Below are 57,671 nucleotides of genomic sequence, written 5' to 3'. Positions count from 1 at the left end.
CGTTGGTTCCGGTTGTAGGAAGCTTGCTTGCGAATACGGAGCCGTTGCCGTATGAGGAAGCCAGAGACGAGGCGTTCGAAGCGTTCGAACGTTGGACCCGGAGCATGGCGTCGGTCTTGACGGATGATGATGCGGTGAACCGTACGCTGGAGCAATCGATGACCGATCTGTACGCATTGTCGACCGATATCGGCGACGGCGTCATTCCGGTAGCAGGCATTCCATGGTTCTGTGTGCCGTTCGGCCGCGATTCGATCATTACTGCATATCAGACGTTAATGTTCTATCCCGAATTCGCGAAGAATACGCTGCGAACGCTCGCCCGGCTGCAAGGTGTGTCCGATAATCCTTGGAGCGATGAGAATCCGGGCAAGATCCTGCACGAGATGCGAAGCGGCGAGATGGCGAATCTCGACGAAATTCCGTTCAAGCGTTATTACGGAAGCATCGATAGTACACCGCTGTTCCTGATCCTGCTCTCGGAGACCTTCCATTGGAGCGGCGACAAGGAATTTTTGAATGAAATGCTGCCAAGCGCAGAGAAAGCGCTGGCGTATCTAGAGAAGCACGGCGATCTAGACGGCGACGGCTTCATCGAGTTTCATAAAGAATCGGAGGGCGGCTTGAACGTTCAGAGCTGGAAGGATTCCAATCATTCCATGGTGCACAAGGATGGAACGCACTCCCATTCGCCGATGGCCGTCGTTGAAGTACAGGGCTATCTCTACGATGCGAAGACGAGAATGGCGTCGATCTACCGGCAATTGGGCGAGACGGGAAAAGCGGAGCGGCTGGAAGAGGAGGCCGCCAAGCTGAAGAAGCATTTCAATGATGCGTTCTGGATGGCCGATGCTGCCTTCTATGCATTGGCGCTGGATAAGGACAAACGCCAGGTGCAGACTGTCACCTCCGATCCCGGACATGCGCTCTGGTCGGGTATAATCGACGAATCGCGCAGCCAGGCGGTTGTGGATACGCTATTGTCCGACGGTCTGTTCTCAGGGTGGGGCATCCGTACGATGAGCAAGGATGAGAAGGCGTATAGCCCGACCGCTTACCATAACGGCACAGTCTGGCCGCATGACAACTCGTTGATTGCGCTGGGGATGGCGAGATACGGGTATGCGGAACAAACGGCGAAGCTGGCTCGCGCCTTGTTCGACAGCGCGGAGCAATTCGGCCAGCATCGCTTGCCCGAGCTGTTCTGCGGATACGATCGCAACGAGGAGCAGATGGTGCCGTTCCCTGTCGCCTGCTCGCCGCAAGCCTGGGCGGCCGGAACGCCTTACGGTACCATGCTCGCCTTGCTGAACCCGCAAGCGAACGGATGGGAGAAGACGATGGTTGTGAATCCGACGCTGCCAAGCGGCCTTAATCGCCTTCGTATCTCGAACTGGCGACTTGGCGAAGGGGAGATCGATTTTGCCCTCGAACGCTCGGAAGGCGGAGAAGGCTTCGACTTGACAATCGAGAGAAATACGTCCGGCTACCGGATTGAGCAGAGGAGCGAGGAACGATGACAAGCCCTTCGTCCCGAGTCGGCATAAGAGGCAAGAGGGAGGAGATTGGAACGGCGTTGCTGCTGCTCGCTCCGTTCCTCCTTATCATCTTGGCGTTCATGATCGGGCCCGTCATCTACTCCTTGCTTATCAGCTTTAAGGAATTCAGTTACTTGAATCCTGCGGGGGCGTTCGGTGTCGGATTCGACAACTATACGGCACTCTTCCGCGACAAGACATTCCTGACGGCGATGAAGAATACGTTCAAGCTGCTTCTGATCGTTGTGCCGCTGCAGACCGTATTCGCGCTCGTGCTTGCGAATGTGCTGAATCGCAATATTCGGGCCAAGACGTTCTTCCGGACGGTCTACTACTTGCCCTACATCGCGTCTCCCGTCGCGATCGGAGCCGTTATGGTCTATCTGTTCAACCGCGACGGCTTGATCACGGGTTGGCTGGAGATGCTCGGCTTCCGGAATGTGGCATGGTATGCGGATGGCACGTATGCGTTCTATCTGGTAGCCGGCATTATCGTATGGACACAGATCGGCTTCTATACCGTAATCTATTTATCCGGCCTGCAGAGCATTAACGGCGAAATATACGAAGCGGCGAAGGTGGACGGAGCAGGCTCTTTCCGGATATTCGCGCACATTACGGTGCCGCTCTTGCGTTCCACGACCTTCCTCGTGCTGGTGATGGGCGGGCTTGCCACCCTCCAGGCCTTCGACCAGCCTTACGTCGTATCGACGACCGGCGGAGCGCTTCCCGGCAGTCCCGGAGATTCGACCTTAACGATGGTCATGTTTCTTTATACGGCCGCTTTCAAATATTATGACATGGGCTATGCCTCGGCAGCCGCCTTCATCATCTTTCTGATGATCTTCGCATTGACGCTGGTACAGTATGCCTATTTCGAAAGACGAACAGACTAAGAGGAGGCAATCGCGAGTGAAAACGAGTAGAATAGTTTTATATGCCGTGCTCGGCTTGGCCGCGACGGCCATGGTGCTGCCATTCCTCTGGACGCTATATGCTTCATTCGTCTCGAGTGACTTGAACGTGAACCAGTGGAATTGGGATCTCAGCGCTTATAGCTTTGACAATTACGCATACATTTTCACCGAAAGCCGCATTCTGACCTGGTACAAGAACAGCTTGCTCGTGACGCTGAGCATTACGGCGGCCAACCTCATGTTCAATACGATGGCCGGCTACGCGCTCGCGCGTCTGGCTCTTCCGGGGAAGAAAATTTTGTTCCTGACGACGCTTGGCCTGATGATGATTCCCGTCCAGATTCTGTTCATTCCCATCTTCGTGATGATGGCGAAGCTGGGCTGGGTCAACACGTACGCGGCACTGATCGTGCCGTTCATCGTCAATCCGTTCGGCGTATTTCTGATGCGGCAGTTCTACGTAGACTTTCCGAAGGAACTGGAGGAAGCGGCCAAGATGGACGGGCTTCGGCCGCTCGCCATCTTCTTTCGCATCGCACTGCCGCTGTCCAAGCCCGGATTGATCGCACAGGCGATTTTCATCTTCGTGTGGAATTGGAACAGCTTCCCGTTCCCAAGCATACTTGCGACGACGGAGGATATGTTTACACTGCCCGTCGGCATTTATCAGATTACGAATACGGCGTTTACGAGCTCCGTTACGAAGTCCATGGCGGGCGTCGTCGCTATGACAATTCCGACTCTGGCATTTTTCATCGCCTTCCAGAAGCATTTCACGGCGAACGTAGCACAGAGCGGCATCAAGGGATAGGGGGGAGATTGCGTGATCAGAGCTCGCCTGCGGAATGTCCGCTTCCGGAACAAATTGCTGTTATCGTTCTTTCTGCTTGCTCTGATCCCGCTGTCTATCCTGGGCTATTACGCTTACCATGTAGCCTCGGACAATGTGAAGGACAATGCGGCGATTCAAGGCGAATATGCCGTCAAGCGAATCAGCGAGCGGCTGAATGGTCTGCTATCCGACGCTGTCACGATTAGCCGTTATCCTATCGGCAACGGTGAACTGGAGAGCCTGCTAAGGAAGGATTACGATCGCGTCGACTATCCGCTGTACGAGAAAATACAGGATCAGCGGACCTACAGCCGATTCGTCAACCATCTGATGAATTTGCACCTTAACATGGATTACTTCTTCCTCTACCCGTTCAATCAGCCGTACGTCATCTCCTTCTCTAACCGAAGCGATGCCATTATCGTCAACTCTTCAGCTCCGGAGAACGAGGAATGGTATGAACGAACGCTGGGACAGCGAGGGAATTGGGTCTATACGGGACTGATGAAGGCGAATGAAATCAAAGGTTCCCCGGAGGTCATCACGATATCGAGGGCAATCCTGGACTCCAAGAGCCAGACGCCGCTCGCCGTTGCCAAGATCATGATCGACCGGCGAACGATGAAAGGCATCCTTAACGATGAAGAACGGACTTCCGCCTTCTCGTTCGTTATTCTGGACGAACATGCGAACGAGCTATCGCGAAGCTTCTCGTTCACGGATATTATGCTGCAGGAGACGGGCGTACAGCTTCTTGCCGAGCAGCCCCAGCATAGCGGCCGCGGCGCATATATGACAAGCATACATCGCTCTCCGGACACAGGTTGGACGGTTGCTGCTGTGGCCGAGCAGAGCGATCTGCTCGGCCGACTGTCGTCCATCAAGTATGGCTTGTTCATCCTGATGGGCATCACACTGTTGTTGTCGGGTTATCTCTCGTTCATCATAGCGAGAAATCTCGTAAGGCCGATCGTGGAATTGAAAAACAATATGCTCCGTATTGATCAGGGCGATTGGCATCCTATCGCATACGGCGGCAGGAACGACGAGATCGGGCAGTTAACCCGCCATTACAACCGGATGCTGGAACGACTGGAGCAATTCGTGCAGCAGCTGCTGACGAAAGAGAGAGAAAAGAAGGATCTGGAGCATAGGGCGCTTCAGTCTCAAATCAATCCCCACTTCATCTACAACACCTTGAACAGCGTGAAGTGGTGCGCCTATCTGGAGCAGACCGATAATGTGACGGAAATGATCGACGCGCTCGTCCACTTGCTGCGCTACGTCTCCAAGGGCAGGAACGATTCGCTTGCCTTGAAGGATGAGCTGGAGATATTGAAGCAATATATTCATATTATGTCTATCCGCTACGACAATCAGTTCGAGACGTCGTGGCAGGTTGACGACGAAGCGCTGGCATGCGTGGTGCCAGCGATGCTGCTCCAACCGTTAATCGAGAACGCGATCCTACAAAGACTTGTTCGCGGAGAAGGGGATTGCGCCGCCGACTAACTGGGAGGAGCTGCGGGCTGTCGCGAAAGCGCTCACGACAGACGAACGCTTCGGCTTCGGCATAACGCCTCAGGTTAATTATTACCTGCCGTTCGTCGCATCGGCGGGAGGGAACTTCGTCTCCGAGAACGGCATCGGTCAATTGGATACGGAAGGGCATGCGAAGGCTCTGCAGTTGCTGGTCGATTTATTCGTCAACGACAAGTCGGCATCATCGCCTCAGATGGTAGGTGCCGGTTGGGACGGGGAAATGTTCGCGAAGAAGCAAGTCGCGATGGTGTACGGCGGCTCCTGGATTACAGGTGTACTGGGGTCGGAAGAAGGACTTGACGTCGGCATCGTGCCGATGCCTGCGCTCAATAGCGAAGCAAGCATGCTGTTCACGGCGGGATGGGTCATCTCAAGCAAGTCCGAGCATCCGGAAGCAGCCATGGACTTCATTCAATTCCTGAGCTCGGACGACGAGCTTGTCACCGGCAATCAGGTCGGTCTGATTGGCTTGCCTCCGACTATGAGCGGCATGCAGAAGTTGATGGAAGCGAAGCAGGACGATCCCTTCCTCTCTACGTACGCCAGCATCGTGAAGAACGGCATTCCGTTCGGATGGCTTGATCCGAAGCTCGTCGACCAATACAATAAAATGCTGGAAGTGCTTCTTTATAAGCCGGATACGACTACTCCGGAGAAGTCGCTGCAAGATTTGCAGAAAGAGTTACAATAACATATTTGCTCATAGCTTCCGAAAGCATTCGAACCCCCGCCAAGCGCGGGGTTTTTCTTTGTGCGTCATGCATAAGTAGAAGGGTAAGGCAGAACCTTGGGAGGTGATCGAGCAAAAAGATGTATCTTGACAGAAATGAGGATCATCAAGTAATTTTGATAAGAATGTTATAATTTAGCAACGGGATCGGGAAGGATGAAATCGGCATGGCAGTGAATTGGTGGCTGGCTCTCATTATTATGGTTGTAGTAAACGGCATCGTGTTCTGGACATTGTTCATGAATACAGAATCTTTAAGCAAAACAGCCCGCAAGTGGTTTTATATCGTTGCAAATGTGACCGGACTCCTTTTAGTTGTTGCCCAATTTATTTGGATGGATTTCTAAGAGGAATCGTTGCTTGTACGCTTGAGGATATACGAGGACGACAGGTTAGCCATGACGAAAATAACCCGACCGAGTGAGGTGGGGTTATTTATTGCATTTTGTCGTAGTTGACAATCCTAACGGACATGTTACAATTATACCGACAGGCAGTCGGTCGGTAGGAGGTGTCGCATTGCGTATTGTGAAAGAAGCGGAGGAACGCCGCAATGAAATATTGGATGCGGCGGACGAGCTTTTTGGCAGGAAAGGCTACGACGGTACAAGCACGAACGATATTCTCGAGAAGGTCGGAATTGCGAGAGGAACACTATATCATCACTTCAAGTCGAAGGGAGACATTATGGACGCGCTTATCGAGCGGTATAGCGACCGTCTCCTGCATGCGGCGAAGGAAGCTGCGGCAGATAAGAGCGTTCCCGTCGTCGAGCGCATAATTCGCGTCGTTATGGCGCTGAACTTAAGCGGCGACAGCAGTGCGGAAATTATGGAGCACATTCACAAGCCGCAGAATGCGCTTATGCATCAGAAGATCGAGAAGGTCGTCGTGAACGGCGTCCCGCCTATCCTGGCGGAGATTATTCGCGAAGGCATTGCGCAAGGGCTGTTCGACACGCCATTCCCGTACGAATGTATGGAGATGGCGGTGATCTACGCCAATACGATTTTCGACGATGATATGGTTGCCATGACGGATGAGGAGCGCGCTACGCGAATGCAGGCGTTTGTTCACAATCTGGAACGGATGCTTGGCGCCGACAGCGGAAGCCTGATGGATACGATGAAGATGTTCAAGGCATGAAATCAGAGGTGAAGGTGACATATGGATATGTACTTAAGAATCATCCGCAATGATATAGCAAGGAGCAAGCTGGTCTCATTGACAACGATGGCCTTCATTGCAGCTGCAGCAATGCTTGTGTCGCTGGCGGCGATTCTCGTCGTTAATCTGTCGGGCGCGATTGATACGCTTATGACTCGGGCGGCTACTCCGCATGTCATGCAGATGCATGCAGGGGAGCTGGATCATGCGCGGCTGTCTGCTTTCGCGGAGCGGAATGAGCATGTCGAAGAATTTCAAGTGCTGGAATTTCTGAATATGGACGGCTCGCACATCCAGTTCGGCGACCGCTCTCTTGCGAGCAGCGTGCAGGACAACGGCTTCAGTACGCAGAGCGGCAAGTTCGATTACCTGCTGGACCTTGAGGGACAGGTTATCCAAGCAGCGGAAGGCGAGTTGTATGTTCCGATCAGCTATAGGGAGGACGGCATCGCAGCAGTCGGCGACAAAGCCGTTATATCCGGGAAAGAACTAACTGTTGCCGGCTTTCTAAGAGATTCCCAGATGAACTCCTCGCTTGCTTCATCCAAACGATTTCTGATTCATAGAGAGGATTTCGAGGAGTTAAGAAGTGCTGGCACGATAGAGTACCTGATTGAATTTCGCTTAAAGGACTATTCGAAGCTAAGTGAATTCCAACAGGCTTATGCAGCCGCGGAGCTTGAGGCGAACGGACCGACGCTTACATACTCGCTGTTCAAAACGATTAACGCCCTCTCCGACGGAATGATGATCGGGGTTATCTTGCTCATAAGCGTACTGGTCGTTGCTATCGCATTGCTAAGCATACGCTTTACATTGCTTGCAAAAATCGAAGACGATTACCGTGAAATCGGCGTGATGAAGGCAATAGGGCTGCGTATCGCCGATATGAAGAAGATTTATTATGTGAAGTATGCGGCGATTGCGACAGTTGGAAGCATACTGGGGTTGGCTCTATCCATTGCCTTCAAAGACATCCTTCTTGAAAATATTCGCTTGAACATGGGGGAGAGCGACAATGCTTCTGTGGCCTTGTTATTCGGCATCATCGGCATCGTGCTCGTATTCCTTGCCATTATGGCTTATGTTAGCGGGGTGTTGCGGCGCTTCAGAAAGATATCTCCCGCCGAAGCCATCCGCGCCGGCGCTTCACAGGAGAAGAAAACAGGCGCAAAGCGCTATACTCTGAGCCGGAGCAGACTATTCAACACGAATGTATTTCTCGGTATCAAAGATGTACTCGCACGGAAAAAGCTATATGCCACCATGTTGGCCGTTCTCATTATATCGGCCTTCATTATGATTGTTCCACAGAACCTGCACAACACGATTACATCCAGTGAGTTCATTAAATATATGGGGATCGGCAACAGTGATATGCGCATAGACATTCAGCAGACCGACAGTATGGAGGAGAAAGCGGCTGAAATTATGCAGACGATGAGCGGCGACAAGGCGATATCGCAGTTCGTCGTGCTAACGACCAAGACATTCAGGGCCAAGAAGGAGGACGGAACGGAGGAGCGATTGAAGGTCGAGCTCGGCGACCATTCCGTATTCCCTGTAGCGTACTCTGAGGGCAGGGCGCCTGCCACAGAAGATGAAATTGCGCTGTCGTCCATGAATGCCGATGAGCTGGGCAAAGGTGTCGGCGGAACCATTACATTGGTTATGGACGGAAAGGAGAAGCAACTTACAGTAAGTGGAATTTATTCTGACATAACGAATGGAGGCAAAACCGCAAAGGCGCTCTTCACCGATTATTCGGCGAACACGATGTGGTACGTCATCAGTGCGACATTGTCAGATCCATCTATTGTCGAAAGCAAGGTATCGGAGTATGCGGGGAAGTTCAATTATGCCAAGGTATCCGACATTCGGGAATATATGGCGCAAACTTACGGTTCGACGATCAACTCAGTCGGCAAGTCATCGTATACGGCTATTATTGTCGCGATTGCGATTACGGCACTGGTTACACTGTTATTTATGCGAATGCTTGTGGCGAAGGACAGACATGCCATAGCCGTCTTGAAAGTGCTCGGTTTTACGAGGTCGGATGTTAGAGTGCAGTATATTTCGCGCGCAGTATTCGTGTTAATTGCCGGAATAGCATGTGGTACGCTGCTCGCCAACACGCTCGGCGAGATGCTTGCGGGCGCGGTCATCTCTTCCTTCGGAGCGTCGACCTTCCAGTTCACGGCCGATCCGCTGTCCGCGTATGTACTTAGTCCGCTGCTGCTGCTGGTCGCGCTGCTTATCGCTACAATTATCGGTACATCGAGTGCGGGGCGTATGACCATGTCCGAGCATATGAGGGAGTAGAAGCGATGAAGAAGGTTATTATAGGCAATCATATCGTCAAATCGTTCGGCGAGGGCGAAGAACAGCGCTGCGTGCTCGACGGAGTGTCCGTTGACATCAACGAAGGCGAGTTCGTTGCGGTGATGGGGCCGTCCGGCTCGGGGAAATCAACGCTGCTGTTCGCATTAAGCGGAACAGATCGAGTGGATAGCGGAGAAATTATGGTTGACGGCAGAGATTTATCCAAGATCGGGGAAACTGAGCTTTCAGATCTGCGACGAACGACGATGGGCTTCGTATTCCAACAGCCGACGATGCTCAAAAATTTGAATATTCTCGACAATATCATTCTTCCTGCCATGCGGGACAACAGGAAGAATGCCGCAATGCTGACGGATAAAGCTGGACGGCTTATGAAAAGAGTCGGCATATCGGAGCTTGGGGCGCGCGACATCACCCAGGTGTCGGGCGGCCAGCTTCAGCGTGCGGGAATATGCCGGGCACTTATGAACAACCCTCGGATTATATTCGGAGACGAGCCCACGGGGGCGCTCAACTCCCAATCCGCGCAGGAGATCATGGACATCTTCTCTGAAATCAATGCTGAAGGTACCGCAGTAATGCTGGTTACGCATGACGCCAAGGTCGCGGCTCGTACGGAGCGAATCATGTTTATGCGAGACGGAGCAATGGTAAGCGAATTAAGGCTTCCGAAGTTTAATGGGACGGACATGGACGGGAGAGTAGAAAAAATAACATTAAAAATGAGGGAAGTCGGTATTTAATGTGAAGTCAATGTAAACAAGTACATGGTATATTATTGTTGTGGTGGATTTCATATACAATGGGAGCGGCATAACAATGATAGAGAATGCGATGGAGCAAGAAAGAACGATATTTGATCACGCTGGCAATATCATTCGGACAGCGGATCGTGAAATTCGAATTCTCGCCAAGTATGAAGAGCCTTTAGTTGTCGTATTGGGGAATGTGCTCAGCGAGGAAGAATGCGATGCATTGATAGCGCATTCGAAGGATTCGCTGCAACGCTCCAAGATCGTAGGGAATCGCGAGATGAACGAGCTGCGAACGAGCAGCGGTGTGTTTTGCGAACAGAATGCGACGGTTGCTGTGATCGAGAGACGCATATCCGCGATTATGAACATTCCCATTGTGCACGGGGACGGATTGCAGGTTCTGCGCTATACCCCGGGTCAGGAGTACAAGCCGCACTACGATTACTTCGCTGCGACAAGCCGGTCGAGCGCCAACAATCGTATTAGCACGCTAATTATGTACTTGAATGATGTAGAGAATGGCGGGGAGACGTCGTTTCCCATGCTTAAGCTGTCTATCTATCCGAACAAGGGGACAGCGGTCTACTTCGAATATTTTTATAGCGCTCATGAACTGAACGAGCTTACTTTACACGCAGGCACACCGGTTATTAAGGGGGAGAAGTGGGTGGCTACGATGTGGATGAGGAGACAAGCTTATCGGCTGGACGAGACGCCAGGTTGGTAATAAATTGGTGAATGGTAAGCATCAAAGACAAACGACCAAGAACTTTGTGAAAGGCGCATGCTCTGCATGCGTCTTTTCTCATGGTGCGGCGGGCGCATGGACGGCGTGAGAAGCGTTCTATCCGGGGGGACATATCTCCTATGTTCGGAAATGATGGCCTCAAACCTGCAATAATCGACAAAGTATATGTTATAATGTGCTTTAACATTGGAGCTCCGTTCCGGAAACTGCCAATCAAGATTCATAAATAGTAATACGAATAGGGTGATAAGACATGGATTGGATGGACATTGTACTTCCTTATGTGCAGAAAATTGCGCTGGCGATTGTGGTATTGGTGGTCGGCTGGGTTGTTATCAAATGGGTAACGAAGTGGGTTGGAGTCAAAATTGAGAACTCTAAAATGGACGCCAACATTAAGCCGTTTCTCGTTACGATGCTTGGAGCTATACTGAAGGTTCTGCTAGTGTTGTCGGTTATCCGGATTGTTGGCATCGACACGACTTCATTCGTCGCGGTCATCGCAGCTGCAGGCTTCGCAATCGGACTTGCCTTCCAAGGCTCGCTGTCGAACTTCGCCGGCGGGGTGCTTCTGCTGACGCTGCGTCCGTTCAAAACAGGCGATTATATCGAGGCGGCGGGATACAGCGGCACGGTCAAAGCGATCCAGATTCTGTACACCGAGCTGAATACGCCGGACAATAAGATTATTTATATCCCTAACGGAAGCTTGTCCAATGCGGGAATTACCAACTACTCGGTCATGGACACGCGGCGTGTTGACTTCAAATTCGGAGTCGGATACGAACAAGATTTCAGGAAAGTCATTCGCGTGCTGAATGAGATCGTTCAGCAGCATGATAAAGTGCTGAAGGACCCTGAGCCGTTCGTACGCATGTCGGAGCATGCGGACAGTGCAGTCATGTTCACTGTCCGGGCATGGACGAAAGCGGAAGACTATTGGGACGTTCACTTCGATATTATAGAGTCCGTTAAGGCGCGCTTCGATGAAGAGGGCATCTCGATACCGTTCCCACAGATGGATGTTCATGTACATCCACAACAAAAGTAGTCCAAAATAAAAGGGTTGTGAGCCTCAAATCACAAAAAGGAGCTTCTCCGGCTTGAATAGTGGAGAAGCTCTTTCGCATGTTGTTGTAACGTTAATGAATCTGAACCTCCGTTTACGCCGGGCCTTTTAGATTCATTGAGTGATCAGTTTTCGGTCCAGGATGACTTCGACTTCTTCTGTATCCTCGGCTTGCTCCGTACGTTTAATGAAAAACGACAACAGCAGACCGATGATTCCGATTCCGATAATGACAAGGTACGCATCATTGATACCTTGAATATTTGCCTCTATCAACATATGATCCTTCGAACCCGAACCGCCTGAGGCGATCATGTCCGTAAGATGAGATTTGGTGCTGGTTGTCATCACCGTGACAAGTAGAGCGGTTCCGAGCCCGCCGGCTACCTGTTTAATGGTGTTGGAGATGGCCGTACCATGCGCGTTCAGTCTTGCGGGCAGTTGGTTCAGTCCGGCGGTCGTGATCGGCATCAAGAACATGGCCATCCCGAAGCGTCTTCCCGTGGACATCAGAACCAAATACGTATAGCTTGTGGAATCGGTTAAATTCACAAAGCCAATCGTGGTCACGATCGTAATAATCATACCGATAATGGATAGCCACTTCGCTCCGAATCGATCGAACAGCTTTCCCGTTATAGGCATCATAAAGCCCATCAGAAGAGCTCCGGGGAGCATTAGAAGACCGGATTCCATAGCTGTATATCCGCGTGCGTTCTGCAAATATAACGGAAGCAGCATCATATCTGCATACATGACCATCGTAACCACAATATTAATAGCGGTTGTCAGGGAGAACATTCCATATTTGAATGCCCTGAGATCAAGCAGCGGGCTCTTGGAGACCAGTTGTCGCCAGGTGAAGAGGATTAGGGAGACAACGCCTACGGTGATGGATACAAGCACTTCCGCACTTGTCCAGCCTTTGCTTCCAGCGCTGCTGAAGCCGTACAGGATAGCTCCGAAACCAATCGTCGAGAGAATGACGCCCCAGACATCGATTTTGGGATAGCTTCGTTCGGATACGTTCTTTAAATAGATGAAGGCAATTGCAATAATGATAACGGCGAACGGAATCATTCCATAGAACATCGTCCGCCAGGAATAGTGTTCCATAACATACCCTGCGAGTGTAGGCCCGATAGCAGGAGCGAAAATAATGGCGAAACCGACCATCCCCATCGCTCCCCCTCGCTTCTCGGGAGGGAAGATGGTCAGAACGACCGTCATTAGCAGCGGCATAATAATGCCGGCTCCGGCGGCTTGAATCAGGCGACCGATCAGCAAGAGGTCGAAGTTATGCGCCAAAGCCGAAACGATGGTTCCAACGAGGAAAATGATCATGGAAGTCTGGAAAAGCTCTCGTGTCGTGAACCGTTGAATAAGGAAGGCGGTGATTGGAATAAGCACTCCATTTACTAACATATATCCGGTCGTCAGCCATTGGGCTGTAGACGCAGCGATGTCGAAGTCCATCATCAATTCCGGCGTTGCGACGCTCATAATGGTCTGATTCAACACGGTGATGAATGCACCTAGAATCATGACGAACAATAAGGGGCCTTTCTTAATGGAACTGCTGTCAATCGTTGAATGATTACTCAGTTTGCTCAATCCCTTCAAAATCATAATTTAACTAATAGACATATTGTTGTATAATAAACTTAATGTAAAGAATTATAATCAACATGCCTGTCATTCACAAGCAACAGTTTTTCAAAAAATGTCTATTAGTTTACAATCGTATGGTATCCGTCGTCTAGTCGAACAATCATATACTATATATCATTCAAATGTCGTACAGAGTATTTATGGTGAAAGGAAATGATCTCTTATGTCATCACCGCGTACGGATCCGCGAGTACTTCGTACACGCCAATTGATTCGAGATGCATTTATCGATTTGCTGCAGGAGTTTGAATTGGAGAAAATAACCGTGAATCGAATTGCCAAGCGTGCTACGATCAATCGTGTCACCTTCTATCTTCATTACCGGGATATTCCGGATATGCTTGAGAAGATAGCGGATGACATGTGTAATGAAATTCAGGGGATTTTAAGCGATGTCCCGAATCAGTCCCCTACCGGCGACATGGATTGGTCCATCTTGCTCAAAATGCTCGAGCATATCGCAGAGAATTCTAAATTTTACACAGTGCTGCTGTCCTCAAAGCGCATCCCGGTATTCACTGATCGCCTTATGAATCTGATGGTTGAACTCATCAACAGCAGAGCCGACAAGCGAGACGCTTCCTCAAGCTCTTCGGCTATTAGCGTTCCGAGAGAGATTGCAATCTGGTACGGTTCTTCCGCTTTCATCGGTACAATTGTCTGCTGGCTTCGCAATGATATGCCCTATACTCCGCTTTTTCTCGCCAAGCAGCTTTCTCTACTGTTCCATATACAACAAACGACCACCGATTTGGAATGAATGATTCACCGTAGCGCTTATTGAGCGAATGAAAAAAGCACAAGTTTTGAGGCTGAACCAGCCCCTGAACTTGTGCTTTTTGCTTTACTGCAGTCGACCAAGCAGGAATGATAGACGGTTGTTGACCTATGTCTGCACCATCGACTCTAAAAATCCGGCAATGAATGCTGCTTGCAGATGACGGACTTCCTCGGTGAAATGAACATGATCACAATAGGCTTGCGGACCAAACTTGCTGGTAAAGGAATAGAGATCGATCATCGGAATGTTATATTCGCGCATCAATTCGTCCGCTATCGCATTGTAGGCGAGAACATCTTCATGGTATCGTTTGAATGGTTTGGATATAGCATTGTGAATTTCTGTGATTACATCTGTTGTACGTATCCAGACGAATGAATCTGTCATTGTCTGTGCGACGTGAATGATTTGTTTTAAATTTTCACTATATTTATCGGGCGGTACTTGTTTTTCTCTTGTAACGGGTGAGGTCTTGATATCGTGTAATCCACAATTGAGCAATAAGATATCATACTTTACGCTTCGCTGCTGTTCACCCAGCAAGTAATCCAGTACCATGCGGCTATCTCCGCCATTGGCGCCAACCGGAGTGTCCAAATCTACCAAAGCCTGCGCTTCTCCACGCTTACGGTCATAATGATAACGATCATCAACAAATTTTTTTAGATACGGTCCATACTGAATGGAGATACTATCCCCAATTACAAATAAGTGTTTCATTGCCTCATTCCCCCTTGGTACTATTCCGGATTTAGATACTATATAGACATGTTTTATTAAAGTTATTGTATTACAAGCATTTGGAAATGCAATATAATCGTACTATTTGACATCAAGAAGTTACTCTGTTCCATTTTATTCACTTCCTCTGGCTGTAAAATTAATGATAAGACGAAAGGAGAGATAGTATTGAGTAAAAATACGATAACGGAGCCTAAAGTTGTTATTATTGGAGCGGGGAGTTTATTTTTTGGTCGACAGGCCATATGGCAGATGATTCATTCTCCTTATTTGAACAAGGGCACGTTGGCTTTGGTAGATACAGATGAGGAGCGGTTGTCTAAACTGCTTGCATTGGCTGGTAAAGTTATAGAGGCGGAAGGTTCCAATTTGAAAGTAGAAGGATCGACGAATCGTAGAGATGTGCTTAAGGGAGCGGATTTTGTTGTCCTTAGTTTTGCTAATGATACTGTAAAATATAGAGGCATCGATTGTGAAGTATCTGAGAAATACGGGATTCGGATGTGTTCCGGAGATACGATTGGTCCTGGCGGTATATTCCGGACGATGCGAGAACTTCCAGTCATTCTGGAATGTGTAGATGATATTAGAGAGTTATGTCCTGAAGCATGGGTCATCAACTATATTAATCCATCGGCTGTCCATGGCATTGCATTGGGTCGCTATGCGCCGGAATTGAAAAGCTTCGCTTTATGTGATGGTCTACACATGCCTCATGCCAAAATGAGGTACTTGCTGCGTTCAGGAGTGATTCAAAACGAGGACGAATATACGAAGGAAGTGGAAGACCGTTTCGATTTCCGTATTTCCGGGGTTAACCATTTCACATGGTTGTTGAAGGCGGAATATGACGGCAAGGATATCGCACCGCTTATAGCAGAATCCATTCGAGTCAAGGCGGCAACTGAGACGGATGGTGGAGACACCGGAGCGAAGGCGGTCTTCAACGATGCGATAGGTTATGAACTATACAAGGTGTTTGGCTATGTACCGACATGTATTGCTCATACGAAAGAATATGTACGTTATTGGCAGGGACTGGGTAAATTGGAAGATGCGATTCCGCCTTTGTCTATCTGGGAGACAGAGGAGCGTTATAAGCGCCATGATGAAATGTGGCAACAGATTGACGAGTATTTGGATGGTACTTTGCCGATTAGTAATTATATGAAAGAGTTTGGACCCGATCATGCAACGGATATTATTGAGAATATAGCAGGTGGATTGGGCAAATCTTATTATATTAACACAACGAACAACGGGGCAGTAACGAATATGAATGACGATTCATTTCTAGAGCTTTGTTGTAAAATTACGACGGAAGGCATTGAACGACATCCTGTCGGGGAAATGCCACGCGGTATTCGCGGCATGCAGGAGCTGGTTCTGGATACGCATGTACTAACAGTAGAAGCTGTGTTGGAGAAGAGTTACGACAAGCTGCGTAGAGCGATGATGACTGATCCGCTCGTGAACTCCATAGCAGATGCCGATGCGATCATTAAGGAGATAGTGGATCGGGAAAAAGATGCTCTTCCAGCTTTCTTGCGTCAATAAAACAATATCCTGAAATGGAATGTGAAAAAGACAGCCTGTTGAGAGGTTTCTCAACAGGCTGTGGCGCATGCTCAGCATGCGCCTTTTCTCATGGTGCGCCCGGCGTATATAGGGCAGCTTGGTAATTGGGACATATCGCATATGCTTGGACATGCTGGCCGTAAATCTTCAATAAACGACAGAGGATATGCTATAATGTGCTTTAACATTGAGCCTTCTTCCCGGAAGCTATCAGTGTTAGGATTGAAAATAGCAATACGAAAGGCGCGTTAACTTCAAATTCGGAGTCGGATACGAACAAGACTTCAGGAAAGTCATTCGTGTGCTGAATGAGATCGTTCAGCAGCATGATAAAGTGCACCAGGGGCAAAGCTAAGGGCAACAGAGAGGAAGATGACTAGTGAAGATTTTAGAACTGCCGATCACTTTCGAATTCAATGGAGGAATCAATTGCATCTATCCCAGCTTAATTGTTCGGAACGATGAGCTGACCTTGGTGGATACGGGATATCCCGAATTTTTGACACTCATTGAAAATGAAATCATACGACACGGCTATAATATGAGCCAATTAAAACATATTATCATTACTCACTACGATGACGATCATATCGGTTCGTTGCATGACTTCAAAGAAAAATACCCTTGGGTAGCCATTATAGCAAGTGAAGTGGAATCCGACTCAATTAGCGGACAGGTGGGGGCCGAGAGATTGGCCCAAGCCGAAGACATGCTGGAGAGCATGCCGCCCGAGCAAGTTGAGTTCGGCAAGTGGTTCGTACAGCAATTGAAAAGCTTAAAGCATGTTCCCGTTGATCACAAGGTGCAAGACGGGGATATGATTCTGGACAATGAATGTAAAGTGCTAGCCACGCCAGGACATACATCGGGCCACATCTCGTTGTACTTCCCAAGTCTCAACAGCGTCATTACAGGCGACGCGGCTGTGAAAGATAAGGATGAGTTAGTGGTAGCCAATCCGCACTTCTGCCTCCATCTCGGGAAGGCGGAGGAGTCGCTGGCCAAGCTGAAAGAGCTTGAAGCAGAAACCTACTACTGTTATCACGGCGGTACGTTTAAACCATCTGTGTAAGATGGTTTTTTTCTTGCTTTATTCCGAGGAGTTGCGGTGAGATAGAAATTCCATAAGGATGTCATGGAAGGCTTTCGGCTTCTCAATGAATGGGAGATGGCTACAGCCGCGAATCATGATATGAGACGATTGCTTCATAGTGTTATGAAGGGCTTCCGCTGTTCTAATATTAAACGGATGGTCCTGATCAGCGATGACAATAAGAGTCGGGATTTCAATCTCTCGCAAACGTTCAGAGGCAGCAGGTTTTGCAGCTTTGGACAGATTAGGAGGGAATCGGCAGAAGTTATTAGGGTTCCTGACGATAGAAAGCACTTTATTTCGAGCTGCTTCTTTTTCCGGAGAAGGAAAGAAATACTGCCAATAGCGATTCGCAATGAACGATTCAATAGCTTGCTCGTGTCCTTTGAAACGTACATTTATAAAGTTCTTTATTCCTTGCCACATCATGCTTACAGGATAAGAACAACCATTAATAGAAGGAGAGACGATAACAAGGCTGCGGACGAGATGAGGGTATGCAAGCGCAAAGTCTATTGCAGGGCTTGCGCCCCGCGCCTTTGCGATTGCCTCCCTTAGTTACAGTTCGACTGCCAATTCGATAACCAGGTTCATTGTTATGGCTATTATGGATTAACGTCATAAATATCACCGCCCAATCCCATCATCTCACATCACTCCTGGATGTTCAATTTGTGCTACCCTATAGTATTCTTTCAGCAGCAGTTCCGGTTGCTTCTGAAGTCTATGTGACCAAAATGAGCGATAGAGAGTGTTATTCGTCCCGCCAATGGTGTCTATGTGAGCAAAATGAGCGATAGGAGGCCAATTTCGTGGGGAAGGGGCACTCGAGATGGGGCTATGTGACCAAAATGAGCGATAGAGAGTGTTATTCGTCCCGCCAATGGTGTCTATGTGAGCAAAATGAGCGATAGGAGGCCAATTTCGTGGGGAAGGGGCACTCGAGATGAGGCTATGTGCCCAAAATGAGCGATAGAGAGTGTTATTCGTCCCGCCAATGGTGTCTATGTGAGCAAAATGAGCGATAGGAGGCCAATTTCGTGGGGAAGGGGCACTCGAGATGAGGCTATGTGCCCAAAATGAGCAATAGGAGGATACTTTTCACTGGGACGAGGCCCCCATGGCGGGGCATGGCGGGGCGTGGCACCTCAGGAGGCTCAGGGCGGAGCTAAAAAGCTCCGTTCCCCCCGCTCATCACACGCCAATTGTCGTTGACGGAAGACACGATGCGGCCGCGTTCCCGGATATAATCAGCGAGCAGCTCTACCATATCAGTGGCAATTTCCTTCACAACGGGCTTGTTCTTGAACATCGGGAAGTTGCCGCCGCCGCCCGAACGGTAATTGTTCATGACGACCTCGTACGTCATATCTTCATCCAGAGGGTGTCCGTCACGCTCCAGCATGGTCACCCGCTGTCCCACAGGACGCGAGATGTCAAGCGTGTAATGAATGCCCTCCCACATATCGTAGTTGTAATGCTGCGGCTTCGGCATCAGGAAGGCCGGACTAACTGCGATCTCCCCGTTCTCATCCAGCTCGAAGTATTTCGCCGATTGCTCCAGAGCTTCCCGAATATCCCTGCCCGAGATACGAATCACATTCAGCGAGTTCGGGTACACGTAATTCGATATGATGTCGCGCATCGTAATGCGCTCGCCAAAGCCCGCACACTGGTTGTCGAACAAGGCAGTATTGGAGATGTCCGCGCCGGATACATCCATTTGCATACGATTGATGAATTCGATCAGCGGATGCTCACGCAGACGGACGTCCGCATGCGAATCAATCGTCATATCCCCGTCTACGTAACCTATAGGCTGATCGAGCCACGCTTGCGTCAGCGATTCGACCTCGTCGGCAATCCGCACGATCTCTTCATCCGGCTCGAAGCCGGCGGCAGAGATCAACTCCGACCGGCAATGCTCCACAATCCAGCCCTCCTCGTTCTTCGAGAGCTTTATCGTCACTTTTCCCAGGAAACGCCCCTCGCTGGAGGGCTGAACGACACAGACTCCATTAACGGTGCAGTCTGCAATAGCGCGGTGTTGATGTCCGGTGAGCAGCACGTCGATGCCTTCCACCTGCTCGCAGATGGCGTACCCCACGTTCTCGTCGGTCAACGGCTCGGTTAATTGCCCGGTTGTCAGATCGCGTTCGAAGCCGCCGTGGTACGACACGATGACGACGTCGACGCCTTCCTGCTTCCTTAATCGATTCACCCAATAACGGGCGGATTCAACGGGATCATCGAAGCGAATGCCCTCGATATGCTGCGGCCGCTCCCAGTTCGGAATATAAGAGATAGTCAAGCCCAGTACGCCGATTCGTAGACCGTTGTCCAGCTCGCGAATCATATAAGGCTGTCCGAACATGGACTTTCCGGTAGAAGCTTCGATCGTATTGGCGGACAGCCATGGGAAGACCGATTCTTTCATCGCACTGCGCAGGTAGGGGAGGCCGTAATTGAATTCGTGGTTGCCGGGAACGGCTGCATCATAGCGGAGCTCGTTCATGCAAGCGACCACGGGATTGGGCGGTTCACTGTTGATCTTGGCATGGTAATAGGTCAGCGGAGTGCCTTGCAGACAATCGCCGTTATCGATCAGCAGCGTATGGGGATGATTCCGGCGGATCTCTTTCACGATGCTCGCGACCCGGGCAAGCCCATGCCCGACTGTGCTGTGGCTGGCGTAGCCTTTAGGCAATAGGAATCCGTGAAGGTCGCTAGTTTCGAGCAAGATAATTTCGCATTGTTGTACAGACATAAGCTCTCTCCTTTTTGCGGAATTGACTTGCATGAGCTGCTCTAATATTAGCATACAGGTTCGGGAGAATGGTATGCATAAGGAAGGAATTTACAAGTTCTTCACGTCCTTTTGACAAATGGCTAATAAAAGGGGTGTATACTGCGGAAGTGTTCGATTGAAAATGAAATCATATCCAAACAAGGTGGGGGAAAACCATGCTCAAAAACAAACTCATGCCTCTCTTAACGGTCGTACTCGCAATCGTTCTGCTGGCTGGCTGCGGCTCGAACAACGGCGGCAACGGCAATAATGCCAATACGGGCTCAAGCGAATCGACGCCGCCGGCGGAAACGAAGGCTCCGACCGAAGCGCCTGCCGAGGAATCCGGCAAGAAAATCGATGTGCTGAAAGTCAGCTTCGTGCCTTCCAAAGATCCGGAACAAATTATTACGACCACTGAGCCGCTGAAAGAAATGCTGAAGAACCAGCTGGCGACGCAAGGGTACGACGTTGGCAGCGTGGAGATAAATGTAGGTACGACATACGAGGCGGTCGGCGAGGCGCTAAGTGCGGGCACGACGGATGTTGGCTTAATCCCGGGCGGCACTTATACGCTGTACGATGACGGTGCAGAGGTTATCCTGACCGCTACCCGCAAAGCGTTATCCAACGATTCGGATGCGGCGAAGGACTGGAACGACAACAAGCCGACGACAGGGCTCGACGACAAGCAAGCTTCGTATTACCGCTCGCTGTTCCTGGCAGGTCCTTCTGCGAAGGGACAAGCGCTTGCGGCGAAAGTGAACGGCGGCGAAGAGCTGGCTTGGGAAGAGTTGAACGGCGCAAGCTGGGCGGTCATGTCCACTTCCTCCTCTGCCGGATACATCTACCCGACACTGTGGCTCCAAGAGAAATATAGCAAGAGCCTGACGGATCTCGCTCAAGTGACGCAATCGGATTCTTACGGCAGCTCGTTCGCCCGTCTGGCCGCAGGACAAGCCGATGTCATCGTCGTATATGCAGACGCACGGCGCGACAATGAGGAGAAGTGGGCGAGCGAATTCGGGGGCAAGGGTTCGATATGGGACGATACGAATGTCATCGCCGTCACACAGCCCATCTACAATGATACGGTTAGCGTGAGCAAAAATTCTCCGATCATGTCGGACGATCTGAAGGCTGCGCTGCAGGAAGCTTTCATCGCCATTGCCGGGACGGATCAAGGCAAGGAAGTCATCGCGATCTACTCCCACGAAGGATATAAAGTCGCTCAGCCAGCCGACTACGACGGCGAGCGTCAGGCACAGCAGCTTATTCGCAGCATGAAGTAATGAACGGACAAATGCAAAGGATTGAATACCTCTAATGATACAGTTTATCGGTGTGAATAAAACGTACGCCAACGGTACAACGGCATTGAAGGACATTAACTTGACGATCAAGCAAGGCGAGTTCGTGGCGGTTATTGGACTGTCCGGAGCCGGCAAATCGACGCTGATCCGGTGCATTAACCGGATGCATGATATAACGAGCGGGAAGCTCATCGTCGACGACGTCGATGTGTCCGATCTGAGAGGACGTCATATTCGCCGTTTCCGCCGGCGAATTGGCATGATCTTTCAATCATTTAATCTGGTGACCCGTACGACTGTCATTAATAATGTGCTGGTCTCCTTCGTTCCGGAGCTTCCGCTGTGGCGGAAGCTGACCGGTGTCTTCTCGCAGGTGCATCGGATCAAAGCGCTGGAGGCGCTCCATAATGTCGGCATTCTGGACAAGGCGTTCATCCGTGTTGATCAGCTGTCCGGCGGTCAGCAGCAGCGTGTGGCTCTGGCGCGTACGCTGGCGCAGAATCCGGATATTATCCTGGCGGACGAACCGATCGCCTCGCTTGATCCCGTCACCTCGCGCATGGTGATGAATGACTTCAAGCGAATTAACAAGGATATGAGCATCTCCGTCATTATGAATATTCACCATGTTGAGATGGCCTTGGAATATGCGGATCGCATCATTGGCATACGCAAGGGTGAAGTGGTGTTCGACGGGGAGAAGGCCAAGGTGACGCAAGAGATTCTGCAAGACATATACGGCGGCAAGTGGGATGCGGAGGAAGCGGCGCTTAAGGAGCAGGAGGAGCGGGTAGCCTATGCTTGATAAGCTGTTTCCCCCGAAGACATTGACGCTCTCGGACGGGAAGGTTGTGCTGCAGAAGCGATCCCGTCTCCCGCTTGTTCTTCTTCTGCTCGCGGTATGCACGGTGGTATCGGCGGAATTTACAGGGTTCAGCTTCATCGTGCTGAGAACAAGGATACATGAATTCTTTACTATCGTGGGTGCGATGATCCCGCCGGATTGGAGCAGCCTATCCAGAATCTGGCCGCCGCTGCTGGATACGATCAAGATGTCGCTGCTCGGTTCGCTACTCGGTTCACTGCTTGCATTGCCCGCTGCAGTGGCAGCTTCCGCCAACATCGTGCAATCGAAGCTGGCAATCGTCGTGAGCAAAACGGCGCTCAGCCTGCTCCGTACGCTGCCGACCCTAGTGACGGCGCTAATCGCGACATTCGTGTTCGGTCTTGGGCCGATGGCGGGTACGGTAGCCATCATGCTGTTCACAATCTCTTATGTGGGCAAGCTGTTGTACGAGCAGATTGAGAATGTGGATATGGGCGCCTTCGAAGCGATGGAATCGCTTGGCATGACAAGGCTTCAAGCGTTCCGCTTCGCCGTCTTCCCGCAAGTGCTTCCCGGTTATATCTCTACGTCTCTCTATTGCTTCGAAGGAAATGTACGGTATGCGGCTATTCTGGGATATGTCGGAGCCGGCGGCATCGGCTTGCTCATTAACGAGGGGCTGGGCTGGCGCGATTATCCCGCCGTCGGCATGATTATTCTGGTGCTGATCGCAACCGTCTACCTGATCGAGAGAACGAGCGAGCATTTCCGCAAGAAGCTCATCTAAGGGAGTGTCAGGCATATGAATGGAATCGAGAAGCAATTGCTGGATGCGCCGCGCAACGGGCTCTATATGACGATGATCGCGACGATTGTTGGAGCGATGTTCCTATGGTCGCTTACAGCCGTCAACTTCAATAATATCGAACAGAGCGGACTTGCGGTCGCGCGAAATATTTTGCATGGTCTCACACATCCCGACCCGGCGCTATTATTTAACGTGACGAAGCAAAGCGTACTCTATCTGCTGGTTGAGACGCTGGCGATCGCATTTTTGGGGACACTAGTCGGCGCGGTGCTAGCCGTGCCGCTCGCATTCCTGGCCGCCTCCAACATCGTGCCGAAGCCGGTGTCTTGGCTGACGAGGCTGCTGCTTATTACGATCCGCACCATTCCTGCGCTTGTGTACGGGCTGATGTTCATTCGGGTGACCGGCCAAGGGCCGTTCGCCGGCGTGCTGACTGTCGGGTTAACCTCCATCGGCATGCTGGCCAAGCTGTATACAGATGCGATCGAGGAGCTGGATACACGGGTGCTGGAATCGATGACCTCGCTCGGCTGCACCACCTTCGAGAAGATTCGCTTCGGCATCGTGCCGCAGCTGCTGTCGGTATTCACCTCCGTCATGATTTACCGCTTCGATATGAACATGCGCGAAGCCTCCATTCTGGGGATGGTAGGCGCCGGGGGCATCGGCGCTCCGCTTATATTCGCTATGCGGAGCTATAAGTGGGATCAGGTAGGAGCGATTCTGATCGGATTGGTCGTGCTCATCCTCATCATCGAATTCGTATCCAACAAGCTGCGAGCGAAGCTGGTTAGAGGGGAATAGGCGAATACACATGTCTGGATCGATTCCATTCGATTCCAGGCATTTTTCAATTTGGACAGAGAGGTTATCGTGCCTAGCGATTCCGGTCAAGTTTGTATTCTAATCGAATATTCCCTGATCTGCAGCTTTTCGGACGGCTATAATGGGAGTATGGCAATAGCATAGTTCGGAATGGACATTCAGGGAATAGGAGGATTGATCGATGAGGAATCCAATTATTGATATCGGCGTTAATTTGATGCACCGGTCATTTCATCAAGATCGTGAGCAGGTGGTGGCCAAGGCGGCGGAGCATGGAGTCGCTTCGCTTATACTGACAGGAACGAACCTGCGAAGCAGTATAGAAGCGGCCACATACGCAGGAAGTTATAATGGGCAGATGTACGCCACGGCAGGCGTGCATCCACACGATGCGAAGAGCTGCAGCGGGGAGACGATCGCGAAGCTGAGGGAGCTGGCTGCTAGGCCGCAGGTTGTCGCCATCGGGGAATGCGGGCTGGATTATAACCGGGACTTCTCGCCGCGCGACGTCCAGCGTGAATGGTTCGCTAAGCAGATTGAGCTGGCATTAGAGCTGGATATGCCTCTGTTTCTACATGAACGGGAGGCCTTCAGGGATTTCAAGGCAATGCTGAAGGAGCATGAAGTCCGGCATGCGGTCGTCCATTGCTTTACCGGGACGAGGCCGGAGCTGGAGGCGTATCTCGATATGGGCTTCCACATTGGAATTACGGGCTGGATATGCGACGAACGGCGCGGCAGGCACCTGAGGGAGCTGGTCCGGATCATTCCGCCAGAGAAGCTGATGATCGAGACGGATGCGCCGTTCCTGACTCCACGGGATATGAAGGAGAAGCCGGCGGGCGGGCGGAATGAGCCTGCGTTCCTGCCGCATATTTTGAAGACTGTGGCACAGTGCATGGGCAAGCCTGACGATGAGGTGGCGAAGGCCGCGACGGAGACGACGAAGGCGTTTTTCCGCATCTGAAACAATACCGAAATCATCAAACCCCGCCAATAGTCGGCGGGGTTGCTTTTTTCTCTACGAAATTAAGCCGCATGATTGACCCTTTCAATTGTCCAGCCCGCAGACGTCCTTGCCAATGGCCTTCAACAATCCGATTCCGGATTCAAAAAATTGTTCGCTTGTGTAGCGCTGAGGCCAGCGATTCCAGTTGGCGGCATGCAGACCGAGCCACCACAGATGACGCGCAAATATCAGAAAGCGGATGAGAGTGGCTTCTTCATCGCTTAGGGGACGAACAGACGTATATCCGGCGATCAGTTTATCCCAGACAGGCGCGGTTCCTCCCCTGCCAAACGTCCCCCATATGGCAGTAGCCAGATCATAGACCCGCCATTGCCAGCTTGAATCCTCCATATCAATCCATACCATCTTGCCGTCGTCTGCTTGTATGACGTTGAAATGATGGGCGTCTCCGTGTGTAAAGCCTACCAGAGCTCTGTCTTGATAGGCTTCAAGAACAGACGCGACGGAGCTTGCAAGATGCTCCGTATGCCGTAATTGATCGCGGTCATCGAATACTTCGGAGATGGCTTCCAGAGGCTGATGAATGAATTCTGAAGTCTTTGCTTCCGGCATCCACGCTGGCTTCTCTTCTGTTTTCCAAGCATTGTGCAGCTGTCCGATGGAGCGGCCCAGTTCATAAAAAACCGTTTCAGATGGCAGGAGTGTTTTGCCCGCTACAAACGCATACACTCTGCCGCTATGCATGCTGCCATGCAAACGAACCTTCAAATCAATTTCACCAGAAAGTTGAACAGGACGAGGTACGTCAGCACCCTGCATATACAATTCACTTACAGCCTGGTACTCGCGATGAAGGGAAGCGCAACGGTCATCGGGAGAAAATTTGAAAACAAGATGACCATGGTCTGTTTCGGCCAAATAAACGATATTCCGATTGGAAGAAAGCTGCTTCAAATGCTTGAAGTCCACACCGGGAATCATCTTGTTTAGCTGCGTGATTAGAGCTCGCCGATCATCCTGTGTATCAAGCATGTTCCAGCAATTCCGCCCTGTGCTGCTCACATATCCATGGCAAGGTTGTCAGTCGTTGCCGTGGTTTTGTTGCTGTTGCCAAATCAGGTCCCTTGTTCATTAACTGGGGCAAGTTCAACTTATAATGGCCGCCTGACAAAGCTGTTTCACTGATCTCATCTTCAATGTGGCCCATCGCGTAATCCTTCAAGCCAAGCATCCCCAGACAAGGGTACATATGCCCGTCGTTGTCAATATAAAGCTGGATGCGATTCGCACACTTGTTAACAGGGCTGTTTGGCATCAAAGGTGTTTCCGCGCTGGTTGCGCCCATTGATGGATATATCGTGATGTCTGTCGCATTCATCGTATCCAGACTCAGCATTTGATGCTTTCTGAGCAACGAGACCGGCCCGATGAGTCCTACAGGCAATCGCAAGTTTACGATCTCTTCCATGAAATCCGCTAAAGCGGTGTGCTCCGCCAATATGTCGATGTTATCTATGATGATGCCAAGGGAGCTTAACAAGGAAGCTCTGCTTAAAGACTGAACAACGTCGAATTGACGATATAAATCAACGATATCTACGGTAAAGGAGATTGCATATCCCTTCTCAATCGATGCAGCTGCCAAACCCTTCAGCTTATCAGGTACGGAAAGAAGATCTGCACCGAACAGTGAAACTTCACGATTGTACAGTGTGTATGGACGATCTCCGTCGTTGATGCCCACCGATTCCTTGAACCAGTTGTCATAACGGGCAAGCCAGTCCATCAACTGCTCGCTCCCGGGGAGAAAGTCGTCGCCCGTCTCATCGGGCTGAAGCATAATCGCCACAGATTTCAAGTGCTGATACAAATTGATTTGATTGCGTTCCATCATATTCGTTGTCCTTCCTGACTGCCTGCTGCTTGTTCGAGCTGAGCTACAATCCGGGTGAGCGACTCCCGCTTGCGGTTGTCCATGTACTCCTGCAGACTTTCAACATACTCGGGAGTGGAGAATATCGTGTAGCACAAGTGACAAATATTGAAGTACTGATCGTCAATGTCGTGCCCGCTCTCCTGCAGGATAGGCACCAATGAACGAATGCCTGAAAAAACAATCTTTCGAACTAACGGATCGTTGTTCATCCGTTCAACAATCGTATCCAAACGTTCCTCTTTCACATTTCCCATAATATAGTTTCGAGTCTGATCAAAGCCGGCACAGCAGGGGAAAACATTCCCGAAAGCATTGATAGTGAGGTTCAGCACCCGGTGGCAATTATCATCAAGCGAAGAACGGGAATGATAAAATTCCTCCGCATCAAGCTCCTTCGCCGCGCGTCCGGTTGCGAATACGGGTCCGCTTGTCATGCGTGACGCGGCATCAATAGCTTCTGGGCGCAAAGCGGCCAATGCTTCTTCCATGCTGTGCAGCTTAGTCGTCAACAATCGCAGATTGGTTTCAATTTCAACCTCTTGACAAGCAATCAGGCAGTTGCTGACGGCATCTCCCGAAACAAAAGGCTGATGCCAATAATCCCAGGAAAGCTCCAGTGAGGTTACACCGGATTGTCGCAAGCGGGCGCACACCTCTCTTGCTTTTGGAAGGGTGCGGCCCCAAAAGCCGTTTGTCGTTCCGGTAATTTGTTCATATCCGGCATCGCGCGCCTCGGCAAAGAGTGAATATACATCATCCAAGTACATGAACGCCTCGCCGCCTGCTAAGTGAAACCGCGAACCAATGGTTTCAATATCAGCGGCTTCTCGGATACATCTCCGGATCACATCTGTATCCAAGCTTGAAAGACCTAGCGTCTCAGAGCCTTTGGGACTTGCGGATTGATAACACATGGCGCACTTGGCATTACATCGGTTTGTCGTTTCAACAACGAGTCCGCTGTAGTAAATAGGCATGTGCAGTAATAGGGCAATTTCCGCCGACTGGTCGAAACTTTTATGTCCATCTACCATTTTGATTGCACCATCCTAAAAGCCTCTGCCTCTTAAATTAAAGTTGGTTTTCATATTGTCCCGGGGGATGAAATTTTTGCCGCCCGGCAATTTGATCCCTTGTTTCCCAAGTCCTTGCAGAGACACAAGGTCGGCTGGTTGACTTGCTCTTACCAAAGTAACAACCATCGTAACAACAGCAGCGGCAGCTGCGACGACAGCCGCGCCGGCGGCAACAGCGGCAGCGTTGGCATGAACACCGGTCGGCTTGCCCTCGCGCATATCGATCAAATCTTGCAGACCGTGCGAACCGAGCGTATTAGCGACTTCCTCGTCCAAGGCAACATCAAAGATGACTGCGTTCGAGATGGCTTTCACGACTTCTGGAGACAGCAAAACACCATGGTCAACCGCATACTTCTTCGGATCTTTGAGAAATGCCTTGGTGGATTCCTGGTTTTTGACTAGCTCTTTGATAAAAGCGAGTTGCGCTTCAACAGAAGAAGCTTTCACGCGATCGAGTCGGTCAAGCTTCTCTTTGCGCAGCGGTTGAATAACATCCGCATCATGGGCGATCAGCCTTTTTGTGACACCGCTTTCATTTTTAGGTGAATCAGACATTGAAAAAACCTCCTTAAGCGTCTGAAATGAAATCGTTCATGAATGATGCGAGGATATCCCATCGCACCCTATCATGGTGAACATTATAGGGCATCTGTTTTCGGAAATAAATATAGATCTGTAAAAATAAACCTGCAGAACTACTCCCTTACAGTTATTGGCGAAAAAAGTCGGAATAGTTCTTTGAACCCAATCAACCCGACATATGTCTTGAACCTGTCTCTGTTAACGATTATCGCCTCTATATGTTCCGTTGAGAAAATATAAATGAATCCTTTCTCACCGAAATAAGGTACTATAAAGACAATGAGAATGTTGTAGAAGGGGGTCGCATCATGGGGATCTTGTCCAGATTCAAGGAGATGATGTCGAGCAATGTCCATGCCATACTGGAGCGGGCGGACGACCCGGGGAAGACGCTGGACGCCTGTATGCGCAGCCTGAGCGTTGACCTGGGCGCGGTTAGGGCGGAGACGGCCTCGGTTATCGCGACCGAGAGCAGGGCGAAGAGAGCGCTGGACGAATGCAAGTCCGAGATCAGGAAGCTTCATCGTTATGCGGAGAGATCGGTGCAGGATGGAAGAGAAGAGGAAGCGCTGGAGTTTCTGGAGATGAAGGCGGCGGAGGCGCAACGGGAAGGTGCGCTGCAAGACGCTTATGACGAGGCTTCGGCCAATACCGGACGCATGAAGCAGCTGCAGGACAAATTGACGGCGGATATTGGCGAACTGGAAGCTCGCAGAGCCCGATTGAAAGGGAAGCTTGCGGCTGCCGAAGCGCAGCAAAAAATCAACGAGCTGAACTCTTCCTACAGCGTCGACGGCACTTTGCTCGACGCAATGGAGGAAAAGGCGGATCGTGCTTATAACGAAGCGATGGCTTTGGCGGAGCTTCGGAGGGAGGCCAAGGGCAATAGCGATCTGGATGAGCAGTTCAAGCAATACGACAGGGGCAGAGCTGCCGAACCCGAAGACGAGCTTGCCGATCTCAAGGCGAAGCTGAACAAGAAGGAATCGCATGGACGAGATCAGGCAGGTGAGTGAAATGTCGGTTGTGGATTACAAGTGCCCCAATTGCGGCGGCGGGATGACGTTCGACAGCGAATCGGGAATGTTGTCCTGTCAGAGCTGCGGAAGAAAGGACGATATCGAGCAGCTGCCCAATTCGCTGAAGCATGCCGTCTTCTCCGGGAATGAGGCGAAGGAATATCATTGCAGCAGCTGTGGAGCGGTTATTATGACCGAAGCGGAGACGACGGCGACCTCTTGCAGCTTCTGCGGCTCCAGCGTCGTGCTGGGCGACCGGCTTACAGGGAAGCTGGCTCCCGCGATGGTCATTCCGTTCTCGATCAGCAAGGACGAAGCGCAGAAGGCATTCAAGAAGTGGTGCAAGAACGGACGTCTGACGCCGGCCGGATTCATGACGGCGAATCGGATCAAGAGCATAACCGGCTTATATGTGCCGTTCTGGCTGTACGATCTGCATAGCAACATTCAAGTCCAGGCGAACGGTACCAAAGTAAGAACGTATACGAGCGGTGATTATTCCTATACCGAGACGCAGCATTTCGATGTTTACCGCCATATCTTGGCGGATTACGTGAAGATTCCCGTAGACGCCTCGGAGAAAATGAATGACAGGCTAATGGATATGCTGGAACCGTTCCCGTATGATCGTCTAAAGAGCTTCAAGGCGCCTTATCTGGCCGGCTACATCGCGGAAAAATACAACTATGACGCGGAGGAACTGCTCCCCCGGGCGGAGGGGAGAATCCGTTCGTATATTGATTCCTATATCCAGTCGACGATGACGGGCTATCAAACGGTCACCTATCGTCACAAAGATGTCCGCACTGCGGTTCGGAGAGCAGATTATGTCCTTCTTCCGGTATGGATGGTCCAATACGATTACAAAGGGGAGAAGTATACGTTCGCTATGAACGGACAGACGGGCAAGGTAGTCGGCCAGCCTCCGTTGAGCAAGGGGAAGATGGCATGGTGGTTCACGGGAGTTTTCTTCGCCTCGCTGTTATCCTTGAAAGCTCTGTCTTGGTTGATGGGAGGGGGATTCTGGTGAGAAGAGGAATACGCTCCATGCTGACTATGCTGCTGATTGCCGTTTTCGTTGCGCTTGCCGTGCCGATGCCGAATGCGGATGTGCATGCGTCGGAGGAGACCAAGCAGCTAATCTACGATGAAGCCGGCTTGCTGGAACAGGACGAACTTGCTCTATTGGAGGGAATGGCCCAGAGGTACGGGGCCAAGAGGGAAACGGATATCATTATTTATACATCCAACAATACGAGCGGTGCAGATGTGATGAAGATGACGCAGGATTTCTACGACAAGCATGGGTTCGGCTACGACAAGCCATACGGTAATGCCGTCATTCTGACGCTGGATATGAACAACAGGGAATTGTACCTCGCAGGGTTCTACAAAGCGGAGGAGTACCTGGACGATTCCAGACTGGATCGCATACGGGACAAAATAACGTCGGATTTGTCATCAGGCTTCTACTACGGCGCATTTTCGGATTATATCAAAACGGCGTATCGCTATATGGGCTACGCACCGGGAGTGAATCCGGACAATATATTGTTCAAAGTGTGGTTTCAATACGGCGTCGCCGCCCTTCTTGCGTTATTCTTCGTCTGGAGGTTGGCGGCGAACTCAGGCGGAAGTGTCACGGTGCATAGAGGCACATATGAGAATGCGGGCACATCCGGCGTAATCGGTCATTCTGATCAATACATCCGGACAACGGTCACGAAAAGACCTATCCCGAGATCAACCGACAACAGTTCCGGCGGCGGAGGCGGGGGCGGAACGACATCGGGAGGTCACTCGCACAGCGGCAGCAGAGGATCATTTTGAATGGAAAGGATTGAGGCGGCATGGTGTTTTTCAAAAATCAATTCGCGAATGTAGTGGAGTGGGAAGAATTCCGAGACGATATGATATTCTGGAAATGGGCCAACCGGGAGATTAAAAAAGGAAGCAAACTGATCATTCGCCCCGGACAAGACGCCATCTTCGTGAATAATGGCAAGATCGAAGGGATATTCCAGGATGATGGAGAATACAGCATCGATTCGGAAATTATCCCATTCCTGTCGACGCTAAAAGGATTCAAATTCGGCTTCAACAGCGGCATGAGGGTGGAAGTCGTATTCGTCAATACGAAGGAGTTCACGGTCCGGTGGGGAACGCAAAATCCGATTCTGATTCCGACCCCGCAGCTTCCGGGCGGCATGCCCATTCGGGCGAATGGAACGTTCGTCTTCAAAGTGAAGGACTACGTGACGTTCATCGACAAGAGTGCGGGCGTCAGGGGAAGCTATCTCGTCGAGGATGTGAAGCTTCGGATTATGGCTGTGCTGGACCAGCTGCTGATGAAGTGGATTAGCCGGGAAGGCAAGGATATGTTCAATCTGCAAGCGAACGCCTTCGACATTGCCCGCGGCATCCAGGAGGATCTGGATATGGAGCTGCTGGACGACGGCATAGCCATTGCGGACTTCCGCGTCATGAGCTTCAATTACCCGCCGGAAATACAGGAAATGATTACGAAGACGGCTTCGCACAGCATGATCGGCGATATGCAGCGATACCAGCAAGCATCGATGACGGACGGAATCGCATCGGGCAAAGTGAAAAGCGGCGGCCTCGCGGCAGATATGACCGGTATGATGATGGGCATGAACTTCGCCAAGGACATGATGCAGAACATGAATCAGGATGCGAACCGGAATCAACAACAATCCAATCATACGGCTCCAAGCGGCGGTCAGAAGCCCAACTTCTGCCCGAACTGCGGCACGAAAAACGAAGGCGCCAACTTCTGTCCCAATTGCGGGAACAAGCTGGCGTAATATGCAAACGAGAATGGGGCCGCACGGGAAGCGGGACCGGGTTAACACTCATCATATGCCGATATATCGGCTATCGTAAGTCGTAAGCTAATGCCGCCAAAGGGCGGCGATAGCTGTTTACGCTTGAATAGGATGAAGCAATGAAGCCGGGGAGGTTAATCTAACTGTATTTCATGTCATTAATTTATCGAAATACTCCTACTTATGATAAATGAACTGGATTTTATCAGGCTGTTGAGAAAGTCCTTTTTGAGTTGGGCTTGAGAAATCAAAAGTAAAAATAAGATGCTCAGGTCGGTTTAAATCGATTTTTCTTGTAAAAGCTGAGTCCACCCTCATGAAAATGCGATATATCAAAAGCCGAATTCACATTCTAGCGACTTTCTCAACAGCCTGATTTTATGCTATTAATCTGGCCGAGAGATGAGTTTTCGTGTGATAATGTCTGATTTAACTGTACATTTTCCACTTGCGGGATATAGTATGGGGCTTTTTACTATAAATAACTACATAAAATCCAGCTAAGTAGCCTTCGCTGATTCAGTGGGAAAGCACAGGGCCGGCTCTGGATTCGCAGGAAGCGAAATGAGGATTAACGGAGTTGAACAATTGCGCAAACTAAAAAACTCAAGTCATGGCAGGAGCTTCCTCTTCCTGCTAATGCTTGAGTTTTTTACACCGCCAGCGCTTCCTTCGTAATCTGGCTTATGTCTACAGGGCAGTTCGTGCTTTGCTTGACGATGTCGGGCAAGATGTGCTGGAGGAAGTAATCGACGCAATGGAGCTTGATGTTCTTGATCTTGATAAGCGCATCCCGGTACATGACGACGAATTCCTTCTCGGTATTGCCTCTCTGCAATTCGGTAATGGCTTCGTATACTTGATCCAGCTTGTCTGCCACTTCAAGAATGAGACCTTCGACCGATCCGTCCTTGCCTTCTCTTAATTGCCGGCGGAAGATGGCCTTGAGCTCCTCCGGTATATTCTCCTCGATGAACATGGCGATCATGCCTTCCTCTACCTGCTGCAGCATGCCGCGCAGCTCCAGCGAGTAATGCTTCACTGGCGTTTTGATGTCTCCGATGAAGATTTCGCCATAGTCATGGCTGCTTGTAATCTCATAGAGCTTCTTCCAATCGATAGAGCCGCCATTGTTTTCTTCAATATCGGCCAATGTTTTGGCGTATTGGACAACTTTCCAGGAGTGGGCGGCAACGCTGTGTTCCTCGAACTTGAACTTTCCGGGACAGCGAATGATGCGCTCCAGATCGTTAAGCGATTGAAAGTACGTATGAATTCCCATATGCTTCATTCCTTTCTTTTGAATTTGTTGTGCAGTGGACCGTATAACCATTATAGAGGTGATTTGTTAGCGGAGCATTAACGGGGTTAGTGCGTCTAAGGATATATTTGGGGGGGAGGCACAAGACGGTGAAAGCAAACATACGGAATCTCCTCCCCCTATTCTTATTCCTATGCATACTCCTGTTCGTACCCCTAATCCCTCTCCTAGTCCCACTCCCGCTTCTGAGCCGCCAAACTATCTCAATCAACCTCAGTCTATGGATGATAGCTTATACAAAGAGGAAGAACGCGAAATTGTGAAAGTCCTGAATAAAATGATGAAAGCTACTTTAGAAAGCGATGTAAATAGCTGCAAAAATGTACAAACGAAGGAGCATAATCATCAAAAAGATACCAGAAACTATTTATCTTTGTTTAACCTGAATTACGAAACTCATAAAATTAATTACTGACGACGGCATGTTATGGGAATGATAACCAGTTTTGGAATGACGAAATAAATGAAATTCATTTTGAAAGCAAAAACAGCTATAAATCCCCGTTGCCCCTCCCCACATGAAGGGGCAACGGGGATTTCCAAGACTAATTTTGGGATTACTGTTCTTTCCAAAAAAATACTTTTTCGTTCCATACTAAGCCATGCCCATCGATTGGGGAAGGATTCAGCCATTTTCAATTTGAGCATACGGCCACTTCGAACCAGTACGCCAGCACAACGGATAAACTCCCGACGAAAGCGCTGGATGGTAAACGAACGATGAATCGGGTTGCAGCATTGTAGCTTGAATCGCTCGAACAAATTGTATACCAGCAGCTTTAACAACAGATCAATCTCATTGGCGGCAAAGGATTGAGTCGGAATACGATGAATGGCAAATCCGTTCTTGCCTTCCTTGATGTAGTTCTCCATGCAGCAGCGTCGGTTATAGAATCTCCATATATTGATGGCTTCCCAATCTTCTGTTGTTACCATCGCTTCATACTCCCAAAATGTGTCCAGCTCAAGCAATGGATGAACATCATCGAAACGCTGCATCTTTCGAATGACAGCCACACGACGAGTCTTGTCCCAAGTGCTGGCTATGTAGCAAAGTATGATTCCCTCGATGATCTAATCTTCATTGACGAATTGTGTCCAATGCTTGCACTCCGCCACTTGCTGGGCAAGGCGTTTCGTCCATTTTAGTTTATCGCTTATTACGGTCAAGGTGGGGGATGTCGTCGGCGTGTGCGGATCTACTGGTAAGAGCACTGCTCCACATTTGCACTTTGAAATTTTCGTAAATGGCAGGCGTGTTGATCCAGCACCGTACATTGGACTGGATGAATATGAGAACTAAATGAGGGCTAAGTCATTCAAACATTGTTTTCCTGAACACAGCAACCATACCAGTCGTAATACGTCTTATACAATGAATGTAAATTTTTGAGCGGGGGAGAGAAGGAAGGTCGTTTGAACAAGTACGGCTCAAATATAGCCGATTGGAGGAATTCTGAAATGAAAGCAAAAATCATTCTTATCATAGCGGTGTCAGTGCTTCTATTAACAGCTTGTCAAAACGGAGGGAATAATAACCCGTCTCCATCTGATGGAGGATCAAATGGTAGTGCTGTTGTTGAGGAAAACAATACAACAGAATCGAAACCAGAATCTATGGAACCAGCCTCCGTATCTTTTTTGAATTTTGATGAATTGGAGCAATACGGGACTATAACGGCTACGATGCCAGATTATAGTGACAATGATTTAAAAAAGCTTTCCAAAGATGAGTCCCAAAAAGATTATAAAGTCGTAATTAAAAAATATGTTAGTAATGAGTTGAAGCAAAATATGAGTTATATGGACACTGTGGATGGGACGTATAACCCACGAAAGGTTGTCGTAGGAACAGAGGAAGGCAACATGTATTTGTTTACTCTAAATAAGTGGCATAGTTATGGGGGGATTTGGACTGTATCCAGTTATGCCCAGTATAATCATAATGACGAGGCAATTCCTCCAAGCAGCGTTTCGTATGAGGTTATTGATCCTGATGCTGTAACCGAGCAAACAATACAAAAGGAAATTAACGAACGAATCTCAGCTCGGGAAGAGGGACAATATTATTTCAATAAGAAAGATGTGTTTTACGTTTTGCTAGTGGCAGGAAAGAATCAATCTGTGGAGCTTATAAATGTATTCGGGCAAGACAACTATTCGTTGGATGTACAGTATGTCTACACTGAAAATATCTACGAAAGATATGGCGAAGCACCGTATATATTGTTCAAAGTACCCAATGTATCGATTGCTGATTTATCTTTTAAGCAATTCTCACCAGTTAAGATACGTGATGAACGACCGAATTTGCCCTAAATGGAGAAAAACTAGGAAGCTGCCGTCATTGGGCAGCTTGGGGCTCACGTAGATTGGCACGACGCAACCAAAACAGTGGAGATTGTAACGGAATAAAAGAGGAAGTAATGCGCGGCTGTAAAATTGCTAAATAATCCGGACTTTTCAATAAAGACACTAGCACTTCATGTCGGTTAAACTAAAAGGCATATCGTTGCAGGGAAATCAGCACCATCATTACAGGGTAAAGGAGCGAGTCGGCGTGAATAAGAGACGGCTGCGGCACACCGATCTGGACGCTTCGGTCTTGACGCTCGGTACGGCCTTGTTCGGAAGCGATATCTCCGAGCGCGAAGCTTTCCGTCTGTTGGACATGTATAGCGATGCAGGAGGGAATTTCCTCGATACTTCGTTGAATTATGCAGACTGGCAATGGCCTGTCAAGGGCATTAGCGAGAAGACGATCGGCAAGTGGATGAAGCTGCGGGGAAACCGGCATCATATGATGGTCGGTACGAAAGGCGCATGCCCTTCGCTGAACAATGGACCTTTCCTTCGGCTTCATCGCGATGACATCTTGTCGGACTTGCAGCAAAGTCTGCATAATCTTCAGACGGACACCATCGATCTGTATTATTTGCACAGGGACGATCCCTCCAGACCGGTGTCGGACATCCTCGATGTATTGGAGGAACAAGCGGAACGAGGCTCCATTCGTTATTATGCTTGCTCGAACTGGTCGCTCCCGCGCTTGGTGGAAGCGCAGCAATATGCGGAGCGGACGGGAGTGAAAGGGTTCGTCGCCAATCAAATGATGTGGAGCCTGGCCGAGGTCAACCGGCATCATCTGACCGACTCTACTCTCGTTGCTATGGATACGGACATGAAGGAATATCACCGGAGAACCGGCTTGACGGCAGTGCCGTACAGCTCGCAGGCGAACGGTTTCTTCAGCGGCAAGTATGCCCGTGGAGATGATCGGTCCGAGACGGTAGCAGGTCGTTTCTATTACAGCGAAGTCAACTTCGCCAGACTGGATCGGGTTCGGGAGCAGGCGCGCGAGCGTGGAGCAAGCTCTTCCAATATCGCTCTCGCCTACATGCTGTCGCAGTCCCACGGCTTCGATGTCTTCCCGATCATCGGTCCGAAGAATGCGGAGCAATTGGAAGATAGCCTGAAAGCCGCGGAGCTTGCGATGAATGAGGAGAGCATGCGGTTATTGGAGGGCAATTGAATCCGGCTATCGGAGAGAAGCAGAGCTCCCGTTCGCTTATTGCGACCGGGGGCTCTGTTTTATTTCATTATTCAGTTACGGATGCATAATGAATACAGGATTTTCAATCAGTTGACTATAATAATCGAAGTGGTGCCATTTCTTCACTTTCACTTTGTCCCCTAATAAGCCAAGGATGCCTTTGCCGTTCCACCAATCATTGAAGATATATACGCCGTCGGCGCCTGCCTCATAAACCTCGTAGGCCCGTAATTGATATTGGGTCCTGGACAGGGTCCTCTTTGTGTTTTCCACGGTTCCTCCATTCCGGATGATGGCCTCTTGCTCTTTGGTCAGGTCTGTCCCTGATAGATCGGAGACGATGCCTGCATAGAGCTTGACGTTTGTTCCGGCAGTCATGTTCACGAACGGACTGATGTCGAAGAAATCTTCATAGGAGATATTGGATGGAATGAGCATATCGATCAGGCCTTGATCAATCCAGGCTTCCGGATCAAGACCATAGCCCTCGTAATTCCAATGCGGAATTCGCACGCTTATGGTTTTGCCCGGGAGTGCGGAACGGATCTCGCTTAGCAGCTGTGTAACAATCGCTTTCCTGCTGTTTACATCGGTCAATTCGTATCCGAATACATAAGGGTATCGGCAGAAGTCAAGATTGACTCCGTCCACATTCGGTATTGCGGCAACTTCCGAAAGAATATTTTTAATGTAGTCTCGGAAGTGCGAATAATAGAAGCTTAACCGATACGTGGGATTGCTTTTCGCATCAAGCTGCCGCGCTTCGTTCTCGGCTGGCGGAGCCATATAGTTCTGATACATCTGACCGTTCAGGGCAGGGAACGACGTTGGCGAATAGAAGGCGTTCATGCGCAATGAGGCGATAAATGAAATGCCGATGTCTTGAGCGCGTTGTGCCAACAGCTCCGGCGCCCAGGAGCCGCTCTCCTCATAAATATTGTGAATGGCCGATTTGGCGAACAGATCGATCTCTCGCAGCGTCGGATCGTCTTCGCTGAACGATTGGAACGGTGTTCCCGCATATTGACTGTCATAATTCAACTGCATCGTCGTTCCCAATGCCCAATCGATTCCACCGACATCTTGACCGTCGAACAGGTTGAGCGCCTTGTCCTGAATGGCCGAGGCGTTATGGTATTTCAGCGAACTGAAATGGGTGTAGCCGTCGTTGTTATAGATGACTCGCTTGCCGAGCGCTCCCTCGTCGGCAGTCGTATACACGGCGATGTCGCTGCCCGTTAATCCACGCAATTTGATATAGGCGATTCTGGATTGATGTTCAGGCGACGGGATGAAGCTGAGTGTTCTGCCGTTGAAGTTGGCGGCGGTCACGAATTCTTCTCTTAACGTTCCTTCACTGTACAAGCTGTTCCCATCGACATCTCCGAAAGAGATTGTGCTTGTGCTTGTTCCATTCGACACATCGAATTGTTCCGTGCCGTCTGCATACCCGACATAGACGCCGAACCATCCATATAAGTCTACCGGCAGCGTCAGCGTTTGTGCGCTTGGCGTGCTTTCAATGAGATGGTACACATTGTCCGTGACGGTGCTATCCGTTCCCTTGTATATATAGTCTACGCTCATCCATCCCGCAGCTGCCGCGCTTTGGCCGACGCTATTTTGCATCTGATCCACTTCGGTGAACAAGTATACTGCGCCAGGGGAGGAGGCAAGCGATACTTCGGGCGCAACGGATGCGGAAGTCGGGAGCAACTCAATATCCTTCACCACCTTATCTACCAGAACGCCGTCATTGAGCAAGTCGACGACAAGCTTTCGCTTGCCGGCTCCGCTTCCATTAAGCGCCAAGCGCACCGTAGGGGCGTCTACTGCGTATACGCTGCTGGTGACAAGTTGAGATTGATTGTACAAGCCGGCTTTCACCTGTACGTCAGGATTACTGAACCAGTCCGAATCGGCTCCTCCTATATTGACAATGACAGGCACGGAAGCGGAGTCGGCCTCGGGCTTGACCGTAACTCCTGAGATATGGGGATAGTCTTCAATCCAATCCGGAATTTGATTCTTGGTCAGTGTGATCCGGTCAATATACACTTCATTCGTACCGGTGGTATAAACATCGTTGGCGAGATTGAAGATGGCGATGTTGTCGCTGGACGCTGCACTCACGCCGGCATCGTCGGATTGGGCGATCAGATTGCGATCAAGCCCGAGATACAACCCGCCATGTCCATCGTATACGATCTCCCACGTGTGAAAGGCTTGATCGTCGGGAAGATGCACTTCCTGCTCCGTAAAGCGATTCGTGCTGTTGCCGATGACAAAAGCTTTAATCGTGTGTTTGTCGGCATCATAGCTGTTGAACGATACCATATATCGTTTGTTGTCCGCATAAATGTTGAATACAAGGCCCTTCCATAAGTAATAGTTTGTCGCCTTGGCAAGATCGGCGATTTTGGCGTCGAACCGGAGCGTCCATGCATCGGAGCCAATCGCTACGTTGCGCTTCATGTTGCTGTAATGTCCGCTCGCGGAAGTACCGTCGGCATAAGCCAGATATTGACCGGCCGGAACGGGCTTGAGCGGGACACCGTTCGGATTGCCGAGCGAGAGCGGCGCATCGATCATATATACGCCGGTCCTTGGCGGAGTGGCCTGTATCCAGTTGGCCGCCTGCAGGCTGGAAGCCGTATCATCGAACAAAGTAACCATTCGCAGCTCGGGGGCGTAATCGCGATATAGACGGATTGCATCGAGATACACCTCGGTCGTGCCTGAGCCCAAGTTGTTCGTGTCGGCAAACAATTTCATGCCGTCGGGTGTCGTGACGGCGATCTCTTCATAGGTGAATTGCGCGACGACGCTGCCATCGAGATCGACGCGGACGCCCGCTTGTCCGTCGTATGAAATTCCCCAAGTGTGAAACCCGTCATTCGGCATGGCGACTTGCTTCACTTCGAACGTATTCCCCGGCTTGAGCAAGTAAATCTTCATATTTCCGTTCGCATCCAGACTGTTGAAGGAGAGTCTGTACCGCTTGCCATCAGCTGCAAGATCTACGGACAATCCCCTCCATGCGGCGTTGGAGGAAGGCGTGGACAGATCGGCTATGCGCGCCTCCAGTTGAGCGTACCAAGGGCCTGAGCCGATAGGGACCTCCTTGGCGATATGGCTGTGCAGGCCATTCTGCGCGCTGTACAGCAAGTACTCGCCTGCCGATACCGGCAGCATCTGAATGTCATTCGGGTTGCCGAGCGAATTCGGCTCGTCCGTAATATAATTGCCGGCGACCGGATCGTTGCTTCGTGTCCAACCCGCCTGATCCAGATTGTCGGCGTCATCCTTCACGGCAGCGGACACCCAATCCGGAATAGGAGAGAGGCTTTGTTGGCGAAGCTCAGGCTCGTAATTGCGCAATAAGCGAACCTTGTCGACATACACCTCGGTCGTGCCTGAGCCCAAGTTGTTCGTGTCGGCAAACAACTTCATGCCGTCGGGCGTCGACACGGCGATCTCTTCATAGGTGAATTGCGCAACGACGCTGCCATCGAGATCGACGCGGATGCCCGCTTGTCCGTCATATGAAATTCCCCAAGTGTGAAACCCGTCATCCGGCAACGCGACTTGCTTCACTTCGAACGTATTTCCCGGCTTGAGCAAGTAAATGTTCATATTTCCGTTCGCATCCAGACTGTTGAAGGAAAGTCTGTACCGCTTGCCGTCAGCTGCAAGATCTACGGACAATCCTCTCCATGCGGCGTTGGCCGACGGTGTAGGCAGATCGGCTATGCGCGCCTCAAGCTGGGCATACCAAGGGCCTGAGCCGATAGGGACCTCCTTGGCGATGTGACTGTGCAGGCCATTCTGCGCGCTGTATAGCAAGTATTCGCCTGACGATACCGGCAGCATCTGAATGCCATTAGGATTGCCGAGAGAATTCGGCTCGTCCGTAATATAATTGCCGGCGACCGGATCATTGCTTCGTGTCCACTCCGCCTGATCCAGATTGTCGGCGTCATCCTCCATGGCCGTGAACAGCCAATCAGGCAGATTTTCCTTTTCCAGCTTGATGAGATCCAGATACACTTCATTCGAACCTGATTGAAGGTCGCTCGCGTTGTTATGGAGTACGATCCGATCAGACAAGGCGTCCGGCACATTGATGTAATCGACCTGCATCACGACCGTGCCGTCGAGGATGATCGTCAAGGCCGAGGCGCCGTCATAACCGATTCCCCATTGATGGAAGGTTCCGTCAGGGGGGAGCGGGATTTGCTTCTCTTCTGTTGCGCCGCCGCCGTCCTTCAGAACCGTCAGCTTGATATTGCCGGATGTATCCATGCTGTTGAAGGTTACTTTGTACTTTTTGGAATTGGCATGCACATCGACCGACAAGCCGTTGGTTGCGGAATTGGACGAAGGCGTTATCAAATCGACGATGTTCATATCCAGCTCCATCATCCACGGCTCGCTGCCGATTGCGATTCCGCTGTGGGTAATGGAGCTTGAAGTGCCGGATGCATCTGCGTACAGCAAATATTGGCTCTGTGGAACAGGCAATAGAGGGGTGAGATTCGGATTCCCCAGCGAAGCTGAAAAGTCGGTAATGTAGTTCCCGTTAACGGGATCTGCCGATCTCATCCAATCGTGATCCGTCAGCCGCTCCGTGAAGTCTGTGAGCACATGAACAGATTTCTCGGCGGAATAGGCATCTGCTTGCACCTTTGCCCATTCCGGCATCGTGTTGTTCTTCAGGACAATGGAGTCGAAGTACACTTCCGTTGTGCCGGATAGGCTGCCTTGAGCGGCAACGGATAAGGTCACTCCTTCATTGGCGGTTGTGCTGCTGCCGATCTCGTCGAACACGGCAACCCTCGCATTGTCAAGGTCGACGTAAATACTCCCCTTTCCGTCATGGGCGATGGACCAGGTGTGGAACTGGTCGTCAGTCGGCATATTCGCTTGTGCCTGTTTATAGGAAGCCGCTTTTATCGCCGTTACTTTATCCCGATCGTTGAAAACAAGCTTGTAGAGCTTCCCGTCGGCCACAACTTGTACGATCAGCCCGGTATCGTCGCCTTTCGCCAGCGGCTGCATGAGATCGACGATTCGCGCTCTCAGCTGCAGGGTCCATGAGCCGCTGCCGATCGCTGCAGGTTTGCTCATTGCGGCAGGGGTGGAAGCTGTCGACGTCTGATCGCCGAACATCAAATATTGCCCTTTGGATACGGGCTTTAACGATACCCCGTTCGGGTTGCTCGGGGACTGATAATAGTCGGTAATATATTGCCCTGTCTGCACGGCGGATACCGCCCACCCTCCGGCAGCGAGATTCGCCGCATCGTCATGTATGGCATTTTCGATATAAGAGAGAGGGCTTCCCTTCACAAGCTTGTAATTATACAGATACACTTCGTTCGTCCCTGAGAGCAGCCCGGTCGAGCTATTGTACATCATCGCTTGATCCGCATAGCCGCTTGCCACATTCACTCCCGTTGCTCTTGCAATCAACTGGCCGTCAAGGATAACCGAGACGGTAGTTCCGCCATCGTACTCAATTCCCCATTTGTGAACGTCGGCGAAATCGTCGAGATGAACAATCGTCTCCTCATAGTCGTTCGAGCTGTTCTTCATAATCTGCACTTTGAAGGTGGAGTCCATATGTCCTGACTTGCTGTTGAACGCTACCCGATAGCGCTTGTTGTTTGCCACCGTATCGATCGCGAAGCCGTTCCATACGGGATTTTCGGACGGGGTAATCAAATCCGCCATTCTAGCTTCGAATTCGATATACCATCTGCCGGAGCCTATGGAGACCTCCTTTTTAATCGCATTGTACGTATCGTCCACGGAGCTATAGAACAAATACTGGCCGCGAAGCACTTGCTTCATGGACACATTGGCCGGGTTGCCTAACGAGTTTGTTGCATCCGTAATATAGCTCCCCGATACGGGATCCGAGCTTCTTGTCCAGCCGGCTCCGGATAAATCTGAAGCATCATCATCGATCAGCACCGCCGATCCGTTGGCGCTTGCCGTCATCCATCGATGTGAGCCAACAGGGAAGATGATTGCCATGATGAACAGACAGAGCAATCCCTTCTTGAATACCTTCTGCATGTAAACGCTTCCTTTCCGTCTTATAATTGGCTGCCGGATCCTAAAGCGATCCTGGCTGTAATTATTGTAAAGTGATAAATATACGAATAGGAAGTATACGTCTACATGCCCGGTATCTATATTTCATCTGCAGGGGCATCCATTTTTATGATCCGGTATCCGATCTTAACGTTCCATGCATCATCCCTTGAACCTGACAACGCTGGGAAGAGGTTTGGTGAACCGCGCATCAAGCGCCAACTCTTTCAAGTTGGCGCTTGATACGGCGGGCAATCTCTATTTTGCCTTCTCCATCGCCCAGCTCAGGCGATTATCCTTCTCGTATTTGCTTTTGCCGGGGTTGCCTTCTGCCCGCCAGACGTCCAGGTCGTTCAGTCTTACGACGAAAGACCAGAGGGTGTCGAAGCTCAGTTCTTTCTTATACTGGCACATGAAGCCGCACTTGCCGGACAAGATCTGCTTGGCGAGCTCCAGAGAGTCCTGACGATCGCTATTGCTGTCCTTCAGAGCTTGAACAACATTGTTGTAGCGGGTCTGTGTCGAGTACCAGTCGGCTTCTGGGCGATCGTCCAGAGCAGTCATAGCAGGATCGATGAATTGATTGGATGCGACGATGCAGCGGCTCCCGTTCTCCGGCCTGCGGACGGCCAATCCTCGGGAGCTGCATTCCACGACGGCCATGTCGCCGCTCTTATCCGCCAGAATCATATTCTGCGCTGTAGAGATCGGCAATGTATGAAGCAAGCTGATGGCTTCCGCAACATTGCTCGCTTTCTCAAGCAAGCAGCGGACGAGGAACAGGAAGTTTAGCCCGGGCTTGCAATGCTTCGACGCTACAAATGTCATGCCTACCGCCAGCCCATGCTCGTTCACTCCGTCTTCCTTGCCGATAAGCGCATCCCCTTGCCCTATGAACGTATAACCCTTATCCGGCCGATATAGACAGCTTTCCGTCGTCTTCTTGTAGGCGGTGAACATATCGTGGTTGCGAGCGAAGACGATATCGTCGCCTTGCTGGAAACAAAAACAGGTACAGCCGTGAGTGTCGCCGAATAAGCCTACGTTGAACAGGAAGGCAGCGAATGGTTCGTAAGGAAAGCGCATGCCTTCAGCCATTCCCCGTATTTCCTCCGTTATTTCCGGATAGTAGTCGCTGCAGAGCGATAATGACTGCATGCCGAATTGCAGCTTCTCCTCGTTCAGGGAGACAATCGGGTCCAATCGGACTCCCTTACCGTGCAGCAAACTTCCATATTTATATCCCATATCGTAATGACTGCCTTGCAAACGCGGATGATACATCTTAAGCTCACTCCCTAATTCAATTGGTCTCACTTGTATGATAACGAGATAGGGGAATGCCATTTTGATGAATAATGCTAAAATGGTGATGGTATCGATCATTTCGCAATTGGAGGCTGTTCGATGGAATATATAGACCGGATTATGGCAGCGGTCGCCTATATGGAGAGCAGGCTTGACAGAAAGACGACTGTTCAAGATATTGCCCATCAGGCGGGCTATTCCAAGTTTCACTTTCAAAGACTGTTCCATCAAGTGACCAATTATACGGTGGGACAGTATATGACAGCGAGAAAACTGACGGAGGCGGCCAAAACTCTCCGTCTTAAAAACTATAGAATTATCGATGTCAGCTACATGCATGGCTTCGAATCCCACGAAACGTTCACAAGAGCGTTTAAATCCAGATTCGGCGTACTGCCGAACGAATGGCGTGCTTCCGCTTCCGGGCGTATTCCGCCCAATCTTATGATGGGTGAACTGAGGGCGGAATATCTTGCGCATATTCGGCAACTGGAAGCGGAAGCGTTGGAATTGGCCGTCCCTGAAGAAATCGCGGTGAGAGGTTATCGGACTGACGCACATTCTGTTGCGAGTATTTTTCAATGCTGGGAACGTCTCTTCAGAAGCTGCCGGGATCAACAAGGAGAGAAGTTCGGCATCGTGCAATATGCGGACCAAATGGAGTTCGAGGCGGATTATACTTATTTGGCGGCTGCAAGAGAAGCGCATATGGAGAAGGCGGAGGAGCAATGCTTGTTCACCGTTCCTGTCGCCCGTTATATCGTCTTTGAACATCGAGGCAGCGTGGAGAAGCTTCCCCTTACTTACCGCTATATCTATGGAACATGGTTCGCGCAGCAAGAGGTGGAGCCGGGAGGTTCATTCGATTTCGAATATTATGGCGAGCATTTCCGCGGTTTGCACGAGACTGCATCGGGCATTCGCATCTATGTTCCCGTTGCTTGAAGCAGGCTCATGCAGTCTGCAAGTCGCCCGGCTTCGGAGTGAAGGCCTATGCTCCTCAGCTCCTGGCATATGAGCTTCAGCGAAGCTTATTAGTATAATTATGAAACTTTTTCCATTTACATTGCGTTGAAGTGGCTAGGAGATTAGGTGAGGAGTGGTGGGGGATGGAACGGAAAATCCGGCTTTATGTCATGGCCGCCGTTGTCGCGGTGCTGGTTGTAGGAGTCTTATGGTTGATGAACGGAGTGGGGAAGGATAACGGCAGAACGATTGTATCCACTCCGTTGGAGACTTCATCGGAGGACTTAACGGCTACAAGTGCCGCCACTCCGGAGCCGACTGTTGCTGCAACTCCGGACGATTATTACGAAGATGAATTTATGACGGATACAGAGGAGCCGCTGCTACTCTGGAAAGCTGACGATCGGAAGCTGTACGTGGAGAAGCGGCAGCTCTACTATTCCTCCGAAGCGACAGAGAGACAGCCGTTGTACGAGTGGGAGAGCGCCGTGCCTGCACAGGTTTGGTTGAATGGGGAGTACTTGCTGGTAGGCTCGCAAGCACAGCAGGAAGGCGAGGAGGATGCGGGCTGGCAACGTGGCGAATGGTTTATCTTGCAGTTGAAGGACGGCACGGTTCATCGCTCGAAGAGAGAGATGTTTTTTGGACCGCAAGAGGTGCTGGCGATGACGGCGGGGACGGAGCCCCGGGTGTTCTTCGCCAAGGTTAAGAACGGGGAGAGTTATTCGGAACACTTGCTGGACCCGACATCCGACGTTGATTGGGTAAGGCTCTTGTATTACGGGGAGGGAACGAGACCCGTTGTCAACACCGATTTGAATAAAGAGAAGGCGATGAAGTCTTTCCGTGATAGCCGAGCTTATCCGTTATCGGATGGCAGGGCGGTGTATACATTCGTCGATGATATAGGTGAAATTACTTATCTTCAGCATTCAGATTACTTGGTAAGGAGGAGAGACGGGATACAATTGACGGACGTCAAGTCAATGCCGTTCCTTGAGGAAGGGACGCGAGCGTTAGGACGGTTCCGCAACGAGACGGGGGAAGAGTTGATGTTCTTACTGGGCCACAACGAGGTCAATATGCGCATGGAACCGAAGCTGTGGGAACAAGATTGGAAGGCGCTGAACGACTACACATTCACTCGTATTTCGTCCGTTGGGCTGGAAGTGATCCAGTATCCGGAGCAATTCGACTTAGAAGTACTTACGCCTCAATATAAGCGCTTCCCTGTTCCGGAGGGATCGCTTGCAGCAGAGGAAGGCCCGCTCCTCACCTACCAGTTGAACGGCGAGAAGCGATACGTCTCTTGGTACGATCTGGCCTATACGGAGCAAGCGACGCCGCAGATGATCTGGCTCTCCGCTTTGCCGGACTATGCCGCGAAGGAAGTGATCTATACCTATGAGGCGGATTTTATGGATGCGAAGCAGGTCCCCCAGTTGACCTTCGAGGAGAACAATACAAATGCTGCAATTCCGGAGGAGCTGTACCGTGCCGTAGAAGAGCTGTATCCGACTAGCGATTACGGGTTTGCCAAAACATATCGGAAAATTGGAGAGATATGGTATGTTATCGCGGATAAGATGCTGAACGCATACCGGAACGGGAAGCTGGAAGTAATCGGAGAACTGCCTGTTACCGTCATCACTTCGGTAGGAGAAGGATTCGGTGGACGGGGAGTGAGGGATTTCCTGACCCTGAATGACGGCTGGATTATAGCGGATACGGAAGCGTCGCGCGTCCTGAAGCTGAACGGCGACCTGGAGATTGTGGCAGAACTGGCTATCCCTACGCCGTACCGGCTTAAGCTGCAAGGGGATGAGCTGCAGATCGCTACGTTCGGGAAGTCGGTGTACACGAACCTGAATGTTGAACCGCTCCGGGAGCAAGCGCAGCCGTTCGCCTCCACGGCCAAGCTGAAGAAGGCGGAGCACGAGTATTTCTGGCGGGATGAATATTACGAAGATGCGGAGAGTGGACTCAGCTGGTATTATTTCGATGGCTATCTGTATCAGTATCATGCGAAACGGCAGCAGATGCGTACCTTCTTCTTCGGTTATATGGAGAACTTCCAGGCTCATGTGCGGATCATTCCCTATGGGGATGAGGTGCTGGTGCTGCTGGACCGTCGGATGGAACGGTTCGACCGTCAGGGCAATTGGCGGCAGACGCTGCTATTCCCGCGCGTCGAGCCCGACGGGATCTATGACAGGACTCCCCGAGGGGAGAACAGTTACGTCTTGAATGAACGGAACGGCATGCTCTACTCGCTGCAAGGCTTTCGGATTGTCGGCATCGATATCGCACAGAACAAGGTAGAGACGGTATTCCGCCAGAGCTATGCCGATATGGGCGAACTGATGGCGCATAACAACAGCCTGTACTTCATGCTGCACAGCAACGGCAATGACCGGTATACCGCAATGAGCGACCAGGCAGCCAGAGAAAAGATGCATACAGAGATTGTGAAGCTGGATATGGAAAATCATCAAGTGCAGCGATATATCGTGGACGGCTACTACGATGCAATGGAGCTCGGAGCCGCTTCTGACAAGGAGCCCGCGATTGTACTGAATATCTATAAGAGCCCGGCCAATTGAGGCCGGGTTTCCCCATAGAGATTATAAATTCCGAGGCCCCCGCAAAGTACCCCAGTAAGCATCTAAGTGGAGCCCCACATTGGAGACTGCTGCAAAAGTCGTGGTTTTAAACGAGCCTTAGAATCGATTCTAGAGGCTATTTTTTTTCTCCACTTAAGTGGGCATTCTGAATGAGCACTTTTGAAGCAGTCTCACGTTGTGGGGTGGGGGTATTTTATGATATGGAGTTAAATTCGAGTTGAATACTCTAAGCGTGCGCAGCAAGAAAGTAGGATGCCACTAGCCGTTTTTCTCATTTTGTTCTTCCCTTCGGGCATGCTGGCAAGGCAATACTTTTAACGATGCAAATAGCGGGCTGATTGCCGTAGTGTTATAATGGAAGCGGTTACTTTCCAGTGTCTAGCTTCAACGGGGGGAGTCTGATATGAAGCTGCTAAGACGGTTTAACACAGTGTTGTACCAACTGTTTGTATCGTACGCCGTTCTGATTATTTTAACGACATTAATTGTAGGGTTGGCCTCGTATCTGTTTTTTACAGCCAATTTTAACCAGGAAGTCGAAAAGATGCATAGAGGCACAGTCATTCATACCGGCGAGCTGCTGGATCATAACGTCTTTCGCAAGACGGAGTCCATGTATATGGACTTGGCGATGAACGCGGATATTTCCTTCTTGTTTCAACATGCCATTGCCGGCAACCATGCCAATATATTAAGGGCGAAGAGGGTTCTGGAGCAAAAAATGAATGCTTACCCCGATCTGGTACAGTCTATTTCTATTTATTATCGCAATCACGACGTCCTTCTTTCCTCGCATGGCGGAATAACATACTTGAACGGAGAGAGCCGATCTGACTTGTTCCATCACGATGTGATGACAACACTCGAGCAGCCTGGCAGCAGTGAACGCTGGATCGGTCGAGAAAGCGGCGAACGAGAGTATACGGTGCTTAGCGCAGGCCATGATCCGCTTAAGGTGGTCTATGCCCGCACGTATCCTATTCTTCTGAAGACTGGAGAGATGCAGGGCTATATTGCGATTGTCCTTAACAATTCGGTCATTACCGATATGATCCGTTCCACGGCATCGGACGAGCATGTACTGCTGTTCATTATGGATCATTCCGGACGGGTGATCTCCATCGGGGATTCCAGCAGGCGATTTACGGCGGAGCAAGAGGAAGTGTTCAGGAAGAAAGTGATGGCTTCCGAGCTGTCATGGGGGACATTCACGGAATCTATCAACGGCGTTCGCTCCGTCATTTCCTACGCTGCCTTGCCGACGACGGGATGGAGACTTATTGGGATGACGCCGGTTGAACAGTTTTATGAGAAGTCCTCAATTATTCAGCGAACGCTCATTGTCATTTGTCTGCTGGCGATTGCCGTAGGCATCGGCATCTCTTATTTCTTTATTGCGAAGCTGTACAATCCGCTGAATAAGGTCGTGCAGTCGTTGCGAAGCATGCTTGGCGCCCGCTTCGCGCCTCCCCATGACCATTCATTCAATGAGTATGTCCTAATCAATGAAGCGATAAGCGGATTATCGGAGAAGGTAGGAAAGCTCGAAGCGACAGTGGAGGACAATGTGCCGCTGATCGAGCATCATCTTATTGTAGGATTGCTGCATAACACCGTTCATACCGAGCAGGAGTTTCGGGAAAAACTGGCTTACTTGCAGATTGAAATGACAGAGCCCTATTATACGGTCGTCATCATCGAGATGGACGAGCGGCAGCTCAATGAACTGAGCGTGCAGAACAAGCAGATTATTCTATATAACCTGATTCGCGAGCTTGAAGACTGGGAGCACCCTCACTTATCCTGCTTGGCCGCCTCGTCGTCCGATCGGCATATTGCAGTCGTCGTGAATACGGGCAGAAGAGACGAGGAGGCGCTCCGGGGTTTGGCGACCTATTGCTTCGATTACGCTCTAAGGAACTTTAGATTGCAGCTCTCGGGAGCAGCCGGAGGGTGGTCGGACAATCCCCTTCAGCTTCATCAATCATTCAGGGAAGCGGGACAATATTTGGCGTATAAATATTTTATGCCGTTAACGGACTGGTTCCCCGACTCCATGTATCGCAGCAGGCAGCACAGTCGTGAGGAAATACCGGAGCAGCATCTCGATGCTCTGCACATCGCTTTAAAGCATAAGGATATGGATGCGGTGCGGGCATCCATTGACTCCTTCGTGCAAGTATGCGAGCAAGATCGTTATTCGCTGGAGCATTGCGAACAGAGGTGGAGGGATATGGTCGGCATCTATCATAAATATGTGAAGGATGTCCAGTTGACGTCAAGCGAGCTGATTACCGGACAATATGTGGAGCAATTCGATCAAGTGAAGGATATCCATCAGTTCCGGCAGTGGCTTCTGGACGTCATCGCCTTGACCTTCCGGTACATGGATGAGCGCAATTTGAACAAGACGAATGATATGGTCGACAAGGCGCGCAAATATTGCGAAGAGCATTTGGCCATGAGCTTAAGCCTAAGCGAGGTGGCGGAGCATGTAGGCATCAGTCCCGGATATTTAAGCCAGCTGTTCAAAGAACTGACGGGCACCAATTTCGTCGATTATGTCACGGGGCTGCGGCTGGAGAAAGCGTCAGAGCTTGTCGTCGGCACTGGGCTCACGATCGAGCAAATCGCACAGCAGGTAGGATACAACAGCCCGACTTATTTCATTAAAAAGTTCAAAGGGAGCTACGGCGTTACTCCTAAAGTATACAGGTATCATCATTCACTCCGACAGCAACAATAACATAAACGTCCGTTTTGAAAAACAACCCTTAGCCGGTTGTTTTCTTTTTTCTTATTTGCAAATAGTACGATCATTGTGGAAAGAAATAGCCGCCAATATGGAAAAAGTGCCATAATCGAAAATATTGCGATTGATGATAAAGCGCCCAGCATCTAGAGTGAGAAGCACAATATCAGGTTGGAGGGCAGACGCTGGATGAGAAAAACGTGGCTTTACGGTTACTGGAAGCACAAGTATTTAACTTTATTGTTTGTTCCTGCTGTCGCTTATTACATCTTGTTTCATTATGTTCCGATTTACGGCGTATTGATTGCGTTCAAATCGTACAAATTCAGTCTGGGCATATGGGACAGTCCATGGGTCGGATTCCGGCACTTCGAGGAGCTATTCGCTTTGGGGAGCTTCTGGAAAGTAACGTTGAATACGGTGCTGATCAGCTTGTACAAGCTCATCTTTGGTTTTCCCGCACCGATTCTGTTCGCGCTGCTTCTTAACGAGATTCGACTCGTCTTGTTCAAGAGAATCGTGCAGACGATCAGCTATTTCCCTCATTTCTTGTCATGGGTCGTCTTGGCCGGGCTTGCTATGCAGTTTTTATCTCCAAGCACGGGGCCGATCAATCTGCTGCTGCAGCAGCTGGGGGCAGACCCGATATTTTTCCTGGGCAGCTCGGATTGGTTCAGACCTGTGCTGGTCGTGACGGATGTATGGAAGGAGCTGGGCTGGGGCACGATTGTGTATTTGGCGGCCTTGTCGAGTGTCAATCCGGAGCAATACGAGGCGGCGACCGTGGACGGGGCGAATCGTTATCACCGCATGCGATACATTACGCTGCCGGCAATGACCCCGGTTATTACCATCATGCTGATCTTCGCTATAGGCAAGATTGTGAACGACGATTTCGATCAGGTGTTCAATTTGCTTAATCCTGCAGTGATGGGAGTGGGAGATGTGCTCAGCACGTATACGTACCGCATGGGCCTTGTGAATATGGAGTACAGCTTCGCGACGGCTGTCGGCTTGTTCAAAAATGTGATCGCTTTCACGCTGATCGTCGCAGCGAATGCCGTTGCCAAACGATTGAATGAATACGGTCTATGGTAGAGAGGAGGCGAAGCTGATGATAACTGGCCGGAAGTGGAACTGGTTCGATTGGCTCAATAGTTTGTTCATGATTGCAGTGTGTGTAGCTATGATATATCCCTTTATCCATATGGGCTCGCTGTCCTTAAGCACGGGCAACGTGTCTATGACGCAATTGAGGCTGCTGCCGGAGGAGATGACGCTGGCGAACTACAAAAAAGTGCTGACGAACGACTTTGTATTAAGCGGCTTCGTCAATACGTTGACCAGAACCGTCGCGGGAACCGCGCTGTCGCTGCTTGCGACCGTCTTTACCGCCTATCCTTTAGCCAAGCGATATTTTCCGAACCGCACATTTTGGACCATGTTTATTGTGTTTACGATGTTTTTCAGCGGGGGACTCATTCCCAATTACTTGCTGGTCAAGAGTCTGGGGTTGATGAATACGACTTGGGCGCTTATATTGCCCGGACTGATCAGCACCTTCTCGATGATCATTGCCCGGAATTACTTTATGTCGCTTCCGGACAGCCTTGAGGAATCGGCCAAGATTGACGGGGCGAATGAATTGTCGGTTTTATTCAAAATAATCATTCCGATCTCCATGCCGATCATTGCGACTTTGACGTTATGGACCGCTGTGGCGCATTGGAACGCCTGGTTCGACAGCATGATCTATATGACGGATACGAAGAAGCATGTGCTGCAAGTCGTCATGCGGCGCGTCGTTCTGGAAGGGACGCAGGATATGGTGGATGTCAACACGCTGGACGATTCCAATGCCACGGTCAACCCGGAGACGATTAAAGCCGCGACGGTCATGGTGACCATTATTCCGATCATCATGTTCTACCCCTTTCTGCAGAAGTACTTCGTAAAGGGCGTATTGGTGGGATCTCTGAAGGGCTAGCGCTATGTGTACGGCACGTACGGGCTTCGGCTTGTACGTTTCATGCAAATATATGATGGGGGAGGCAAATGAAAAAGATGAATATGTGGATACGAAAGAGCGCAATGCAAGGCTGTGCGATGGTTATGCTGTTGGGGGTGCTGGCAGGCTGCAGCGGCGGTCCGTCCGAGGAGACGGAGACGAACAAAGTGGAATCGTCCGGGAAAGGGGCGGAGAGCGGCACGAAATATACCGTGTCATGGGTAAGCGGGCAGTCGGCTCCTGTCGATGAAGACGCGGAGATGGTTGCGTATTGGGAGGAGCAGCTGGATGTGGATCTGGACGTTTGGAATATCGAGTCGACCAACTATTCGGAAGTGTTGAACCTAAGGTTCGCATCGGAGGAAATTCCGGACCGGATGGTCGTGCTGGGATTTGCCAACTTGAAGAAATACGCCGATCAGGACATTATTGCCGAGATTCCGCTCGAGATGCTGAAGGAGCACGCTCCCAATGTGTATGCCAAGACGGTGGAGGCGTTCCCCGACACATTCAATTATACGAAAATTGACGGCAAATTGTACGGGATTCCGGCCATCAACTACTATAGCCGGTTCCGTTCGCCGATCGTATGGCGGGGCGATTGGCTGCGTAACGTAGGCATTGAGAAAACGCCGGAGACGCTGGAGGAGTTCGAGACGGCGTTGTACAAATTGCGGAACGACGATCCGAACCGGAGCGGGAAGAAGGATACGTACGGCATCTCGGATTCCGCCCTGAATCTCGTATACGGTGCTTTCGGCTACCTCCCGGACCGATGGGCGGAGAAGGATGGCAAGCTGGTGTACGGCGCCGTTCAGCCGGAGATGAAGGACGCATTGAAGCTGCTGAATCAATGGTACAAGGACGGCGTCATCGATCCCGAATTCGTGACGGGCGAGAATAAAGGCGGTTATTGGGCACTTTCCCATGCATTCATTAACGGGCGGATCGGGTTGACGAGTCAAGGGGTCTATTATCATTGGAAGCCGCTGCTGTTCGAAGGAGACGGGGCCTCCCATAACTATCTGGAATTGCAGAAGCTGGACCCGGAAGCTGCGGATGCCTTGGTCCATGGAACTCCTCCTGCAGGCCGCGACGGAGCGATGGGAGTCGCTCAGGGGAATCCGATGAGCGGGAAGGTCATCGCATTCGGCAAGCATCTGGAGAAGCAGCCGGAGAAGCTGGCCAAAATACTGGAGATGATCGAGACAATCAGCGCTACTTCATATAATAATTACTTGACAGCGATGTATGGGAAGAAGGGCAAGCATTGGGATTTCGATGAAAATAATGTGCCGGTGCTTCTAAATAATCTTCAATCGCAGGATCTGGAAAGAATGGGCGCGAACAATGTGATGGAATCGCTGGAGCTGCCCGAATATACCGCTCAGCGAACGGCGATCATCTCGGACTGGGCCGAGAACCAGCAATACGGAATAGGCGGCATGACGAATAAGCTGCAAGCTCCGTTGGCTTCCGAAGGCAGGTATTTGACCGAGCTGGAAAAAATAAGAGAGGAAGCCTACATTTCATTTATAACCGGCGACAGACCTATTGATGAGTTCGATGCGTTCGTGAAGTCGTGGAGAAGCAGCGGCGGCGAGCAATTGGAGAAAGAAGCCAATGAGTGGTGGGAAAGTGTGAAGTAGGAGTCGGTTCATGGAGGGAGTGACGATATGAATATTCGGCTAACATGCTCCAGAGAGACGGGGATGGCGGCGGAAGCGGAAAGAATTCTGCGTGAGAGAGTGCCGTTATCTGGAGGCGGGGCTGAACCGCTGATGCTTCATGTTCTTTATCGGGAAGAAGCGCTGGACGGATACGGCTTGGAGTTGTACGAAGACGAGCAATCCGGCGGAGTCAAGGCAGTTGTAGGAGCGAGCGTTCCCCGCAATTTCATTGCGGGGACAGGAGAATTGCTGAGCCGCTTGCTTGCAGCGACCGATAGCGGGACGGCAGATGGGGCAGGCGGGAATTCCGCCGAAATCCGCTTAAGCGGGGAAGCGGCAGGCGGGCTTGCGCTTGGCAGATGGGAAAAGAGAGCCGACGTGCAAGAACGGATTCACTATATGCCCGGCCATTTCGGCAATTCATTCGAAGTGTGCTGGAGCGGTGAAATGCAGCGTTGCTTGGAGGACTTGGCACTCGCCGGAGCGAGTGGCTACGGTGATTGGTTCGACCCCAATGATATGCCGGACCCTTATCATTCCCATGTGTATCACAGCACCTCCATGTTTCTATGGAACCGCAAGAAGGAATGGCTGACAATCAGTCAGCGCCTGGGTCTCGACAATGTGCTCGTCATTACGCCCAATGTAGGGTTCGTCGATCAGATGCGCCCGGAATGGGTAGGCGTCCGCGATCATGCGAAGCAGGTGCAGGGACAAGTGCTCTGCCCGTCGAACAGCGCTGCCCGTAAAGTCATATTGAACAATCACAGCCAATTGTTCGCCGATCTGAAGGCTTCCGGCATTAAGATTCAGAAGGTCGTCTATGCGCCATATGACGACGGAGGCTGTGCATGCGAGCGTTGTCAGCCCTATTATCCTGTGTTTCTTCAGTTGGTACGAGACGTGCAGGTGATCATTCGGTCATTTTTCCCGGAAGTCCAGGCCGATATTTGCGGCTGGTGGACATCTCCTGAAGAAAGAGAGCAGCTGGCGCAATTCGTTGAGGGAGAGGCCAAGTCGTGGTTCGGCTCGTTCCAATACAGCGCGGCATACGATGTGTATGCGCTGCTGCCCGATTTGCGTGCCGTTATGGGAGAGCGTATGGCATTGGGCTGCTTTTTGCACATCGGGTTTTCCCGCGACCGTAGAGATGTATATATAAAATCGGGTATTCACAGCGCGGGAGAGCGCATGCAATCCGTCATCCGGTCATTTGCGAGTCAGCGCTGCACGGGGTTTATGACCTATAACGAATCGTTCGGCGATCATTTCAACGCTTTTGTGGCCAGCCGCTTGGGCTATCGCATGGAAGAGGATCTACATGATATCGTTTCCTTCTACGGCCGTCTGATACTGGGGCTAAGAGGGGCTTCCTTGCACAAGCTGGTCGGCGTCCTGTTGGAGATGGAGGGGCTGGATGCTTCTCGCGCTGCCGGCTGGGAGAGAGCATTGGAAGAGATCAGGACGGATGTACGCGTGAGCCCTGTTCAACCCTGGGCCTTCGAGCATATTGTGCTGAAGGCTCGGCTGATGGCGCTGGACGAGGGGATTGAGCGGCAGCTCGATAACGGCATCGAGCTCGAGCATGCCTTGCCGGATATGGAGCGAAGGCTGCTGTTAAGCGAGCAATTATGGCGGCAAGTGTACGGATTCGGCGTATTAAGACATATTCTCATCCCGGACAGGATGCTTCCTGAATGGTATGGGAAGTACAAGGCGCATAAAGCGAGGGATGGGGGACTGCTGCGGAGCGGGGCGATGCATAAGGATGCTTGAGGATTGAAGGGGCGTAAGACGATCGAATAGCATTCGTCGATTGGAGAAGGAGTATGAACCGGGCATGCTTGCATGATCCGGTGCATGCTCTTTTTCTTTGCCAGCCGGTAATCATCAACGTTGACAAAATGCAGGAAGCGACGCTACAATAGAACTGACTAGTCAGTACAAAGTGAGATGTTGAATGGATAGTATCCAATAAATCCGATGAAGGATGGTGGAGAGAATGGAATGGCTGTCGACGGAGGAACTGATTCCTTTGCAATGGTACAGGCGGATGAGAGCGGAATCGCCGCTTATTCATACCGAGGATGACGCATGGTCCTGTTTTTCTTATGATGCCGTCAAGACGGTGCTGACCGATTATGAGCATTTCTCCTCGCAATTCAACAAGGAACCGTCGCCTAAAGAGCCGATCGAATCCAGTGTGCTCAGAATCGATCCGCCTAGGCATAAGCAGATGAGAACGCTGGTGTCGAAAGTATTTACGCCGAAAGCGATTGAAGAAATGGCAGCTCATATTGCGAATATAGCAGGGAGCCTGCTGGACGAAATGGCCGGAAATAGCGATTGCGATTTCGTACGGGATTTCGCCAGCCCGCTGCCGATCATGGTCATTGCGGAGATGCTGGGCATCCCTTACAGGGACCAGGAACGATTCAAGGCGTGGTCCGACGCGCTCGTAGGCAATGATTATGACCAATATCTGCGGTGTCAGGAAGAGATGAGCGTATATTTTGCCGCCATCGCTGCCGAGAGAAGGGTACACCCCCAGCAGGATTTGATCAGCAAGCTGGTGCATGCCAGGGTGGACGGCGAGAAGCTGGACGAGGTGGAGTTGATCGGCTTCTGCATGTTGCTGCTGGTGGCGGGCAACGAGACGACGACTAATTTGCTTTCTTCCGCAATGTTATGTCTGGATGAAAGACCTGACTTGTATAGCGAGCTTGCTGCAGACCGGACGCTTGTTCCGCCCACTGTGGAGGAGGTGCTTCGCTACTGTTCGCCCGTGCAAGCTATGCCGAGAAGGGTGGCCAAGAGCACGGAGCTCTTCGGACAGCAGCTGAGCGAAGGTCAGTATGTGAACG

46 protein-coding genes (2 of these 46 running past the window's edge) are annotated in these 57,671 nt (G+C 50.7%); 34 read left to right on the top strand and 12 right to left on the bottom strand.

Translation table 11 applies throughout. The annotated features are described in order from the left end of the window. From M6D81_RS08350 to M6D81_RS08300, 11 genes are all read left to right on the top strand, one after another. A protein-coding gene (locus tag M6D81_RS08350; protein WP_262676395.1) for an amylo-alpha-1,6-glucosidase crosses the window boundary here: on the top strand, positions 1–1,520 show its 3' portion. Its footprint begins 586 nt before the window's first position; the window shows 1,520 of its 2,106 coding nt (coding positions 587–2,106); the start codon falls outside the window, past its left edge; it ends in the stop codon at positions 1,518–1,520. Next, a complete protein-coding gene (locus M6D81_RS08345) occupies positions 1,517–2,434 on the top strand; it encodes a carbohydrate ABC transporter permease (RefSeq protein ID WP_262676394.1) in 918 nt (305 codons plus the stop codon). The genes M6D81_RS08350 and M6D81_RS08345 overlap by 4 nt, the downstream gene beginning before the upstream one ends. 16 nt (positions 2,435–2,450) lie before the next feature. After that, complete coding sequence (locus M6D81_RS08340; RefSeq protein WP_262676393.1) at positions 2,451–3,266, top strand: carbohydrate ABC transporter permease; 816 nt, start codon at positions 2,451–2,453, stop codon at positions 3,264–3,266. Between the two features lie 12 nt (positions 3,267–3,278). Next, on the top strand, positions 3,279–4,799 hold the full coding sequence (locus M6D81_RS08335; RefSeq protein WP_262676392.1) for a sensor histidine kinase: 1,521 nt from the start codon (positions 3,279–3,281) through the stop codon (positions 4,797–4,799). Next, positions 4,765–5,520, top strand: a complete 756-nt coding sequence (locus tag M6D81_RS08330; protein WP_262676391.1) for an extracellular solute-binding protein — start codon at positions 4,765–4,767, stop codon at positions 5,518–5,520. The genes M6D81_RS08335 and M6D81_RS08330 overlap by 35 nt, the downstream gene beginning before the upstream one ends. A 206-nt stretch (positions 5,521–5,726) precedes the next feature. After that, complete coding sequence (locus M6D81_RS08325; RefSeq protein WP_262676390.1) at positions 5,727–5,906, top strand: hypothetical protein; 180 nt, start codon at positions 5,727–5,729, stop codon at positions 5,904–5,906. A gap of 172 nt (positions 5,907–6,078) precedes the next feature. After that, entirely contained in the window at positions 6,079–6,705 is a 627-nt protein-coding gene (locus M6D81_RS08320) for a TetR/AcrR family transcriptional regulator (RefSeq protein ID WP_262676389.1), read from the top strand. Between the two features lie 27 nt (positions 6,706–6,732). Beyond that, the gene (locus M6D81_RS08315; RefSeq protein WP_262676388.1) at positions 6,733–9,051 is read left to right on the top strand and encodes an ABC transporter permease; all 2,319 of its coding nucleotides are present in this window, start codon (positions 6,733–6,735) and stop codon (positions 9,049–9,051) included. A 5-nt stretch (positions 9,052–9,056) separates the two neighbouring features. Next, on the top strand, positions 9,057–9,815 hold the full coding sequence (locus M6D81_RS08310; RefSeq protein WP_262676387.1) for an ABC transporter ATP-binding protein: 759 nt from the start codon (positions 9,057–9,059) through the stop codon (positions 9,813–9,815). A gap of 76 nt (positions 9,816–9,891) precedes the next feature. Next, positions 9,892–10,554 (top strand): 2OG-Fe(II) oxygenase, encoded by a 663-nt coding sequence (locus M6D81_RS08305; protein ID WP_262676386.1) that lies wholly within the window; start codon positions 9,892–9,894, stop codon positions 10,552–10,554. A gap of 274 nt (positions 10,555–10,828) precedes the next feature. Then, positions 10,829–11,626: a mechanosensitive ion channel family protein gene (locus tag M6D81_RS08300; RefSeq protein ID WP_262676385.1), complete on the top strand. Its 798-nt coding sequence runs from the start codon at positions 10,829–10,831 to the stop codon at positions 11,624–11,626. A gap of 132 nt (positions 11,627–11,758) precedes the next feature. On the opposite strand, the gene M6D81_RS08295 is transcribed toward M6D81_RS08300, so the two are convergent. Next, positions 11,759–13,189 carry a DHA2 family efflux MFS transporter permease subunit gene (locus M6D81_RS08295; RefSeq protein WP_262676416.1) on the bottom strand — a complete coding sequence of 477 codons (1,431 nt, stop codon included), beginning with the start codon at positions 13,187–13,189 and terminating at the stop codon, positions 11,759–11,761. 289 nt (positions 13,190–13,478) lie between these two features. Between M6D81_RS08295 and M6D81_RS08290 the strand changes: the two genes are divergently transcribed. Beyond that, positions 13,479–14,075, top strand: coding sequence for a TetR/AcrR family transcriptional regulator (locus M6D81_RS08290; protein ID WP_262676384.1), 597 nt, complete (start codon positions 13,479–13,481; stop codon positions 14,073–14,075). 126 nt (positions 14,076–14,201) lie between these two features. Here M6D81_RS08290 and M6D81_RS08285 read toward each other — a convergent pair whose 3' ends face one another. After that, entirely contained in the window at positions 14,202–14,816 is a 615-nt protein-coding gene (locus M6D81_RS08285) for an SGNH/GDSL hydrolase family protein (RefSeq protein WP_262676383.1), read from the bottom strand. Positions 14,817–15,005: 189 nt separating this feature from the next. On the opposite strand from M6D81_RS08285, the gene M6D81_RS08280 reads away from it, so the two are divergent. Both M6D81_RS08280 and M6D81_RS08275 read left to right on the top strand, forming a co-directional pair. Further along, positions 15,006–16,394 (top strand): family 4 glycosyl hydrolase, encoded by a 1,389-nt coding sequence (locus tag M6D81_RS08280; RefSeq protein ID WP_262676382.1) that lies wholly within the window; start codon positions 15,006–15,008, stop codon positions 16,392–16,394. A 400-nt stretch (positions 16,395–16,794) separates the two neighbouring features. Continuing rightward, entirely contained in the window at positions 16,795–17,487 is a 693-nt protein-coding gene (locus M6D81_RS08275) for an MBL fold metallo-hydrolase (protein ID WP_262676381.1), read from the top strand. Between the two features lie 18 nt (positions 17,488–17,505). Here M6D81_RS08275 and M6D81_RS08270 read toward each other — a convergent pair whose 3' ends face one another. Both M6D81_RS08270 and M6D81_RS08265 read right to left on the bottom strand, forming a co-directional pair. Continuing rightward, on the bottom strand, positions 17,506–18,024 hold the full coding sequence (locus M6D81_RS08270; RefSeq protein WP_410795706.1) for an alpha/beta fold hydrolase: 519 nt from the start codon (positions 18,022–18,024) through the stop codon (positions 17,506–17,508). Positions 18,025–18,676: 652 nt separating this feature from the next. After that, complete coding sequence (locus M6D81_RS08265; RefSeq protein ID WP_262676379.1) at positions 18,677–20,275, bottom strand: bifunctional metallophosphatase/5'-nucleotidase; 1,599 nt, start codon at positions 20,273–20,275, stop codon at positions 18,677–18,679. A gap of 197 nt (positions 20,276–20,472) precedes the next feature. On the opposite strand from M6D81_RS08265, the gene M6D81_RS08260 reads away from it, so the two are divergent. The 5 genes from M6D81_RS08260 (at position 20,473) to M6D81_RS08240 (ending at position 25,035) form a co-directional block, all read left to right on the top strand. Beyond that, on the top strand, positions 20,473–21,588 hold the full coding sequence (locus M6D81_RS08260) for a phosphate/phosphite/phosphonate ABC transporter substrate-binding protein (RefSeq protein WP_262676378.1): 1,116 nt from the start codon (positions 20,473–20,475) through the stop codon (positions 21,586–21,588). A 34-nt stretch (positions 21,589–21,622) separates the two neighbouring features. Then, positions 21,623–22,414 carry a phosphonate ABC transporter ATP-binding protein gene (phnC, locus tag M6D81_RS08255; protein WP_262676377.1) on the top strand — a complete coding sequence of 264 codons (792 nt, stop codon included), beginning with the start codon at positions 21,623–21,625 and terminating at the stop codon, positions 22,412–22,414. Next, complete coding sequence (gene phnE, locus M6D81_RS08250) at positions 22,407–23,222, top strand: phosphonate ABC transporter, permease protein PhnE (protein ID WP_262676376.1); 816 nt, start codon at positions 22,407–22,409, stop codon at positions 23,220–23,222. Before phnC ends, phnE (M6D81_RS08250) begins: the two co-directional genes overlap by 8 nt. 15 nt (positions 23,223–23,237) lie before the next feature. Beyond that, complete coding sequence (phnE, locus tag M6D81_RS08245; protein ID WP_262676375.1) at positions 23,238–24,047, top strand: phosphonate ABC transporter, permease protein PhnE; 810 nt, start codon at positions 23,238–23,240, stop codon at positions 24,045–24,047. 202 nt (positions 24,048–24,249) lie between these two features. After that, positions 24,250–25,035, top strand: coding sequence for a TatD family hydrolase (locus M6D81_RS08240; RefSeq protein WP_262676374.1), 786 nt, complete (start codon positions 24,250–24,252; stop codon positions 25,033–25,035). A gap of 84 nt (positions 25,036–25,119) precedes the next feature. Here the strand turns inward: M6D81_RS08240 and M6D81_RS08235 are convergent, their stop codons facing one another. From M6D81_RS08235 to M6D81_RS08220, 4 genes are read right to left on the bottom strand one after another with little or no spacing between them, the layout of a single operon-like run. Continuing rightward, positions 25,120–26,019, bottom strand: coding sequence for a phosphotransferase enzyme family protein (locus M6D81_RS08235; protein WP_262676415.1), 900 nt, complete (start codon positions 26,017–26,019; stop codon positions 25,120–25,122). 43 nt (positions 26,020–26,062) lie between these two features. Continuing rightward, on the bottom strand, positions 26,063–26,932 hold the full coding sequence (locus tag M6D81_RS08230) for an SPASM domain-containing protein (protein WP_262676373.1): 870 nt from the start codon (positions 26,930–26,932) through the stop codon (positions 26,063–26,065). Beyond that, entirely contained in the window at positions 26,929–28,008 is a 1,080-nt protein-coding gene (locus M6D81_RS08225; protein WP_262676372.1) for a radical SAM protein, read from the bottom strand. Before M6D81_RS08225 ends, M6D81_RS08230 begins: the two co-directional genes overlap by 4 nt. 15 nt (positions 28,009–28,023) lie before the next feature. After that, positions 28,024–28,608 (bottom strand): hypothetical protein, encoded by a 585-nt coding sequence (locus M6D81_RS08220; protein ID WP_262676371.1) that lies wholly within the window; start codon positions 28,606–28,608, stop codon positions 28,024–28,026. Between the two features lie 335 nt (positions 28,609–28,943). On the opposite strand from M6D81_RS08220, the gene M6D81_RS08215 reads away from it, so the two are divergent. From M6D81_RS08215 to M6D81_RS08200, 4 genes are read left to right on the top strand one after another with little or no spacing between them, the layout of a single operon-like run. Continuing rightward, positions 28,944–29,651, top strand: a complete 708-nt coding sequence (locus M6D81_RS08215) for a PspA/IM30 family protein (protein ID WP_262676370.1) — start codon at positions 28,944–28,946, stop codon at positions 29,649–29,651. A 1-nt stretch (position 29,652) separates the two neighbouring features. After that, positions 29,653–30,684, top strand: a complete 1,032-nt coding sequence (locus M6D81_RS08210; protein ID WP_262676414.1) for a TFIIB-type zinc ribbon-containing protein — start codon at positions 29,653–29,655, stop codon at positions 30,682–30,684. Beyond that, entirely contained in the window at positions 30,681–31,484 is an 804-nt protein-coding gene (locus M6D81_RS08205) for a TPM domain-containing protein (protein ID WP_410795704.1), read from the top strand. The genes M6D81_RS08210 and M6D81_RS08205 overlap by 4 nt, the downstream gene beginning before the upstream one ends. Before the next feature lie 20 nt (positions 31,485–31,504). Then, on the top strand, positions 31,505–32,482 hold the full coding sequence (locus tag M6D81_RS08200; RefSeq protein WP_262676369.1) for an SPFH domain-containing protein: 978 nt from the start codon (positions 31,505–31,507) through the stop codon (positions 32,480–32,482). A gap of 673 nt (positions 32,483–33,155) precedes the next feature. Here the strand turns inward: M6D81_RS08200 and M6D81_RS08195 are convergent. Both M6D81_RS08195 and M6D81_RS08190 read right to left on the bottom strand, forming a co-directional pair. Next, a complete protein-coding gene (locus M6D81_RS08195; RefSeq protein ID WP_262676368.1) occupies positions 33,156–33,785 on the bottom strand; it encodes an HD domain-containing protein in 630 nt (209 codons plus the stop codon). 447 nt (positions 33,786–34,232) lie between these two features. Beyond that, positions 34,233–34,871, bottom strand: a complete 639-nt coding sequence (locus M6D81_RS08190) for a transposase (protein ID WP_262676412.1) — start codon at positions 34,869–34,871, stop codon at positions 34,233–34,235. A gap of 124 nt (positions 34,872–34,995) precedes the next feature. Between M6D81_RS08190 and M6D81_RS08185 the strand changes: the two genes are divergently transcribed. The 3 genes from M6D81_RS08185 (at position 34,996) to M6D81_RS08175 (ending at position 37,356) form a co-directional block, all read left to right on the top strand. Then, the gene (locus M6D81_RS08185; RefSeq protein ID WP_317259106.1) at positions 34,996–35,127 is read left to right on the top strand and encodes a M23 family metallopeptidase; all 132 of its coding nucleotides are present in this window, start codon (positions 34,996–34,998) and stop codon (positions 35,125–35,127) included. 158 nt (positions 35,128–35,285) lie between these two features. Further along, positions 35,286–36,143 carry a hypothetical protein gene (locus tag M6D81_RS08180; protein WP_262676367.1) on the top strand — a complete coding sequence of 286 codons (858 nt, stop codon included), beginning with the start codon at positions 35,286–35,288 and terminating at the stop codon, positions 36,141–36,143. A gap of 241 nt (positions 36,144–36,384) precedes the next feature. Beyond that, positions 36,385–37,356 carry an aldo/keto reductase gene (locus M6D81_RS08175; RefSeq protein ID WP_262676366.1) on the top strand — a complete coding sequence of 324 codons (972 nt, stop codon included), beginning with the start codon at positions 36,385–36,387 and terminating at the stop codon, positions 37,354–37,356. A 75-nt stretch (positions 37,357–37,431) separates the two neighbouring features. Here the strand turns inward: M6D81_RS08175 and M6D81_RS08170 are convergent, their stop codons facing one another. Both M6D81_RS08170 and M6D81_RS08165 read right to left on the bottom strand, forming a co-directional pair. Further along, positions 37,432–43,461, bottom strand: coding sequence for a family 10 glycosylhydrolase (locus M6D81_RS08170; protein ID WP_262676365.1), 6,030 nt, complete (start codon positions 43,459–43,461; stop codon positions 37,432–37,434). A gap of 276 nt (positions 43,462–43,737) precedes the next feature. Next, entirely contained in the window at positions 43,738–44,763 is a 1,026-nt protein-coding gene (locus M6D81_RS08165; RefSeq protein WP_262676364.1) for a C45 family autoproteolytic acyltransferase/hydrolase, read from the bottom strand. A 123-nt stretch (positions 44,764–44,886) separates the two neighbouring features. On the opposite strand from M6D81_RS08165, the gene M6D81_RS08160 reads away from it, so the two are divergent. The 8 genes from M6D81_RS08160 to M6D81_RS08125 all read left to right on the top strand — a co-directional run. Further along, positions 44,887–45,732 carry a helix-turn-helix domain-containing protein gene (locus M6D81_RS08160; RefSeq protein WP_262676363.1) on the top strand — a complete coding sequence of 282 codons (846 nt, stop codon included), beginning with the start codon at positions 44,887–44,889 and terminating at the stop codon, positions 45,730–45,732. A gap of 164 nt (positions 45,733–45,896) precedes the next feature. Continuing rightward, complete coding sequence (locus M6D81_RS08155; protein WP_262676362.1) at positions 45,897–48,356, top strand: hypothetical protein; 2,460 nt, start codon at positions 45,897–45,899, stop codon at positions 48,354–48,356. A 424-nt stretch (positions 48,357–48,780) separates the two neighbouring features. Beyond that, positions 48,781–51,123 carry a helix-turn-helix domain-containing protein gene (locus tag M6D81_RS08150; RefSeq protein WP_262676361.1) on the top strand — a complete coding sequence of 781 codons (2,343 nt, stop codon included), beginning with the start codon at positions 48,781–48,783 and terminating at the stop codon, positions 51,121–51,123. 195 nt (positions 51,124–51,318) lie between these two features. Then, the gene (locus M6D81_RS08145) at positions 51,319–52,227 is read left to right on the top strand and encodes an ABC transporter permease (protein WP_262676360.1); all 909 of its coding nucleotides are present in this window, start codon (positions 51,319–51,321) and stop codon (positions 52,225–52,227) included. A 16-nt stretch (positions 52,228–52,243) separates the two neighbouring features. Then, entirely contained in the window at positions 52,244–53,116 is an 873-nt protein-coding gene (locus tag M6D81_RS08140; protein ID WP_262676359.1) for a carbohydrate ABC transporter permease, read from the top strand. A 68-nt stretch (positions 53,117–53,184) separates the two neighbouring features. After that, a complete protein-coding gene (locus M6D81_RS08135; RefSeq protein WP_262676358.1) occupies positions 53,185–54,786 on the top strand; it encodes an extracellular solute-binding protein in 1,602 nt (533 codons plus the stop codon). A gap of 27 nt (positions 54,787–54,813) precedes the next feature. Beyond that, positions 54,814–56,583, top strand: coding sequence for a hypothetical protein (locus tag M6D81_RS08130; RefSeq protein ID WP_262676357.1), 1,770 nt, complete (start codon positions 54,814–54,816; stop codon positions 56,581–56,583). 226 nt (positions 56,584–56,809) lie between these two features. Then, on the top strand, positions 56,810–57,671 hold the 5' portion of the coding sequence (locus M6D81_RS08125; protein WP_262676356.1) for a cytochrome P450. Its footprint extends 269 nt past the window's final position; 862 of the gene's 1,131 nt are visible here — the first part of the coding sequence; its start codon is at positions 56,810–56,812; its stop codon lies off the right edge, out of view.

It is taken from the genome of Paenibacillus sp. J5C2022 (genome assembly GCF_025567625.1).
Classification (GTDB): Bacteria; Bacillota; Bacilli; order Paenibacillales; family Paenibacillaceae; genus Pristimantibacillus.
This window is presented reverse-complemented; position numbering and strand designations above follow the sequence as displayed.

What these genes read in the sequence shown, in the direction of transcription:
- M6D81_RS08300 (WP_262676385.1), top strand. Translation starts at nt 10,829, where the DNA reads ATGGATTGGATGGACATTGTACTTCCTTATGTGCAGAAAATTGCGCTG.
- M6D81_RS08220 (WP_262676371.1), bottom strand. Translation starts at nt 28,608, where the DNA reads ATGTCTGATTCACCTAAAAATGAAAGCGGTGTCACAAAAAGGCTGATC.
- M6D81_RS08295 (WP_262676416.1), bottom strand. Translation starts at nt 13,189, where the DNA reads ATGATTCTAGGTGCATTCATCACCGTGTTGAATCAGACCATTATGAGC.
- M6D81_RS08305 (WP_262676386.1), top strand. Translation starts at nt 9,892, where the DNA reads ATGATAGAGAATGCGATGGAGCAAGAAAGAACGATATTTGATCACGCT.
- M6D81_RS08135 (WP_262676358.1), top strand. Translation starts at nt 53,185, where the DNA reads ATGAAAAAGATGAATATGTGGATACGAAAGAGCGCAATGCAAGGCTGT.
- M6D81_RS08145 (WP_262676360.1), top strand. Translation starts at nt 51,319, where the DNA reads ATGAGAAAAACGTGGCTTTACGGTTACTGGAAGCACAAGTATTTAACT.
- M6D81_RS08240 (WP_262676374.1), top strand. Translation starts at nt 24,250, where the DNA reads ATGAGGAATCCAATTATTGATATCGGCGTTAATTTGATGCACCGGTCA.
- M6D81_RS08170 (WP_262676365.1), bottom strand. Translation starts at nt 43,461, where the DNA reads ATGCAGAAGGTATTCAAGAAGGGATTGCTCTGTCTGTTCATCATGGCA.
- M6D81_RS08230 (WP_262676373.1), bottom strand. Translation starts at nt 26,932, where the DNA reads ATGATGGAACGCAATCAAATCAATTTGTATCAGCACTTGAAATCTGTG.
- M6D81_RS08165 (WP_262676364.1), bottom strand. Translation starts at nt 44,763, where the DNA reads ATGTATCATCCGCGTTTGCAAGGCAGTCATTACGATATGGGATATAAA.
- M6D81_RS08155 (WP_262676362.1), top strand. Translation starts at nt 45,897, where the DNA reads ATGGAACGGAAAATCCGGCTTTATGTCATGGCCGCCGTTGTCGCGGTG.
- M6D81_RS08315 (WP_262676388.1), top strand. Translation starts at nt 6,733, where the DNA reads ATGTACTTAAGAATCATCCGCAATGATATAGCAAGGAGCAAGCTGGTC.
- M6D81_RS08140 (WP_262676359.1), top strand. Translation starts at nt 52,244, where the DNA reads ATGATAACTGGCCGGAAGTGGAACTGGTTCGATTGGCTCAATAGTTTG.
- M6D81_RS08200 (WP_262676369.1), top strand. Translation starts at nt 31,505, where the DNA reads ATGGTGTTTTTCAAAAATCAATTCGCGAATGTAGTGGAGTGGGAAGAA.
- phnC (WP_262676377.1), top strand. Translation starts at nt 21,623, where the DNA reads ATGATACAGTTTATCGGTGTGAATAAAACGTACGCCAACGGTACAACG.
- M6D81_RS08290 (WP_262676384.1), top strand. Translation starts at nt 13,479, where the DNA reads ATGTCATCACCGCGTACGGATCCGCGAGTACTTCGTACACGCCAATTG.
- M6D81_RS08180 (WP_262676367.1), top strand. Translation starts at nt 35,286, where the DNA reads ATGAAAGCAAAAATCATTCTTATCATAGCGGTGTCAGTGCTTCTATTA.
- M6D81_RS08310 (WP_262676387.1), top strand. Translation starts at nt 9,057, where the DNA reads ATGAAGAAGGTTATTATAGGCAATCATATCGTCAAATCGTTCGGCGAG.
- M6D81_RS08285 (WP_262676383.1), bottom strand. Translation starts at nt 14,816, where the DNA reads ATGAAACACTTATTTGTAATTGGGGATAGTATCTCCATTCAGTATGGA.
- M6D81_RS08195 (WP_262676368.1), bottom strand. Translation starts at nt 33,785, where the DNA reads ATGGGAATTCATACGTACTTTCAATCGCTTAACGATCTGGAGCGCATC.
- M6D81_RS08260 (WP_262676378.1), top strand. Translation starts at nt 20,473, where the DNA reads ATGCTCAAAAACAAACTCATGCCTCTCTTAACGGTCGTACTCGCAATC.
- M6D81_RS08345 (WP_262676394.1), top strand. Translation starts at nt 1,517, where the DNA reads ATGACAAGCCCTTCGTCCCGAGTCGGCATAAGAGGCAAGAGGGAGGAG.
- M6D81_RS08325 (WP_262676390.1), top strand. Translation starts at nt 5,727, where the DNA reads ATGGCAGTGAATTGGTGGCTGGCTCTCATTATTATGGTTGTAGTAAAC.
- M6D81_RS08235 (WP_262676415.1), bottom strand. Translation starts at nt 26,019, where the DNA reads ATGATTCCCGGTGTGGACTTCAAGCATTTGAAGCAGCTTTCTTCCAAT.
- M6D81_RS08130 (WP_262676357.1), top strand. Translation starts at nt 54,814, where the DNA reads ATGAATATTCGGCTAACATGCTCCAGAGAGACGGGGATGGCGGCGGAA.
- phnE (WP_262676376.1), top strand. Translation starts at nt 22,407, where the DNA reads ATGCTTGATAAGCTGTTTCCCCCGAAGACATTGACGCTCTCGGACGGG.
- M6D81_RS08160 (WP_262676363.1), top strand. Translation starts at nt 44,887, where the DNA reads ATGGAATATATAGACCGGATTATGGCAGCGGTCGCCTATATGGAGAGC.
- M6D81_RS08150 (WP_262676361.1), top strand. Translation starts at nt 48,781, where the DNA reads ATGAAGCTGCTAAGACGGTTTAACACAGTGTTGTACCAACTGTTTGTA.
- M6D81_RS08265 (WP_262676379.1), bottom strand. Translation starts at nt 20,275, where the DNA reads ATGTCTGTACAACAATGCGAAATTATCTTGCTCGAAACTAGCGACCTT.
- M6D81_RS08225 (WP_262676372.1), bottom strand. Translation starts at nt 28,008, where the DNA reads ATGGTAGATGGACATAAAAGTTTCGACCAGTCGGCGGAAATTGCCCTA.
- phnE (WP_262676375.1), top strand. Translation starts at nt 23,238, where the DNA reads ATGAATGGAATCGAGAAGCAATTGCTGGATGCGCCGCGCAACGGGCTC.
- M6D81_RS08215 (WP_262676370.1), top strand. Translation starts at nt 28,944, where the DNA reads ATGGGGATCTTGTCCAGATTCAAGGAGATGATGTCGAGCAATGTCCAT.
- M6D81_RS08210 (WP_262676414.1), top strand. Translation starts at nt 29,653, where the DNA reads ATGTCGGTTGTGGATTACAAGTGCCCCAATTGCGGCGGCGGGATGACG.